Raw genomic sequence first — 57,671 nt, 5'->3', positions numbered from 1 at the left:
TCTGACATAATTGTTGCGATAAACCGTTTGGTTCTCCTGTAAATACAGGGCCGGCAGCTGAGATGTCATCATTTTCTCCGTGAAAACTGCAGGCTGGGCTGGTGTTGTCCCCTTTCCCTTCTTTCCAAATATCACATCCAATAATCCCATATTTTCACCTCATAATTTGGCCAACGCCGCATTCTTGTATGCATCATCATCCGTGACTTCCTTAATCACTTTAATCTGCTCAGGAAACACAATGCTGGTGTTCTCGTCGCTGAGTTCGATTTCAGCAATCGCCTTATCGTTCCAGAACGGATAAAGATCAATTTCAAAATACTGATTTTCATAGGTAAGACAGTATCTGGTCTTCCGAATCTGACGTCTGGTTGTATCTGCCTCCATCAGAAGTTTGAGATATTCTGCCTGCGAAAGACGCCGTTCAATTTCGACACGTTTTACATCTGATACCTTTCGTTTGACAGTCTGGAAATATATGTAGTTTCCGCCGATGCCGCGCTGACGCACACGAACCTCTTCATCAGCAGCACTGTTAAGATATGTCTGAATAATCTCAATCCGCTGGCAGGAAGGATGATTTTCCAGCCATTTGATATCCGGATATTCAATCAGGTATTTTCTCTCAATTTCATACGGTTCCGGTTCTCCCAGAAAAGAAGCGATCTCTGCAACAAGTTTCTTCATTTTATCTTCAAAAGTCATTGTATTATCGATCACACGGAAATGCGGATGCCCGGTCCATGCAGAAATCAGTTTATCATCTAATGCTGCAGCTTCCTCAACAGTTTCGGTTCTTGCAGAATTGTTTGCCGTAGTATAGAACTCTTCTGCACCTTTTGCTGCAGTAACAAGATGAAATACGGCATCATAGCTGTCTCTGAGTTCCACCTCATTTGATTGGATAAACCGGACTGCTTCAGAAAATTCAAGATCATTCATATAAGCCTTATTATCAAGCATGCCGCGGTCACATACGATAAGGACTTTGTCATTCAGCATCGTATGTGCTGCCTGCTCAAAAATCTTTTCCTTTTCAATCTGTAATTTCATCTGGCACTTCTGATATTCAACATTGCTTTCGCAAGTCCATGGTGCCACACCTCCGGTAATCAGTTCCGTTGCCGTTTCCGGAACAAACAAAACGGTATATCCCATTTGAGTAAATGCATTCTGCACCCAACTCATTGCTGTGGATTTACCTGCACACGGACCACCAGTAATCACAATCTTTGAAATTTTCATCTCTCTTCCCTCTTCTCTCATGCACAACAGTTCTTCAACATCAAGATTGAAAAGTGATGCCAGTTTTCTGATTACATTCGTTGTCGGCTTTGATTTCCCCGTTTCCCATTTCGATACTGCCTTATTGGTGACACCAACCTTTTCGGCAAGTTCTCTCTGGGAAAGATTAAGACCCCTTCTCAGCTCTGAAATTTTATTTCCGAAAGTGTAATCATTCATGAAATCCCACCTTCTTTCCGTCAATCCTATTATATAAAAAAAGACACTCCACGGCAATGCTGAAGTGTCGAATACCGGTAGAATATCCATCGTGCAGCCTTAAAGAAGGCATGGATCTGCAGCCGTAGTCCTACCTTTCGCCGGTGCCGGAGGTTCCCTTCTCCAGCTCACGTACTGCTTTTATGGGATAAATTGCCAGCGCGATGACGCCGAGCAGCGCCCCGGAGACCATGATGACAGCGGCGGCTCCCCGCCCGACGCCGGTCTGGAGCCGATTGCCCATTCCGTCTGCCAAAAGACCGGAAAGACTATAGGCGACCACATACCCAATCTGGCTCAAAAAGCCGATCAGTCCCCAGGCCCGTCCCTGCAGCTCCTCCGCAATGTTGGTCCGCACCAGATAATCCAGGCTGTTGTTAGCAAAGGGCAGCATGGCGAAGAAGCCAAAGCCCGACGCACAGATCAAAACCAGGTTTTCCCGAAGCCCGAAGCCCACCATCATCACGCCGGCAATCATCAGAGAAAGGGACAAGGTTTTCACATAGCCTTTGCGGATGCCCCGAATGCCCAGATACAGGCTGGAAAAAAGCATCCCGCTGGCGCAGATGGTCTCGCAGATCCCCAATGTGGCGCTGTCTGAAAAAGCAAGGAGCATCGGCTCGGCCAGAATCTGAAACGCGCCCATGAAGCAGGTTATAACGGAGGATACTAAAATCAGCAGAAGCACTCCTCTTTTCTCCGCAACCGCCTGCCATCCTTCTTTCAGCAGCGTGAAAAACGCTTCTTTGCTCTCTGCCGCTTTCGATTCAAGTCCATGCCGCACCACGCCGGTGCAGGTCACCGTCAAAAAGAAAGTCCCCATATCCAGAATCAACAGCAGCCGGATATCCGAAACCGTCAGCAGTATCCCCGCAAGAATCGGCGAGACCAGGTATCGGGCACTGCCGGCCAGACTGACAAGGCCGCTGGCTCTGGAATAATCCTCTTTTTCCAGAATGTCCGACACGGTGGCCCGATAGGCCGGCTCCAGAAGGGAGGAGAACACGGAGCTGACGGTCACACCGATGCAGATCTGCGTCAGGCTGGCGCCGCCTGTCTGCATGCAGAAGAAGATATAAAGGATTCCAAGGGCGGAGAAGCCGTCTCCCGCCATCATCAGGATCCGTCGGTCATAGCGGTCGGCCAGCACGCCTGCCGGAACGCTTAAAAGCAGAGTAGGAAGAAAGGCCAGCAGGCTCACCAGCGCCATATCCGCAGCGCTGCCCGTCTGCCGGAACACATAGACACCAAGGCCGAAGCTGGTCAGCCCACTTCCGACGGAGGATACCAATTCTCCTGCCCATAACAAAAGAAACCGATGAAATTTATATTTTCTGTCCATATCGTTTTTCCTTTCTTTTTAGACCGACTGTCTGTCGGTTCGTATTAAAATATAATAGAAAGCTTGCTTTCGTGCTTTCTATTACATTTGTATATGCTTAATTTTCGCCGCTTCCAAGTCTGCTTCCGCAAAAGATTGCCATGATCGCTTCCTGAAGGCTCCCTTCCTCCATTCCCATAAGCCTCTCCAGATTGTAGATAAACCCGGAGATCTTCCGCTCCCGCTGTTCGGTGCTGAGACCGGCCATATTCAATTCGTCAAAGGCGACATTGGCATAGAGGATTGCCATTTCCACCATCGATTCCGGATACTGCGTATGGAAGATCCCCTGCCGGATTCCTTCTTCCACCAGCTCTGTCAGGATCGGATTGATCCCCGCCAGCAATATCGTCTGCATCTTCTGATGCATCAGCGCATTTTGCGGGCGGTGTACCTGCTCCATGATCTCATAGCCGATCTTTGACTCCACGTTCAGAGACATGATCGCCTTTATCAGACGCTCCAGCACAGGCAGCTCCCTCTTCCGGACAATCCGGCCCGCATCCTGCATCAGCCGTTCTGTGACCCGCTGGATGACGCCGTCCAGGATATCCTCCTTCGACTTGAAGTGATAATAGAGCGTCCCTCTGGCGATTCCCACCGCATCCAGGATGTCGCCGGTGCTGGTGTTATCGAAGCCCTTCGCGGCAAACAGCTTTTCCGCCGCATCCAGAATCTCTTCTCTTCTTTCTTCCGCTTCCTTTACGATCCGCATAACCCTTTTCCTTTACCGCCAGGCTGATTACCGACTATCTGTCGGTTACAATATACATTTTTTCATCCGCTTTGTCAAGCCACGGTTCAGCGGGAATAAATCTCGATCGCCGCCGCCATAAACGCCGCTGTGCCTTCGCCGTATCCATCAATGTACTGCGTGAAGCGCTCATCGGCGATATACATCTGGCCGAGGCAGGAAAGGATTTCTTTCGTGCAGGTATAGTAATTGGAAGTGATATATGCCTGCCACTTTTTCACAAGTGCCTGTGCCTCTGCACTGTCCGGGGCAAGGGAACGATTCCTGCTAAACTCACTCAGAATCCCTGCCCCCTCACCATCCATCATTTTTTTCTGTGCGTCTCTGTAACGGTCCGCCTTTTTTTCATACTCGGCGTAGGCAGCCGTATCGCCCCAGCGCTCCTTCGCTTCTTCGGCGTATTTCTTTTTCGTTTCTTCAAACTCTGTCGTATCAAATTGCCGGAAACTCATATCTTGTTCTCCTTTCAGGGTCTTATCCACAAGGGTTATCAGGCTGTCGAGCCTGCTTCGCTTTTGCAGAAGGAGTTCTTTTTGCTTTCGCAAAGCACTGTCTTTCTCATAATCGGGATTCTGCATGATTTTTCTGATATCTTCCAATGGAAAGTCAAGCTCCCGGAAAAACAAAATCTGCTGCAAAACATCCAGATCCATGTCGTTATAAACCCGATAGCCTGCTTCTGTGACTTCACCGGGTTTCAGCAGACCGATCTCGTCATAATAATGCAGAGTGCGGACAGTAACACCTGTCAGCTTTGCCACGTCGCTGATCTTCATTGCCCCAAATCCTCCGTTTTGTTTTCTCATGTCCGAACATAGTCTTATGATACACTATAACGTAACGTGAGAGTCAAGAGGTTTTTCAGAAAATCCTTTGAGAGAATGAGGTAACTCAGACATCAAAAAACCGCCGCTATGGTATCAGCTATAAACGGCGGCTTACATATTTTTCATTGTCTCTCTCCTTCATACGTTTCCTGACACATCATGCATCGCGGTTCTTCCATTGGCCTTCCACTCGTCGGAAAAATATTGTACTCTGATGATGTTTGAAATCCGACTTTATTATATTTTGAATCTCTGATTTCCTCTACCAATGCAATAATATCGCTTCCATCAGAATAATCTGTCCCTTCCTGAAACGAACGCAAAATCAGAGAAACAATACTCTTATAATCTTTATGTTCTTCCGGGCGAATTGTAATTTTCTTGTTCATATACACACATCCTTCTCTCAAATTAAAGATTGACTTCAAAATGAAGCGGCCATACCCAGACGGATACAGCCGCAATGTTCTGCAAATATTCGCATTTATGTTTTATTCAGCCTTTTTTCTTTTGCTGTAAACAGCTGCTTCGGCAATCCCTGTTCCGGATACAAACAGCAGAACAAACCAAATCCACATCATGCTGTTGTCACCGGTCTGCGGGCTTTTCGCTGCCCCAGTGTCTGGATTACTTTCCGTCGGCTTGGGCGTATCCGCGGCGGGAAGCTTTGTGATCTCTGCCGTCTCCGTATAGCCGCAGACCGTGCAGGTGTGCTCCTTTTCGCCCCTGGCCGTCTCGGTGGCTTCCTTCGTTACCTTCCAGTCTCCGTACTTGTGGGCTTCCTTGTTCTGCACATCGTTGCAGCCGCACTCATCCCAGTGGTCGGTCTCGTCGTGCTTCTGGGTGTAGTCGTGGACGTGGGCGGTGTAGACATTTACAAAGCTCATCTCATCCAGTGGCTCAGCGTTCTGATCCAGATGATAGTATGCTGTACCGTCATCCGTTTCCTCGCAGATCGTCGGGTAGATGTTCAGGATATATTCCGGCACATCTTCCAGAGATAACAAAGCAATTATATTTTCCTCCAGACACAGACCCCAAACCGTATCGTCATAGGTCCAGCCTTCCTCACCTGCGTCCACCTGCTGCACAAACGCGCCCTCGCAGAGCATCTTCTTAAGCTGCCCAAAGGGGCCGGTGAAGGTCATGACGCCTTCATAGCTGCCCGCACCGTTGGTGGCGACGGAACCGGAGACGGTCACGTCCGCGTAGGTCTCCTCGCCCGCGTTGGCATCCATGATCTCCAGCGTAAACACAGTCTCTCCGGGAACGCCGTTATCGCCCAGGGTCACCGAAGTGGTGAAGTCCACAGTCAGGGTAACGATCTCATCCCACACAGGATACAGGGTCACAGCCTCGTCCATGGAATAATTTTCGCCAGGCTCAAAGGCCAGATCGCCGCCGTCTGTATACGACCACCCGGTCTGGACGTAGCCCTCGCGGGTGAAGGTCTCGCCGGGCAGGGTGAGATCCACGCCGTGGACTTTGACGTCCGTCTTGACGTCGCCCTCGCCGTATTCGCCGGGATCATAGGTTATGGTGTAGGTGATCGGCATGATGCCTGCGTAGAGGGTGATGCTCTCGTGCAGGTCGGCGCCTAATTCATACTGTTCAGTGAACGCATCGTCCGTGTACCAGCCGGTGAACTTCATCCCCTCCGGCACGGACGGTTCGATGGGCGCGGCCACTTTGCTTCCGGCTGCCACGACCTCAATGGCGTAGGCCTGGTCGTCCTTCAGGAAGGTCACGCTGTTTTCCCTGATGCTGTTCTTCTGAATACCGCCGTAGAAGATACCGCCATGGATCTCGCCAAGATCGCCGGCATAGCCCTTGAAGACCGTAGGGGTACCGCTCGTACAGAAAATGCCGCCGGCATTTCCGGTCATGGATACCATTCCCGTTACCGTACCACCGTTGGCGTAGAGGCGGCTTACGCTGCCGCTTTCTCCGGTCAGTTCGATACTGCCGTCCAGCACACCGCCTCCGGCGGGATTGCTGTCGACCAGGGTCAGTATGGAATCCGGATCCGCAGAAGTATCAGACAGCTTGATATTGCCTGCAAGTGTATGGCCGTTAAGGTCCAGAGTCAGGCTCTTGTCACTCAGGTCGAGGGGGGTTGCAAGCTGAATATCGCCGCTCAGCCTGAGAGAGGTAATTCCTGCGTCCAGAGCTTCTTGCAGCCCGGCCTCGGAGGAAACGTTGCCGGAGATCCATTTCGCTTTCAGCATGATATCCCCCGTAACAGCTTCAGTAAAATCATATTTGGTATCACCGTTGTACCAACCGGCGAAGGCATGCTCGTACCATGTGGGATCATCGGGCTGCAGTGCCGTTCCCGTACTGATATTGACAAACAACTGGGACGTGACGGAACCGCTTCCGCCGTTCAGATCAAAGCTGACGGTGTAATACGTACCGTTGATCGTACCGTTTTTATTCACAATTCCTCTGTAGAAAATACCGCCGTTGATCGTGCCGTAAAAATTCAGGAGCTTGTCGTAGTAGATACCGCCGTTGATGGTACCGGAATTGAAAACCGCGCCGTAGAATCTGGTGCCGCCATCGGAGCTTGTGCTCTCGATCGTGCCGCCAGCCACAGTATCTTTGACTATACCGCCGTTGGCGTTCATGACCTTGCCGACCATGATACCGTTTGCCTGCTTGTTTCCGGAAGTACAGCCCTCAATGATGCCGCCTTCCATGGTAAAGGTGCTGCCAGTCCCGCCATACACACCGCCGCCGCTGCAGTTCCGGATGGCGCCGTCGTTCATGGTAAACAGACTATTCTTCTCCATGATAGCCACGCCGCCGCCGTTGGACGTGGCAGTACAGTTATCTATGGTGCCGCCGTTCATGGTAAAGTTGGAATAGGCATCGCAGTACACGCCGCCGCCTATTGAGGAGGCGCAGTTATATATGGTGCCGCCGTTCATGGTAAAGCTGCCAGAGTGGGCGATATATAAGCCGCCGCCTATTGAGGCATTGCCGCCGGTTATCACACCGCCGTCAGGCAGCCCAGAGTGTGCTGCGGTCGTGTTGCTGTCTTCCAAAGTCAGGCTTTTTTTGAAGTTGATCTGAAGCACACTGCCGCTGCCGGTCATCTTGATGACATGACCGTTGAGATCAAGGGTGACGTCTTTGGAAATCTCCAGCGTCTTGCTGAGGATATAGTCCTGATCCAGTGTCACTTTGCCGCCGGCGTTCAGCAGGTTCTGCAGCTTTTCGGTCTGTGTTCCGACAGGCGGTATTTCAACAGGATCCTTCGCATCGTGGCAGACCTTGCACTCCTCGTGTTTGGAACCCGCCTCGGTTTCCGTAGCTTCCTTGTCCACGATCCATTCGTATTGGTGACCGTCCGTTTTAACAACGACGTCGGCCTCCTTGATTTCAGATTCAGCGTCGGCATCTGCAAACAGCTTGCCGCAGACGGAGCACTTATAGTATTCGATGTTGCCGTCCTCTGTGCAGGTAGGCGTTGTTGCTTCAACCTTGCTCAGGCTGTGGGTATGGCCAAGCTGCGCTTCCATTTCCCAGCCGCACTCCTTGCACTTGATGGCGTATTCCTCAGTGGCATTTCCTTCATGATCCGGAACATGTTCTTCCTTCGCAGTAGTGATCGCGCCGCATATTGTACAGACTTTCCAATGACCTTCCGCATCGCCCTGCCAGCCGGACTCGGTGTGTTCCGCAAGGGGAAGATAAGGAATGGCGCTGATCTCATTGCCGTCCTTGTCTAAGAGCTGTCCGCAGTCGTCGCACACGGAATAGGCATCCCAGCCCTGTTCTTTACAGGTAGAAGGCTTTTCGGAAATATCAGTCTTGTTCGTGTGTCCGCAGGACACCGTTACCGTACAGGTATCGGTGAAGTTTCCTTCCTCCGTTGTTATAGTGATCGTGGCAGTACCTTTCTTAACACCGGTGACTTCACCGGTTGCCGCGTTTACAGTGGCAACGGTTGGATCGCTGGATGTAAACGAAACTGCTTTATTCGTGGCGTTGGCGGGGGTAACGGTGTAAGAGGGAGTTTTAGTTTCACCGGTAATAACCGAAAGCGTTTCGTCGATGGTGACGCCCGTAACCGCTACGTTGGCTTCTATTCGAACATATTTATTATTCACAAAGGTAGCACCCGAGGGAGAGACGATCCGCGTCGCGTCGCTTTCGCTGGTGCCGGCATAGACACTGTAGCCTGCAGCAAGGGAGGAATAGATGGTGCCGGCTGCGTAGCTGCCGCCTTTGAAAACCACTTTGCCGCCCGTGACACTATAGGCGCCGGTACCACTTGTTTTCGCCCAGCCCGCTGTTTCCCCTGCGAGAGTCGCGTCGGTTCCGGCGAATTTGACCAGGCCGCCGTCTTCTGTCAAAACACCGACCAGCGTACCGCTGGTGTTCAGCGTGCCTCCGGTCAGGTTCAGCGTCCCGTATGTATCGATGCCGTATTGGGCGTTGCTGACAGTCAGTTTGCCTCCACTGAGATTCAGCGCTCCATGCACATCCATGCCGTCGCTCCAGCCGTCGAATGTCACATCAGCGGTTCCGCTGATGTTTAAGGTGCCATCCGCGGTATCCAGGTAGCCGGAGCCGGTGCCGGCGCTGTTGCTCAGTGTATGCGTACCGCCGGAAAAACTGAACGGTTTTGTACCGACGTTTTGGATGGCGCTATACATCCCTGCCGCGGTTTTCAGGCTGCCGCCCTCAATGCTGACCGTACCATAGCTTTGGATACCGAGGGACGGAGATTCGCCGGCCTTCGGCGTCATCTCCAGCGTGCCGCCTGCAAGGGTAAAGGTATTGCCGGCTTTGCTGAGAAGCACACCCGCCCTGGCTGTCGTATTCAGCGTACCGCTGTTGATCTTTGCAGACGCAGTATCGCCGACCAGGTAAACAGCCACATAGCCCACATTCACGGTCACATTGGGAGCCCCATCAAATACCAGCCTGCTGCTTTTCAAAACGCTGAATCCGCTGCCGGAGGAACCCGTTGAGGTAAGATTCAGTATACCGCCGGAAACCGTCAGATCGGCATTTGCATATACTGCGTCATAATTGTCCGTCGTCAGTGTGAGATTATTACTGGTATTCAGCGCGGTCAAACCGTCTGTATACAAAGGATAGTGAGCGGAAATACTTCCCGAACAGTTTGTGATCACGTTCTGTCTGCCTGTCGAAAGCGGCGCCAGACACAAACCGATCGACATCTCATTGGGGATGGTGCTGTTAAAGCTCTGGCGGGGCGTACACGAGATATTGAAGCTCACACCGGACAGATTTGCGGCGCAATTCGTGTACATTTCAATACCGTTCTGGACGCCGACCGCTGTATAGCTGCCGCCGGTCATCGTCAAATCACCGCCCAGCTTGAGACCAACCATATATCCCTTTGCGGTTGCGGTCGTCGTATTGTCATTGACTGTCAGGTTCGTGTTATTCATCGTCAGACTAACGCCCGAACTCGTGGTAATGCCCACATTTTCTTTACCGCTGGAGTTGATGATCAGCTTGCTTCCGGAGGTTCCCGTAATCGTCGCCTTACTGCTGCTGTCCAGCCAGATGCCGGCCATTCCGTCACGGGCTATGTTAATGGTATTCGTCCCGATAAGTTCGATCTGAATATCTGAGATATCGCTTTGAATCGCAGACATACTTTCTGCATTATAAGTCAGAGTGATATTGTTCAGCGTTAATTTCGAATTGTCGGGATCGAAGGTGGCCGTGCCGCCGCCGACAGATATGGTTTTTTTGCCGGACGTGAACCTCTCGCTTCCGATCCAAAGATCATACATTGTCTCCTCAGCAAATACCGTTGCCGGCATAAGGGACAGCACCATGCAGAGGCACAGCAGAATACCTAAAAACCGTTTTTTCATACTCATTCCTCTCCTTTTTGCTTCTCCGTTTTGTTTGCTTTTCTCCCCGGGGCAGAAATCCGTCCGGGGAAAATTCATAGTGCATGGCAGGCCGGTGGAACATTTCCTCCATGACAGACTTGCCATCTCCCAGATTGATTTATATGCCAATTATAACAGATGTACATCCCCTTTTCAATGTGGAATCAATGGGAATGGCAAAAGGACTTCTCGCAGGTTTATTAGTCCCTTGCCCTTCTATTTTATGTGTTATGGCAGCTTATTTTGTAAACTCAGAACACCGTTTTGATTCCCTCAACACGACAGCCCTTGCCTGCATAGTATTCAAGCATCTCAGGAAGCTTCTTTTTATCATAACTGGTGATACAGTCGGACAGCACATGGACGGTAAAGCCGGCTTTTCTCATATTGTAACAGGTGGATTTAATGCAAGCTGTGGCATCTGCTCCGGCAATAAAAAATTCGGAGATGTCGCGTGTCTGGACAAAGGCGGCAAATTCTTCGCTGGTCAAAGCGTTGCTCTTTGTTTTTGTGAAAATGTGTTCTGATGCGATTTTCAGTTCCGGAACAAGCTCTGCGCCGCGAGTGCCTGGCTTGAAGGTCCTCGTTCCGGCAGACAGATTGTGATGGCGCACGTAAACAATATCCATATTGTTTGCAAAAGCCCAATCAATTGCCTGATTAACAGCCTCAATGATCTCTTTGTAGTTTTTTGTGATGTCATTCTGAAGGTCGATCACGACCAAAGCTTTCTTTTTCATGCTAACCTCCATTCCAAAATACCAATTGTGTGCCAATTATTCTAATGCAGGCGAGAAGGAATCTGTATCGCCATACATAAGAAACTTCGACTGTTTCTTTTGAACTGCAATTTCAAAACAGTCACGCAGAATCGGATATGTCAATTCATCCGGCAGCGAATCGAACAGCCCAATCTTTCCCATTTCACTGTTTGACGGGATTTCCTCTAAAGCATGCACGATTGCAAAATACACCTGTCCATTTCCGTTATAGTGATAACCCCCCAGTTCTCCGTCGATAAAGTAGTCGCATAATGGTTCTATATCAAACGCAACTGCGCCTGTTTCTTCATACAATTCTCTTTTTGCGGCTTCTAAAGGTGTCTCACCCTCTTCAATCCATCCGCTTGGATGTTCCCAGGCGGTACGCTCTTTGTGCATGCAGAATAACCACTTTCCTTTATACAAAGCCATAACGTCTGCGGAAAAATAGCTTTGAAAGGTATTAAAAGGGAAAATTTCAAACTTCATAGGCATTCTCCTGAAATTCTGATCTTTTCATTTTTATCAGGCAGACTTTGTCAATGGGTTCTTTCCTGTTGTATTACTCCTTTAGCTGAATATAAATGGTTCCTTTTGCGTGCCGTGCTTCCACAACAATCGTGTAGACGCCGCTTTCCAGAATATTTATGTTAAAATCAGTGGTTTCTTTTCCGTTTCCACGATAAATTGCGGTTCCGTCCGGCGCTTTGATCTCCATATACAGTTCGCCCTTCACCGTTTCAAATCGGATCTGAAGAACATCCTCCTTATGCAGCTCAAGGGTGTGCAGATCAGTTCCGTTCATCTTCTTAATATCCAGCAAATAGGCGTCCGGATTTTTGACACGGCTGCCCGTGAAACCCTCCCGATCGGAACAGAACCGGAACACGAAAATCCCCGCTAAAACCAGAAGTCCAAGCACGGCCAAAACAGCTTTATTCCTTTTCGTCATTGTCTTCACCCCGAGTTTCCTTTTTGATGCAGCTTCCATCTTATTCTCATTCCTTCATACAGCAGCTTACACCCTATATTCTACAAAAAGATTGCGGCTTCATATAGGTTCTTTTTTTATGTATATGTGTCCGTTTTGCAGATGCTGCCCTGCAAACCGAATCCTTTATCCAAGTTTGGACCGAAGAAATAAGCAAGCTGTTTTATGAGCGGCGGCAGTCCTTCGCTGAACTGTACGACTGCAGTGGGAGAAACGGGATCTGCAGCCGTACTCCTGCCTGGACCCGCCCTGAAGTGTACGGTTGCATGCTAAAAAAGAGGGATGCTGCAAAAGCAGATCGCACGAATCTGCTTTTGCAGCATCCCTCTTTTCTGTGAAACCAGTGGTTAAAAAATCATCTGCAGCAGGACAAACAGCCAATGAGCAAAGATTCCGGCAAAAAGCCCTCCGACCGTGTGAGACAGGATCGCCTTTCCCGTAAAGCGGCTGCAGCCCAGAACATCCATCATGGAAACGTGAGTACTTAAATAACCACTCCAGCACATACACATGGCCGTGAATACGGCGATATCCACGCAGCCTGCCATTCCTACAGACACCAGCTTGGACACCACTCCCATGGCTGCTCCGGCAGCACCCAGCGCCGTGATCGGAACCGCGATTCCTTCCGCGCTGGTAAATCCGAACAAGGGCTTTAAAATTCCCTGAAACCTGGCTGCCAGCTTTGGCAGAAGTGCGATTCCTTCATAGGCGGCACCTGTATAAGTTCCGTCAGCGGAAGCTCCGTTGGTCAGCATCATTACAATCGTACAGAATACCAGTACGCCGGGAATGATAGCAAGCCCCACCTCTACTCCGGCTTTCCCGCCGTGCATCAGAGCATCAATGACCCGCAGCATACCGCCCTTTTGCTCCTTCGCCTTCTGCTCTGCTTCCGGTGCTTCCAGAACGACCGCTGCTTCCTTTCCCAGCGCCTTTGCCGTAAACTGGAGCATGAGACGGGTACTCACGATGCTCCCCGCCACTGCGCCCAGGTTTCCGCACAGAACTGCAAGGGATGCTCCTTTGCCAAGCATTCCGGAAAGTCCCAGCATGAAAGTCGTCACGATCAATCCCATCCCGAAGGACGTCCCCAGGTTGGTCAGGGCAGGAATCTGATACGCTTTAAAATAACTGCAGTAGCGTTTGTCCTCTGCCAGCGCAAGAATCGCAGGATTATCCGATATATAGGTAGTGACGATACCAAGCGCCGCCACTCCCGGCATACCGAACAGCGGCTTCATCAAAGGCGACAGCAGGCGGTTCAGCAACGCGCACACGCCAAACTCCGTCATAAGCCCCGAGAGGGCACCTGCGATCACCGCAATTGCCATAATATAAAACACAGTATTCATTAACAGGTCAAAGGCCGTATTCATCAATGTATTCATCATATTTGCAATACCCATAGGCACCGCAAAAACCGCAAAAAAACCAATAATCAGCACAATGGTGATTACCGGTTCCGCCACAGACCTGAATCCATGAGAAACTTTCGCATATCTTTGCATATTGCTCCCCCCGCTATGCTCCTTCCGACGGTTTCATTCTGAATTTTATCGTCTTTTTTATAGGAACCCCTCAATTTGTACGGATAAACCTCGTAGTTTTCCGTATATTTTCTTTACAATTTCAGTATAGACGAGTATAATTATCGTGTAAACTAAAGGTTTTTGCATTTTTACATTACATTTTCTCATACAAAGAGGATTCTCATGTCAATGAATGAATATCGGGCTTTCCTGTCAGTTGCCACGCTGGGAAGCCTGACCGCCGCCGCCACTCAATTAGGTTATACACAGTCCGGCATCAGCCATCTGATTGCTTCCTTTGAATCGAAAACCGGTCTGTGTCTGCTGGTGCGAAACAAAAAAGGAGCGCAACTGACCCCCGAGGGCCGTTTGCTGCTCCCTTATATTCAAAAAATTGTAGATACCGAACAGGCGCTGCGGGACACGGTGTCCACCCTGCTGGACGCTCAGACCGGCAGTCTCCGGATCGGCACCATTTCCAGCATTGCCATAAACTATCTGCCCCAGATCCTCAAGGACTTCAGCAGGCTCCACCCCCAGATAACCATTACGGTGAACAATGGATCTTACTATGACGTGGAACAGGCGCTTTTAAATGATGCAACCGATTGTTCTTTTGTAACGTTTCCGGCCCGCAGAGAATTTTCCGCCATTCCGCTGTTCAAAGAGCGGATGATGGTGATCGTGAACCCGCAGAATCCGCTCTCGAAAGAGCATGAAATTACGCCTTCCATGCTGGAGAACCAGGATTTTATCCTTCCCGCAGAGGGAAGCGATTACAATATCGGTTACATTTTCCGGGAAGCAAAAATCTGTCCCCAGATACGGATGATCATGCGGAATGATTACGCAGCCGTATCCATGGTCAGGCAGAATCTGGGAATCACCATTCTCCCGGAACTCTTCACCGACCTTTTCACCTCCGACGAAGTGCTCGGTATTCCTCTGAAAAACACCGAGCGCACGATCGCCATTGCCTGGCGGAAGGCAAAAACAAACTCTCCCCTCCTCCAGGCCTTCTTAAACCATCTGAAATCGATTCAAAAGTGGGAATTTCCATTGCCGGAAACGCCCTGAAACTGCGGCTGTCCAGTCTCTCCTGTGACAGCCTTTTCTTTTTATCGCAAAAATCCCTCACCAAACACCTGACTGGTTTCCGTCATCATGACAAAGGCTGCCGGGTCCACCTCCAGCACTGAATTTTTCACCATATAGGACTGAGAATTGGAACAGGCGCACAGCAGGATATCCCGATGCTCGCCTGTATAGCTTCCTACCCCTTCCAGTACCGTAGAGCCCCGGTCAATGATCCGGGAGATTCGTTCCGCCACCTCTGCGCTTCTGTTTGTAACTACAACAGCCAGAGTCCCGGCCCCCATACCGTACATGATCTTGTCGACCACCGCGGAGGTCACGAAGGTGGCCAACAGACCGTAAAGAATGGAATCAATATTGCCGAATACCGGCCATCCCAGGCTGACGATCAGAAAATCGATGGCCATCATCAGCTTTCCCATGGAAAGATGCGGTTTTTTTGCCCGAATCGACAGCGTCAGGAAATCCACTCCCCCCGACGAGGTCCCTCGCATATAAAAGATTGCCAGTCCGGCTCCGAGACACACGCCGTAATACAGAGCCGCCAGAAGGGGCGAGCCGGTGTAGGGCGGCGTATAGGGAAACACTGTATCCACAAAAATCGTACATATGATCATGGTCCTGGCGGATTTTAGCAAAAACCGATTTCCCAACACCCGGTAGCTGACAAGAATCAGCGGAATGTTTAAGAGCAGTGTCATAACGCCGATGGGCACACCGCAGAGATGATTGATGATAATGGCCAGACCGGAGATTCCTCCCGGTGCAAAGCCGGCCATTTTGGCAAAGCTGTAGATAGCCGTAGCATACAAAAGCCCTCCGACAATGTCACAGACAAGATCCAGAATCCGATTTTTCCATACTTTGCTTTTCATACACATAATCTCCTTCCGGCGTAAGCCTCAGAGTCACATCCCCGTCCATGGATTTTTCCATGCAGAGGCGCACATTGGGAATATCATTGCTGTCGACCATATATTCAGCCTCCTTCATGGGGGTACCATTGCTGGCCCGGCGCCAGATCAGCCTGTCCCTCACATCTTTTTCGTCGGCCAGGATCCGTACCGTATAATCGGCCAGAGACTTCAGATCCCGCCACCCCTCCTCATCAAGGAGCAGGTAATTTCCCTCGATCAGAACGATATCACCGGTAATCTCCACCGCATTGTCCACCGGATCGTGAAGCTTCCTGCTGTATTCCGGCCAGGGACAGACCCGTTCCTTCCGTACCCGCAAAAGCCGCTCCCGGAAAGCATCCAGATCATAGGTGATGGGCGCGCCTTTGATGAGGGTCATGGGAATCTCCTGTCCGTCCCGAATGACCCTGTGAGAAAGAAGATAATCCTGATAATGGTGGAAGCCGTCCATACCCACGGCAGTAATGGGAGTGAGTCCCGGCATCTCCCCGGAAAGATCCGTAAGAAATTTCACCAGAGTACTTTTTCCCGTTGCAGGCGGTGCCGCAAGAAACACCAGGATCCTCCTGCCGGCTTCCTTCTGCAGTTCTGTCAGATGACGAAGCATCGGTAAAAATATGGTTTCCATCGCCCGGTCGGAATATTCTGCTTCTATGTGAAGTCCGTTTATTTCCATAGCACGTTTCATAATCTTCTCCTTTCTCTGCCATTTTCTTACGGCAGATCGTTCTCTTTCCATATTCTGCCACAGGGCACCAGTGTCCGTCAAGGTGTAAACAGCCAAACAACCGCTTTACCCCGGCGGGCTGCCGAAACAAAGCGGTTGTAATTATTTTCTGCTGATTCAAAATCTGCGGCGGCCAGATGCCGTCCGTCATTTACAAATGGACTTCCTTATTCCCAGGGCTTGTTCCATACCAGGGCAGCGTCCTCCACAGTTCCTTTTCCGCCGTCCACAGAAACCAGAGTTCCTGTCATATAGCTGAACCTGTCGCTTGCGATGCAGACCATAACATCACCGACCTCCTCCGGTTCACCGGCGCGGTGCATAGGGATCAGAGAATTGATATAATCCGCCTGCTCATGGATGGCCTTTGTCATCAATGCCGTATCGATCACACCGGGGGCTATTGCATTCACCCGGATACCGTAGGGCGCCAGCTCGGCTGCAGCTCCGATGGTGAGAAGATTTACACCGGCCTTTGCAGCGCCATAGGTGACTCTGTAATCCACCGGCTGTTTGGATGCCAGGGAAGAGATGCTGACGATAGAGCCGCTCTTCTGAGGAACCATATATTTAGCAGCCACCTTGATGCCAAAGAAGCAGCTGGTCAGATTCAGATCGATGATCTCACGGAAGGTCTCCTCCGGCAGCGTATGCAGAGGGCCGTGCTTGTTTCCGCCTGCACAGTTCAACCAGATATCGATCCTGCCGAATTTCTTTACAACTCTGTCTGCAAATTCCTCAAGCTCCGCATAAACGGTACCATTCACCTGCTCTGCAACCACATCGGGATATCCGGCCTGTGCTGCCCGAACCTTAAATGCTTCCACCTTATCAGGATTATGGCTGCATACTGCCACCTGGCAGCCCTCCTCTGCAAAGCGGAGCGCTGCTGCCGCCCCGATTCCGGTGGTTCCGCCGAATACTACTGCTACCTTCCCTTTCAATCCTAAATCCATTTCCATTCCCTCCCGAAAAATATAGAAAATTTTCTGGTAAAAAGGCTGCCGACAAAACGGCAGCCCCTTTATTTTATCCCCTGCACAGCTGGAAGAACCTGCAGACCTGTTTGGAGGCACCCCAAATCCGATCTCATGCCACATGTCCGCAGAAAGCCCCTGACAGCCGAATACAGAGCGGGGATCTCTGTTACAGCTTTGAATACACTGGAAGCCTTATGATCTCTGTCGTGCTTTTTTATCGTTCTTGCCTATACATGTCATATGATATTGCAAACGTTATCATTTGTCAATATCTCCCATTAAATTTTTGTCTCATTATATTTTTTTTATATCCTTTTTGCACATAGAATTTCGTTCATAGCTCAATTAAATTATGATTTATCCCGAACCAAATCTCCTTTTTGTCTCTGTATTTCCTCTGAGTGGGCGTAAAAATGTCTTTTTCTCATATAATGCAAACGTTTGCAAATCATTTTCATTCAAAAAAACTATTCCGATAAAACACACTCTTCCGACGGCTTGACCCATGATTTTTTCTCAGAAAAGCCCCAAAACCGCCGTTTTCCGGCCTTTTCCCTGCTTTTTCATTTTATGAAATCGAAATCAAAAAAAACTATTGCGTTTTTAAACATTTTGTTCTATAATAATGACAACGATTTCATACGGTTTTCAGCTTGTAACGTCCTTTTCCCAAAATTTCCGCAGCTGCAGGAGCTTTACGGGAGCGGAAGGAAAACCGGTTGTCTGTTAAAATATGCAACTTATCTCCCAACACTTTACCTATAGAAAAGCCTCCCATTTCGCAGGAATTCAGTGCCCCTGCGAAATGGGAGGCTTTGTTATGCACGCAGCCTCTTCCATCAGTTTCTATAAGATCAGATTGATCTTGCTGTCTCCATTCTTCAGCTCCTCGTCACTCAGCAGACCGTCCCGCCTGCAGATCCGGGTCAGGGTCTCCATCTCCACCGAAAGATCCAGAATGTCATCCTCAAAAAGATTCTGATACTGCTTCTCCATGGCCGTCCGGATGTCCCGCAGACAGGCCACCGTGCTTTCTGTCATTTCCGGAGCAGAAATCCCGCTCTCCTCCACCCGAACATATTTCAGAAGAATATTTCCCAATGTCGGCAGATAATAATTAAAAAACCGGCGCACCCGGGTTATGTCCTCCGGCTGATCCTTCAGTGTCCGAAGGATCCTGTCAATGATCCTGCAGATTTCTTCTCCCAATCCGCGGACCTCCGGATTTTTGATACGCATTCCCAGCCGCCTCAGCTCCATAAGATTTGCCCGGCCTTTGGAAAGGATCGCATTGACATTTTCCGCAGGCTGACTTCCATCCTTATTATCCGGCTTTTTTCTGGAAAAATAGATCACCAGCACCACGATCAGCACCACCAGTGCCAGTATGATACCAAAACCGACCAGAAGAATCGTGGAAAGCGATGGGAAAAAGCGCCGTGAAAAAAGAAACAGAATGACCAGCCCCACTGCCACAACAATACCCGGTACTCCTGAAGATTTATTTTTCATATTTTCCTCCTGACGCAGACATTTTATACCGCTATAAACCTGCGTCTCACCATTGCCTCTCCTCATGCATATAACAGAACACAGAGAGCGACTTCCTTCTTCTCCCCTATTATATACAATTTTCATACGGTTGTCTCTACCTGTGCATGAAAAAAATTTGTTGACACAGATGTCCGAAGTCCTCCAAGCTCCAATCGGGAAGATGAGAAAGCACAATGAAAAAAGAGAGGCTCCTTTACAGAAGAAGTCTCTCTTCACTATTTATCAGCTGTTTCATCGAACTCCGCTTCTCAGTCAGCAGCAGTTTCAGCTGCGCTTGTCTCCTCTGCAGCCGTTTCCGTCTCTGCAGCAGTCGTCTCAGGCACCTCGAACAGGGTCTTATCAAAGGTAACGACAGCCCATACCTTTTCGTCTACCTTAAAGTCCGGCATATCTCCAAGCCACTCTGCGTAAACAGTCTGGAAGAGCTCACTCTTTCTCTGTTCCACAATGGAAGGCTTCTCATTCTCTGTTGCTTCCTCGTCAAAATCGGTCACGCAGTATACGATATACCAGCCGTAGCCAGAATCGTAAGTGCTGCCGATCTCTCCGGTCTTTAAGGTCATACCGAGATCACCGACTGCATTGTCGAAATCGCCCGCACCGTATGTATTGGTAACGCAGCTGGCATTCTCGTTCTCATCCGCGATGGCCTGCATTGCTTCCTCGCTGTTTTCGCCGGCCTCCACGCGTCCCTTGATCTCCTCTGCCAGAGTCTTGGCTGCCTCTGCATCCTCACCGTCCTTTACCAGAATGTAACGGATGGTACGCTGAGCTGCCTCTTCATCGCTGACCTCTGTATCCACGTCCTTCACCGCATACTGATATGCCTTCATGGCAAGGGCATTGGTGGTCACGATCTCACGAAGACGCTCTTCGGTAATGTTGGTCGCCTCCTTCACAGTCTCATCCATCTGCTCCATGGTCTGGCTCACAGCCTCCTCCACCTTGGCAAGATCGCTGTCATCCAGGGAAAGGCCCAGCTCCTCTGCCTTGGCCTTCAGCACATAGGTCTGGCAGATGCCCTTCATCACACTTTCCTTCGTGTAATCCTCCATGGTGGCTCCTGTTCCGATGTCAGCGCTCCACATGTCGGTGATATCCATGCCATACATGGTGTAATAAAGCTCCGTGGTGTACTGGCTGGTCATGGCAAAGAAATTTGCCTCATCCAGATAAACCTTCTGATCTCCCAGAGTCGCCACGACAGTGTCCGGATATTTCTCCAGAGTCACCCTGGTGCGTCCGCAGCCTGCCAGAGCCCCAACCATAAGAAGCACAGCACAAAGGGCGGCCAGCCGCCTCGTAATTTTCTTCATAATAACGGTATCCTCCTATAACATTTCCTCTGATACCTGCAGACCGCAGGCACTTGTTATTATAGTACCAAACTGTCAAACAAGCAACTCTTTTATGGTATTTAACAGGATTTTCACCTTTTCCAGCATCTGCCTTGGCTCCTTGTTTTCCTTCTTCCTGTCTGTCAAAGTGAAATACGGCTGATCAGCTCCGGTAAATTTCAGGGCGCCGCCGTAATCCGACACCAGCTTCGGAATATTCTCCACCCGGAAAGGAGCCCTGCTGTACATAATAAGACGGGCCTCCCGCATGCTGCCGGAAAGCTCTGTCACATAGGCGCTGTGGGCCAGCCCCTTGAGCAGGGAGATGTCAAGAAGATTCTCCACCGGCCTCGGCAGATCTCCAAACCGGTCAATGAGCTCATCCTGCATATCCATGGCCTCCTCCTCATTCTCAATGGAGGAAATCCGCTTGTAGATCTCCAGCTTCTGGACCTCATTTCTGATATAAGCAGGGGGGATATAGGCATCGATGTTAAAGTCGATGACCGTTTCAAAGGTTTCCTCCTCCCCCTCTCCTTTCAGGGCCTTCACAGCCTCGCTCAAAAGCTTGCAGTAAAGGTCATAGCCAATGGCTTCCATATGGCCATGCTGTTCGGCTCCGAGAAGATTTCCCGCCCCCCGGATCTCCAGATCCCGCATGGCGATGCGGATACCGGAGCCCAGCTCCGTGAATTCACGGATGGCCGCCAGCCGCTTTTCCGCCTCCTCCTTCAGAAGCTTGTTCCGCTTATACATGAGGAAGGCATATGCTGTCCTGCCGGAACGTCCCACCCGCCCCCGGAGCTGATAAAGCTGAGCCAGCCCAAACCGGTCAGCATCATGAATGATCATGGTGTTGACATTAGAAATGTCAAGTCCCGTCTCAATGATGGTAGTGGACACCAGAACATCAATGTCCCCGTTTATAAAATCCAGCATGATCCGTTCCAGCTGCTGCTCCCGCATCTGCCCGTGGGCATAGACCACCACGGCCTCCGGGACCAATGCGGCGATCTTTCCGGTGATCTCCTCAATATCCTTTACCCGATTGTACACATAATAGACCTGGCCGCCTCTGGAAAGCTCCCGTTCGATGGCCTCCCGCACCATTTCCTCATTATATTCCATGACATACGTCTGGATAGGCACCCGGTTTATGGGTGGTTCCTCCAGAACACTCATGTCCCGGATCCCCACCAGACTCATGTGAAGAGTCCTGGGAATGGGGGTTGCCGTCAGGGTCAGTACATCCACGTTTTCCCGGAGCTTTTTGATCTTTTCCTTGTGGGCTACGCCAAATCGCTGTTCTTCGTCAATGATCAAAAGCCCCAGATCCTTAAACGTCACATCGTCCGAAAGGACCCGGTGGGTTCCGATGAGAATGTCCACCAGCCCTTTTTTCAGATCCGCCAGCGTCTTTTTCTGCTCCGTCGGTGTTCGGAATCGGGACAGCATATCCACCCGCACCGGGAAATTCATCATTCTCTGGACAAAGGTATTGTAATGCTGCTGGGCCAGGATGGTGGTGGGCACCAGATAAACCACCTGCTTGTTTTCCTGAACCGCCTTGAAGGCCGCCCGAATGGCGATCTCCGTCTTTCCGTAGCCCACATCCCCGCAGATCAGCCGGTCCATGATCTTCCCGCTCTCCATGTCCCGCTTGGTGGCCTCAATGGCCGCCTCCTGATCCTCAGTCGCCTCATAGGGAAACAACTCCTCAAACTCCCGCTGCCACACGGTATCCGGACCGTACCGGAACCCTTCTCCCCGCTCTCTGGCTGCATATAGCCTGACCAGATCCTTCGCGATCTCCTTGACTGCCCCCTTGGCCTTTGCCTTGGTCCTTCCCCACTCCTGGCCGCCGAGACGGTTCAACTTTGGCGCCTTCGCATCCGAGCCCGCATATTTCTGGATCATGTCAAGCTGCGTCACCGGCAGATACAGACACCCGTTTCCCGCATACTCGATCTTGATGTAATCCTTGACGATCCGATCCACCTCGATTTTCTCGATCCCCCGGTAAATGCCAAGTCCGTGGTTTTCATGAACCACGTAATCTCCCACGGAAAGCTCTGAGAAGCTCTGGATCTTCCGTCCCTCATAATGGGTCCGCTTCCGCCGCTTTTTCTTCTCCGCGCCAAACATGTCGCTCTCGGGAAGCACCACAAATTTGATCATGGGATACTCGAATCCCCGGTGCAGCGTTCCGTAAAGCACGCAGATCTCACCGGGCAAAATCTCCTTGTTCTCATCCTCTGTATAGTAGGCTCTGAGATCGTACTGTTCCCGCAGGTCCCCGGCAAGCCTTGCCCCCCTTGTTCTGGAACCGCAGAAAAGAACCACCCGCCATTTTTCCCGCTTCCATTTTTTCAGATCATTGATCAGAAGCTCAAATCCGTTTTTATAGGAATTCCCGTTTTTCACAGTCCTGCTGTACCGTTTTTTTACGGGAATGGCCTTCTGTTCCAGGGCGGAAAACAAAACGCTCCTGGCCCCTGAAAGCGCCGCCTCCGTCTGGCCCGCCGAATACAGGATATCGGTCTGGCCGGGAAGCAGATACCCCTTCTCCAGCCTTGTCTGCATACTTTCCCGAAATTCCGCCTCCAGGACCTCCGCCCGCTCTGTGATTCTGGCCGGCTCATCCAGAAAGACCGGGACATCCGGTCCAAAATAATCGGTAAAGGCCACCGTCTCCGGACAGAAATACCGGATGCATCCCTCCAGAGCACCCAGAAAGCACCCTTCCGACAGCTCCTCCGTCATTTCGTTTACCACCGTATCAAGCCGATGAGCCTCCTCCAGCTTTCCCTGCTTCTTCAGCTTTTGAACGGAAGCCTCCTGCTCCTTTTTCATTTTCTCGAGACCCTTTTTCAGTCTGTCCGGAGACAGAGTCACCTCTCTGGCCGGATACAGATGGATCTCCGCAAGCCTCTGGGTGGAGCGCTGGCTCTCTGCGTCAAAGGACCGGATGGAATCCACCTCATCGCCCCAAAGCTCAATACGGACCGGATTTTCCTCCGTCAGGGGAAATACATCCAGAATCCCGCCCCGGATACAGAACTGTCCGCCCTGTTCCACCTGGGCGCACCGCTCGTAGCCCATGTCCACCAGCTGTTCCTTCAGTTCATCCAGTTTAAGCTCCTGCCCCTCCTCCAAAAGGATGACGCTGTCAGCAAAGGCGGAAAGGGGCATCAGATGGTCCATGCACCCGTCCACCGTGGTAATGACCGTTCCCCGCCGTTCCTCCAGGATCTGCTTCAGTACCGTAAGCCGTTTTCCCGTCAGAAGCCGTCCCTGGACGTCGGCCCCGGAAAAGAGAAGATCCTTGGCCGGATACAGAAACACTTCACGGTCAAAGGTCCTGTAATCATCGTAGATCTCTTTTGCGCGGCTGTCGTTGTAAGTCACAACTAACTTCAGTGGGAATTCCCGCCCCAGTTCTGCCATCTCATGGACTTTTTGAGAGTCGGTGCCTCCACTGACAGAAACAGGACCCCTGCCCCTGCAAAGGTCCTCTTTTGTATCCACAAATTCCTTCAGTTCCGGCAGCGGACTGCGAAATGAACCTGCCATTCAATCACCTCTGTCATTCCTGTACGATTTATTTCTTTTTTGCATTGAACTGATTCATCGCCGGAGCCATCTCCCCTTTTACGATCATGGCTGCCGCCTCAGCTGCATGTTTGATTCCCTCTCTCACAGAAGGCAGCTCTTCCGAAGGAAAGTGTCCCAGCACATAATCAGCCAGATCCATACGGGGCGGCTTTGCACCGACCCCCACCCGGATCCTCGGGAAATGATCGGAGCCGAGGCAGGCAATGATATTCTTCATGCCATTGTGGCCGCCTGCGCTTCCCTTCTCCCGTATCCGGAGCTGTCCCACATCCAGATTAATGTCGTCGTAGATCACCAAAAGCTCTTCCACAGAAAGCTTGTAGTATTCCATGACCTCACGGATGCTCTCCCCGCTTAAATTCATATAGGTCTGAGGCTTCACAAGAATTACCTTCTGCCCCTCAATAACTCCCTTTCCGATGAGTGCCCTGTGCTTCCCGGTATCCACACTGATCCGATACGCCTCCGCCAGCTCATCCAGGGCTCCAAAGCCCACATTGTGTCTGGTACCGGCATATTTAAGACCCGGATTCCCAAGACCTGCAATCACAAACATAAAAATTCCCGCCTTTAATAGGATTTCTTCCAGGTGGAAGGAATAAACAAAATCAGCATGGGGAAAAGCTCCAGCCTGCCGGCCAGCATACAGAAGGAAAGCACCAGCTTACTCAAAACGGAAAATCCGCTGAAATTTCCCATAGGGCCCACAGCCGAAAGACCGGGACCGATATTCCCCAGTGCCGAAAGCACTGCCGTCACCGTCGTCTCAAAATCATAACCGTCGACAGAAATGACGATCATGGCCGACACGGCAATCATAATATAGGTAAAGAAAAAAATCAAGATTCCCTTCACGGTACTGCTCTCAATGATCCGCCCGTCCATCCGGGGCGCCCGAACCATACGGGGGTGGATCAGACGGCGAAACTCCGCCTTCACGGTTTTTGCCAGCACGAGAAGTCTGCTGATCTTGATGCCGCCGCCGGTGGAACCGGCGCTGGCGCCGACGATCATCAGTGCCACAAGGATCATTTTGCTGAAGGTGGGCCACAGATTAAAATCTGCCGTGCTGTAGCCGGTGGTGGTAATGATGGAGGACACCTGGAAAAAGGCCGTGCGGATAGCATCCGGCCAGGAGCCTTCATAATATTTCCCTGCCACATTCAGGGTGATGCAGACCACCGCAGCCACAATGATCCCCAGATAAAGTCTCAGCTCTTCGTTCTTAAGCACATCCTTCACCTGCTTTTTGAGAAGCAGATAATAGAGGCTGAAGTTCACGCCGAACAGCAGCATGAACACGGCAATGACCCACTCTGCCGCCGGATTCTGATAAGCACCCACACTGGCATTCATATTGGAAAAGCCGCCGGTTCCGGCACTTCCCATGGAATGGATCACCGAATCGAAAAGGGGCATACCTGTAGCCAGAAGGCACAGAATATGTAAAATCGTCAATCCAAAATAGATCAGATACAGGATCCTGGCCGTCTCCTTCAGCCTCGGCACCACCTTACCCGGCTCCGGTCCGGGGCTTTCCGCCCGCAGAAGCTGTACCGTGGAGCCGTCCATATTCGGAAGGATCGCCAGCACAAAGACCAGGATTCCCATGCCGCCCACCCAATGGGTAAAGCTGCGCCAGAACATAAGGCCGCCGTTTCCAAATCCCTCGATATCCGTCAGGATCGTAGCACCCGTCGTGGTAAAACCGGACACGGTCTCAAAAAAGCAGTCCACGTAGCCTGCAAAATAGCCGCTGAAATAAAAGGGCAGTGCGCCGAAGGCCGCCAGAAAGATCCAGGAAAAAGCCACCGCTGCCAGTCCCTCTCTGGTCCGCATCCGGGAAAGCTTCGGCTTTTTCAGACGCAGAAGGAAGCCCACAAGGGCCAGCGGAACGATTGTATAAATAAAATAGATCCAGTCGCCGGTTCCCATAAGGAGCGCCACGAAAACAGGCAGCAGCATAAGGACCGCCTCAGAGAAGAGCACGTTCCCGACGACATACAATACCAACGAAATATTCAAAGCTCAGCCTCCTGCCTCAGTTCTCAAAAATGTCATTCAGATCATTGACATTGGAGGATCTGGTAATGACAATGACACTGTCGTTCTCCTGGATCCAGTCATTACCGGTGGGAATAATGATCGCGCCGTTCCGCACAATAGCCGCTACCAGAAAATGCTTCTTAAAGCGGATATTTCGGAAAGGCTCCCTCAGATTCCGGCTTCCTTCTCTTGCAACAAACTCCAGCGCCTCGGCCTTGCCGTCGGCGATCCGGTGAAGCGTCTCCACATTGCTTCCAATAGTGTTTCGGAGAGCCCTCACATACCGGATGATCTGGGCTGCCGTGATATTTTTCGGACTGATGACGGAATCAATACCCAGGGTTTTGATGATACCCTCATAGTTTCCCCGGTTGATCTTTGCCACGACCTTCGGGACCTGAAGTCTGCTGGCAAACAGAGCCGTCAGGAGATTTTCTTCATCTCTTCCGGTCAGCGTCACAACGGCTCCAGCCGACTCCACATGCTCCTCCTCCAGGACCTGTTCATCGGTGCCGTCACCGTGAATAATGGTGCAGTCGGGAAGCAGCTCGTCAAGCTCCTGGCACCGTCTTTTATTCTGCTCGATAATGGTGATTTTCATACCCATCTGGCTCATTCCAAGGCCCAGATAGTAGGCGATCCTGCCTCCGCCGATGAGGATCGCATGCTTCACCCGCTTCTGATATTTTCCCTCATATTTAAAGAAATCCGTAATTGCAGAGGGTTTGCCCGCAATATACATGAGATCCTGCTCCTGCGGAACAAAATTGCCATCGGGAATGATGACCTCCTCCCCCCGGACCGCAGTACAGAAAAGCACCGGCAGTCGGATCTCGCCCATGACCTGGGACAGAGGTCTGCCCACCAGCTTATCCCCCCGCTTCACACGAAAGGCGATCAGCTCCACCTTCCGGCCCGCAAAGGTCTCCACGTTGATGGCCGTGGGGAAACGGAGCACCCTGCCGATCTCATTGGCTGCTTCCAGCTCCGGATTGATGATCATGTTGATCCCCAGCTCCTGCTTCAGCACCGATACCTCCCTGGCATATTCCGGGTCACGGATCCTGGCTACCGTATTCTTCGCCCCCAAACGCTTGGCGGTCAGGCAGCACAGCATATTGATTTCGTCGCCGGGTGTAGTTGCAATGATCAGATCCGCCTCCCGGACCCCCGCCTCCAGAAGAACACTGGCGGAAAGCCCACTTCCCTTCAGACAAAGAACATCCAGACTGTCCCCCGCCCGATCCACTGCTTCCTGAGATTTATCTATCACTGCCACATCGTTATCCTCGGCGGACAGGTGCTTTGCCAGTGTATAGCCCACCTTGCCGATTCCAACAATAAGGATCTTCATGTTTCCTTCCTCCTGTCTGCCCTCCGGGCACCAGTGTAATACTCCCTCTATTATATAAATGAAACCGGGAAACCGCAACACTTTCCCGCTATTTTAACCTCTGAAATACCCGTCTCTTTAGTCAAATGAAAACAGGCGCTGAAAAATCAGCGCCTGCCCTTATCATACTTAAACCTACTCCTCTTCCCCTGCTTCCAGAAGCGTGGTCTCATACTTTGCAAGAATGATAGCCTGGATCTTATCTCTGGTCTCAGAATTGATGGGATGAGCGATATCTCTGTACTCACCGTCGGCGGCTTTTCTGCTGGGCATCGCAATAAACATGCCCTTTTCCCCCTCAATCACCTTGATATCGTGTACCACAAACTCATTATCCAGAGTAATGGAAACGATGGCCTTCATCTTTCCTTCCTTGGATACCTTTCTAACCCTCACATCTGTAATCTGCATCTTTACATAGTCCCCTTCCTTTGTCCTCCTGCTGTCAAAGCTTAAAGCACAAATCTTTCGTTTTTCTCGATAACAATCTTAATATCATTGGGAGCGCCGATATATGTCATATTGGCCCGGATCGTATCCCTGCTCTCGACGATGCAGTTCTCGATCCGTGTATTGTCACCGATGTAAACATCATTCAGGATAATGGAATTCTTAATGACACAGTTGTTTCCAACATATGCCTTCTTGAACAGAATTGAATTTTCCACTTCTCCATTGATGATACAGCCGCTGGAGACAAGACTGTTGCGGACCTTAGCCCCCACGTTGTACTTGGCCGGCGGATTGTCGTCCACCTTGGAATACACGTCGGGATAAGTATTGAAGAAATAATTGCGGACCTCGGGATCCAAAAAGTCCATATTGGTCTTAAAGTAAGAATCCACGCAGGAAATATTGCTCCAGTAGGATTCCAGCTTATACGCATAGATCCGCTTCATATTCTTATAACGAATCAGGATATCCTGTACGAAATCGTAACGATCCTCCTCCGCGCACTTCTCAATAAGCTCAATGAGTTGACGGCGGCGGATCACATAGATACCGCAGGACACCGTATGGGAGGTTGCCACCATGGGCTTTTCGTCAAACTCCACAATCCGGCCGTCCTCATTGGTACGTACCAGACCGAAGCGGCTCACGTCCGCATCCTCCGGCATATCCTTGCAGACCACGGTGATGTCTGCCTGCTTTGCGATATGGTATTCCAGAACCTTATTGTAGTCCAGCTTGTAGATGCCGTCGCCGGAAGCGATCACCACATAGGGCTCGTGGCTGCTCTTCAGCCACTTCAGATTCTGCCAGAGGGCATCTGCCGTACCTCTGTACCAGTTGCTGTTCATAGCCGACAGAGTAGGCGTGAATACATAAAGTCCACCCTGCTTTCTGCCGAAGTCCCACCACTTGGAGGAGCTCAAATGCTCATTTAAGGAGATGGAATTGTACTGCGTAAACACTGCCACCTTCTTGATATGGGAATTTGTCATGTTGCTTAGGGCGAAATCGATGGCTCTGTAGCTGCCGGCAACGGGCATTGCGGCTATCGCGCGCTTCTCTGACAATTCCCTCATTTTCTTATTGTTTCCGCCTGCCAGAATAATACCTACTGCTCTCACTTCTCGCCACCTGCCTTTATAATATAGTCTCCGCTGTCAAGCTTTCCGTCCGGATAATCTGCGCTTTCCGTCACACCGGAAATTGCGGTATTTCTGCCTACCGATACACCATCGGGAATGTAGGAATCCTCTCCCACGGTCACCAAATCAAAGGCATAGACCTTGGGATTTAACTTGCTGACTGCAAAATCTCCCACACCCAGGCGGACGTTGGCGCCCACCTCCACATTGTCGGCAATGATGGCCTTGTCCACCACCGTTCCGTCTCCGATCACCACGCCGGACATGAGAATGGAATCGCGGACAACCGCTCCCTTTCCGATCTTAACGCCGACACCGATGACAGAATTGTAAATGTTACCGTAAATTTCTGCACCCTCGGCAATGATGCTTCTCTCGATCACCGAATCTGCGGAAACATATTGAGGAGGCAGGATATCGCTCTTGGTATAGATCTTCCAGAATTCCTCATACAGATTGAATACAGGAATGATATCCACCAGCTCCATATTGGCTTCCCAGTAGGAGCCCAGAGTTCCTACATCCTTCCAGTAGCCGTTGTACTCGTAAGCAAAGATCCTGTCTCCTCTGCTGTGGCAGTAAGGAATCACATGCTTGCCGAAATCGCAGCCCGGTTCATCGGACATCTTGATCAGAGCCTCTTTGAGGACCTTCCAGCTGAAGATATAAATACCCATGGAAGCCAGATTGCTTCTGGGATGAGCCGGTTTCTCCTCGAACTCGGTGATCCTGTTGTTTTCGTCGGTAATGACCACTCCAAAGCGGCTTGCCTCCTCGATGGGTACCGGGAGTGCCGCAATGGTAATATCGGCATTGTTTGCCTTATGATAATCCAGCATTACCTCATAATCCATCTTGTAAATATGGTCGCCGGATAAGATCAGAACATACTCAGGATTATAGGATTCCATGTACTGCAGGTTCTGATAAATGGCATTGGCCGTACCGGTGTACCATTCGCTGTTTGTACTCTTCTCATAAGGAGGGAGGACCGTCACTCCTCCGATATTCCTGTCCAGATCCCACGGAATACCAATCCCGATGTGAGAATTCAGCCGCAGCGGCTGGTACTGCGTCAGTACGCCGACCGTGTCAATGCCGGAATTGATGCAGTTGCTCAGCGGAAAATCGATAATACGGTATTTACCGCCAAAAGCCGTAGCCGGCTTGGCCACATTTGCCGTCAGCACTCCCAGCCTGCTGCCTTGTCCGCCTGCCAGCAGCATTGCTATCATCTCTTTCTTAACCACGCTATCACCTCTTGCTGTTATAATTAGTTGTACTAACAGTGTAGCACACTTTTTGGAATAAATAAACAATTTTTTCACTATATTCTTATAAATTTTATGCAATTTATAAAACTCATTGTTTTGATTCTCCCCTCCAGGTATGGTATAATGTTCGGAAAGGGCAAAGCCAGGCACCAGTTCAGCCCTCCCGTGTCATCGGATGCTTGCATCCGATGACACGGGAGGCTGAATTGGTATCCGGCGCGCGAAGCGAGCCGGAAAAGCCGACAGGCTTTTCTGGCTTTGCCGGAATGAAAGTTACGGCTTTGCCGGAACAGAAGCTTCTGGCTTTGCCGGGACAGAAGTTCATCCGTTACGATTATCTTTTCAGAAAGGATTTTCCCATGAAATTTATCCATACCGCAGATATTCATCTGGGCTGTCAGCCCGACCGGGGCTTTCCCTGGTCCAGAGAGCGCTCCTTTGATATCCTGAGTGCCTTCCGTGATCTCATCGCTGCGTGCAAAAAGGAACAGGCAGATCTCCTGCTGATCTCCGGTGATCTGTTTCACCGCCAGCCGACGCCGGCTGAGTTAAAGGAGGCCGACGCCCTGTTCTCCAATATCCCTCAGATCCCGGTGGTGCTCATTGCCGGAAATCACGACTGTGTCCGTGCCGGTTCTTCCCTGGCAGAGTTTTCCTGGTCTCCCAATGTGACCTTTTTATCGCAACGTGATCTTACGGAAGTTTCATTCCCCACCCTTAACACTGTGATCCACGGCTTCAGCTACCATACGAGGGAGATCCCCGAACCGCTTTACGACGGTCTCACGGCTCCCAGAGACGGCAAATTCCACATTCTTCTTGCCCACGGCGGTGACGAAAGGCATATTCCCATCGACAGGAAAAAGCTTTCCCAGTCCGGGTTTTCCTATACAGCCCTTGGCCATATTCATAAACCGAAGCTGTGTCCGGAAGAACGTTTTGCCTTTCCCGGATCCCTAAGCCCCATCGATCTCACGGAGACGGGAAGCCACGGCTATGTCCTGGGAGAACTGACCAAGTCCTCCGAAGGCGGCCCCGGAGCTCTTTCCCTGCGCTTCGTCCCTCTTCCCACCCGTACTTATATTCCGTGCCGGGTGAAAGTGACTGAAAAGACCACCAACCAGTCTCTGTTCCAGACGATCTCCAGATTCATGGAGCAATACGGTTCCTCCAATATCTATAAGCTGACACTGACCGGAAAGCGGGACGCTGACATCATTTTTGACGAAGCATATCTTCGAACGGCAGGAAAGATCATCTCTTTCCGGGATCTGACCGTCCCCGCTTATGATATGGAGGCTCTGCTCCGGAACCACCGTCATGATATCATCGGAGATTATATCGACGCCTTTCTGGGCAGCCCGTCTGCAGACGGTTCCCATGCCCCGGGTGACAGCAATTTCCCTGACCCGGACGTGGTTCTTTCGGACCCTGTCAAAAAACAGGCCTTTTATTACGGTCTGGATGCCCTTCTTTCCAACTTTGACGCAGATACAGGAGACCAGTAAATGATTTTAAAAGACATCGACATTTCCGGATTCGGAAAATATACTCATGAAAGCATGTCCTTTTCCGAAGGCATCAATATTATCTACGGTGAAAACGGCTCAGGAAAATCCACTCTCCATACCTATTTGAAGAGCATGCTTTTCGGCATGGAACGAGGCCGCGGAAAGGCGGCCCATACCGACGCCTATTCCCATTATTACCCCTGGAATTCCCAGGCTCCCTACGGCGGCTCCCTGACCTTTTCCGACGGCGAGGAGGATTACCTCATCGAACGGTGTCTGGACACCAAAAACCGTTCTCTGACGATCCGTAAAGCCGGAAGCGGTCAGCTGATCGGCACGGAACAGGCCGATCTGGACAGCCTCATAGGCCATATCACAGAGGAGACTTACCGGAATACCATCAGTATTGAGCAGCTAAAGGCGGCCACTGACGGTTCCCTTGCTGCCGGTTTAAAAAATCATCTTTCCAGCATTGCCCTCTCCGGCACCTCCACGCTGGATGTGACAAAAGCGCTTGCCTCCCTCCGGGAAAAGAAAAAAGCCCTCAAACAGCAGATCAACGAGGAGGCTTCCTCCAAATACCAGACTGTTTTTCAGGAGATCTGTGAGACGGAGGATAAGCTGAAGGCCATGGGTAATCAGCCCGACCAGCTGGAAAAGCAGATCCGGGAGCTGGAAAACCGGCTGGAGGAAGAAAAGCAGAAACGGGAAAACCTCAAAAAATCCGCCGCCGATACGGAAGCTGCCATCAAATCCCACAGCTTGTTCCTCGTCCGGGATGCGGATATTTACCAGGAGCGGATCCACGATGCCTACGCCGCCCACCGGCTGGCCGCGGAAGAAAACAAGCGCCACGCCCGCCATTCTCTCCGGACGCGCGACATAATTTCCGGACTGGCAGCTATGGTACTTTTTCTGCTTCTTGGTCTGGGCAGCCTGTTTTATGAACAGCTTCCCTTTACCAATACACCGTTCCCTCTGCCAAAGCTTCCCCTTTTGATCCTCTTTTTTGCCGGGGCAGGCATTTCCCTGCTTGTCACTATTATTCTATTCGCCCGGTCCAGAAAAGATGATTCCGATTCTGAAGCCATGGCCGCAGAGACTGAACTTTTCTTACAGAATGCATTCAAGCTTCATTTGAACGACTCTGAAATCACCGAAGAGAACCTGGCTGCCATGGAAGAAAAACTGGCACAGTATACTGCGCTTCAGAAGGCACTGAAAGAAAACCACGCACTGACAGACGCTTCCCTCCAAATTACGGTCGCCCTTCAAGAGGAGCTTCGCCATGCACAGACTGAAATGAGCCGCTGCCAGAAGGAGGCCTGGGAGTTTGAGCAGACCTGTAAGCACCTGTCGAAACTGGAAGAAGAAAAACAAGCCCTGGCTCACATTATAGAGAAAAACAAGCTGGCGGAGGAACGGCTCTGTTCCATTGCTCTGGCAGAGGATACCATTGCAAAACTGTCCTCGAAAATTCATGAAAGCTTCAGCCCTGTGTTGAATGACAAGGTTTCTGAAATCATAGCTGCCATCACCGACGGCATCTATGACAGACTCTGCATCGACGAAAATCTGACTGTCACACTGAGGAGCGGAGGACGCACAATTCCTCTCGATTCCTTAAGCCGCGGCACCATCGAACAGATCTATCTGGCACTGCGGCTGAGCGCCGTGGATATCCTCTATCCCGGTCTGTCCCTGCCGATCCTTCTGGATGACACCTTCGCCTATTATGATGACGCCCGTCTTCACAACACGTTAAAATGGCTGGCAGAGCATTACCCCGGCCAGGTGCTTCTCTTCACCTGCCACAAACGGGAGGCTGCTTTCCTCTCAAGGATGAACATGCCTTACCATCTGGTGGCGCTGAGCTGATGAACAATCTATTCGCTTATGCAGCTGCGTATCGGATCTTCGGAAAAGCGCAGATCCCGTCGGATCTGTTCGGTTACAACAGGAAAACAGGAAAATGAAAAGGGACTGTCCGCCAGTCCCTTCTTTTGTATGTCTCAGTATTCTATTTCATTTCCCCGTTCCGATAACGCTCCAGCAGGCGGTTGATCCTGTCTGTAGGATTCAGCAGCACGCTGAGGGATACATCATGATTCATGTAATCCACCAGGAGCGCAATATATTTGCTCATGTCCACATCAATGTAATACGGCTTTGACAGAAGCTCCGGTGTCTGATAGACGAGATTGGTGGTCAGCATCCGGTCGATGAGGCCGTTCTCATAATACTCATCAAATTTCTTCAGGCCGCCGGTAAACAGACCGAAGGTCGCACAGATGAAGACCTTCCTTGCCTTTCTCCGCTTCAGCTCCTTGGCCACATCCAGCATACTGTCGCCGGAGGAGATCATGTCGTCGATGATGACCACATCCTTACCCTCCACGGAGCTTCCCAGAAACTCATGGGCCACGATGGGATTCTTCCCGTTGACGATCCTCGTATAGTCCCGGCGCTTGTAGAACATGCCCACATCCAGTCCCAGCACGTTGGCAAAATAAATGGCTCTTCCCATTCCGCCCTCATCGGGGCTGATGACCATCATGTGATCGCTGTCGATCTGCAGATCCTTTTCATGGCGCAGAAGATGCTTGATAAACTGGTAAATGGGCTGAACCGTCTCAAAGCCCTTGAGGGGGATCGCATTCTGCACCCGCGGATCATGGGCATCAAAGGTAATGATATGATCCACTCCCATGTGGACCAGCTCCTGCAGAGCCAGCGCGCAGTCCAGAGATTCCCTTCCGGTTCTTCTGTGCTGCCTGCTTTCATATAAGAAAGGCATGATCACCGTAATTCTTCTTGCCTTGCCACCCACTGCGGCAATGATCCTCTTCAGATTCTGGAAATGATCGTCCGGGGACATATGGTTCACACGTCCGCAGAGAGAATAGGTCAGGCTGTAATTGCATACATCTACCATAATAAACAGATCGTCACCGCGGACCGATTTGTCGATCACACCCTTGGCCTCGCCGGTGCCAAACCTGGGTACATGACAGTCAATGATATAGCTGTCCTTTTCATATTCGGAAAACAGCACGGAGGCCTTATTTTCATTCTGTCGTTCTTTTCTCCACTCTACCAGATAGGCATCCACCTTCCGTCCCAGCTCCTGGCAGCCGTCAATGGGTATCAGCCCCAGAGGGCCAACCGGTATCGTATTCAATTCATGCTCTTCCCGCATTCCTTTTTCCTCCTCATGCTTATCAGCGTGTTTCGGTATTTTCATTCCTCTGTACGTTATGTAGGGTATCATCCGGCCGTCGGAAAGTCAAGCCCTTCTTTCCCCCATTTTCTTTTTTATGCGGATATCCTCTCCAAACAGAGGAATAATGCGGTAGCTGCTGAATATCCTGGAAAAGATCCGCTCAGAATAATTGTCTCTCAGTTCATTCATCGGCAGGTTTGTGGAGATCATCGTAGCCCGTCCCTTTAATCCCCGGTCATTGATGCAGTAGAAAAGCTCTGAATTTCCCAGGCTGTTGTTGAGCTCCGTTCCCAGATCGTCAATGATCAGAAGGTCACATTCCAGAATGCCCCGGTACCGTTCTTCCCGAGCCTCATCTCCCCGGTCAAACCGCTTGTCCGTCAGGATCTGAAACAGGTCTGCCGCAGTCAGGTAAAGCACTGCCTCCGCCTGATCCAGAAGCTCCTTGGCAATGCAGTTGGTCAGGAAGGTTTTGCCCGTACCGGCAGGGCCTGTGAAAAGAATGTTGCCTCCCTTTTCCCGGAAATGCTCCGCATAGGATCTGCACTCTTCAATGACCGCCTTCATATATTCATACTGACTGATGCCCTTTTTCTGATTTACGATCAGGTCCCGGTCATAAAAATCATACCGGACCCGGTCGAAATTTTCCCGTTCCAGGACCTGTTCCAGATTGGACTGTCCATAAAGGATCCGGATCTCCGCCTGCCGCAGACATCTGCATTTTTTTCCGTCCACATAACCGGTATCCCGACAGGCCGCACAGGTATAGGTCGGTTCCATATAATCCGGTGAAAAGCCTCCCACAGCAAGAAGGGCCTCCCGGCTCTCCCGAAGCTCCTTCAGCTTGAATTTGAGCTGCTCCATGGCCCCGGTATCCCCGGCCAGAAGCTTTTTCGCCTGCTCCAGCGAGACCGCTCCCATCTCCCGGTCGAACTGCTCAAGCTGGGGCAGCGCCCGGTAAACCTCCCGGATCCTTTCCTCCTGCCTGTGCCGGTTCTCCATCTGGCGCTTCTGATAAACGCGCATCAGCGCGTCATACTGAGAATTGTTCAGTCCCACGGCTGCCTCCCTTCTCTCCCTGCTTTAAAATCCGTTGAGTTCCTTGACAAGCTCGTCACAGTCATAATCCCGCTGCGGGAAATTATGAAATTTATTGGAACGCTTTGCCTCGGGCTTTCGCTCCGAAGTCTGTTCCCCGCGCTCTTTTCGCGGTTCCCGGCCCTCTCTTCCCGGGCCCTTTCCGTCCAGCCTGGCAATATCCGCCTTTTTGAGGACTCCCTTTTCCTTCCAGTCCCGAAGGATCTTGTCCGCATATTCAAAGCTGGGCTGATGGATTGCCCTCATGGTCCTGTCGCAGGCCTCCAGCACCACATCCACCGGAAAACCGTAATCCCGGAACCACTGGTCAATCATGACCCGCTCTCCCGCCGCCGGATTCCGGCCGCCGAGACCAAAGGCCTTCAATACCGCATAGGTATTTTTTCCTCCGCTCACCGTCTCTGCCCTGGCCTGTTCCACCGTCTTTATCCCTCTCTCATTCCAGTTGAGGGCCACTGTTTCAATGTAACGCATACTCTTATGCCCGTTGGAAACACAGTATTCCACCAGGTATTCCAGAAGCTCTGCCGACATGCCCAGCTTTCCGTAAAGGTTTGCCAGCACATCACAGTCCCTGGGCGTCAGATTTTTGCCCGTATAGCGCCCCGCCAGGTACAGAAGCTGGCAGAAATCCTCATCCTTTTCCAGCACCTGAAGGTCTCTTGTCTTTCCTGCCGATGCAGGAACAAAATTCCGTTCCGAAGCGACTGCCGCCTCCGTAGTCACAGCCGCCTCCGAAACGGCAGCCCTCTCAGGCGCCGCAGCTGTCTCCGAAACCGCAGCTGTCTTTGCGGCAGCCATTCCATTTACAGGCAGCTCCATCCTGCTGTCAGGCTCCTCCTCCAGAAGGACAATGCCCGAAAGCCGTTTATCTGTTCCGTACTCCAACTTCAGGAGCTTCATCTTTTCCCAGTATTTCAGTGCCCGAAGCACATCCTTTTCCGTATTGTTCAGCCCATCGGCCATGTGGGAAACCGATACCTCTTTTCCCTCGGAGATCTGCCGCAGGAGCAGCAGATACACCTTCACAAATTCCCCGTTGGCCTCCGGAAGGAACCGGTCAATAAACCGATTGGACACCATAGTTACCCCACAATCCCGCCGGTCCGTCACAACAAGTCCCGCCATGCCTCTCACCTCTCTCATTCGCTCCCATTATAACATAGGAAAAATGAAAAGAGAACCTGTTTTTCCGTGAGCCCCCTCCTCAGTGACCTCCTTGTGGAAAATGTGGATATTGTGGACAAGGTTCGACATTCCCCTCCAAAAATCCCTAAAAATGTCGATTTTACGGGATAGTTACAGAATTGTCAATTTCAGTTTTTCCACAAAAAAATCCACATGCTTTTTTCCACTAATTGTTGATAAGCATGTGGATTTTGTGGATAACTACAGGCCTAACAGGCTTTCTCCAATCTTTACAACGTCTCCCGCCCCCATAGTTATCAACAATTCATTGGGGACACAATTTTCCAGCAGAAAATTTTCTATTTCATCAAAGGATTCAAAATAATGAACCTTTTTTCCCAGTTTCTCCAATTCGACAGCAAGATTCGCCGAACTGATACCAAGGGTATCGGTCTCTCTGGCCGGATAGATCTTTGCCAGTACCACCTCGTCTGCCAGAGCAAGAGCCTCCGCAAACTCCTTCATGAGAGCCTTCGTTCTGGTATAAGTGTGGGGCTGGAATACACACCAGATCTTTTTCTTATGAAGCTTTTTCGCCGCCAGAAGAGTCGCCCGGATCTCATCGGGATGATGGGCATAATCATCCACCACGGTCACGCCGCCCAGCTCTCCCTTCAGTTCGAACCTGCGCTCCGTCCCCGTATAGCCGTCCAGTCCCTTTTCAATGGCCTCCCCGGTCACTCCAAGGGCCTCTGCCACAGCCACCGCCGCCAGCGCGTTGTCCACATTGTGCTCGCCGGGCACCTCAAGCTCCAGATGAACCAGCTTTTCTCCCCGCTTCATCACGTCAAAGGAGGCATGGCCCGCTTCATTATACACAATGTCTGCCGCCCGGTAATCAGCCTCCTCATTTTCCAGGGCAAAGGTCACCATCCGGCAGGCAATATCTCCCATCAGCTTCCTGTAGTCAGGAATATCGGCATTGATGATCAGAAGGCCATTCTCCGGCAAAAGCTTCGCAAAGGTGTGGAAGGAATCCCGGATATCATCAATATCCTTAAAGAAATCCAGATGATCCTCCCGGATATTCAGGATCACAGCAATGGTCGGGAAAAAGGAATGGAAGCTGTTGGTATATTCACAGGCCTCCGTCACAAAGCAGCCCGAATGACCGATGCGGATATTTCCGCCGATACTGTGAAGGATGCCGCCCACGGATATGGTCGGATCTGCTTCAGCCGCCAGCAGGATCTCCGCCACCATGGAGGTGGTCGTGGTCTTACCGTGGGTTCCGGAAATCGCCACCGCATCCTGATAATTTTTCATCATCTGTCCCAGAAGCTCTGCCCTGGTCATCATGGGAATTCCCCGGCGGACCGCCTCCGCGAACTCAGGATTGTCCTCATGGACTGCCGCCGTGTAAACCACCACGTCAATGTCATCGGTGATATTGGACGCTCTCTGCCCCTCATAGACTACCGCTCCATCCTGCTGGAGGTGTTCGGTGAGCGGCGATACAACCGAATCGGAGCCGCTTACCCGAAAGCCTCTGGAAAGCAGTACCTCCGCCAGGCCGCTCATACTGATGCCGCCGATTCCGATAAAATGCACTGCTATGGGTTTCTGAAAATCTATCTGATACATGCCGATGTCCTTCCTTCGTTTTTCATTTTATCCAGTATAACACAAAAGACAGTATCTTCCAATACTGTCTTTCAGCGTCTTCCTTATGCAATGTCATGCTGTCTGTGTGCGAAAAATGACATGCTTGTATTTTTCAAGAGCAAACAACAGGATATTTCCGAGGCCGCCGATGGCCAGTACCTCTCCGATCCCCACTGTAAGCATCATCCAGGGAATCAGGTCCGGAGCTCCGTAACCATAACGAAGCACCCACGGTATGATCAGCGTGTTGGAAACGATCGGCGGTACACAGACAAGCAGCTTGTGCTTTCTGAGCAGCCAGGAGCAAACGGCGCCGATCAATGTTGCCAAACTTCCAAAGACAACGTCCAGAACCACGCAGCTGCCTAAAATGTTGGACAACAGACAGCCCACAAACACACCGGGCACCGCTGCCGGAGTAAAATACGGCAGGATGACAAGGGCTTCCGATATCCGGAATTGGATCGGTCCAAAAGCAATGGGGGCAAATACCATGGTCAGCACCACATAAATGGCTGCGATCATCGCGCCCTGAACCGTGTACGAAACGGCTCTGGAGGATACAGTGTTTCTCTTCATAATTCAGTTCTCCTTTAGTTTTGTTTTAGGTGAGGAAGGTCTCGAACTCACCGAGGTATTACTATACCATAAGTAAAGCTTAAATGCAAGTCACGAAATCCGGTTACCTCTCTGCTGCTCCACCAATGCCCGCAGCTCATCGACCACCTGGCCGCTCTGCTTTCCTGTTTCATCGATGGTAATATCTGCATATTTTTCATAGAGCGGAACCCGTTCCCGATACAGATCAAGCAGGGTCATGCCGTCCTTCAGGGCCACACCCCGATCGACCAGATTTCCCAGCCGCCGTTTAAGCTCCTCATAGCTGATCTTCAAATAGACTACCGTTCCGATCTGCTTAAGATGCTCCATGGCCGAAGGCCCGTAGATCACGCTTCCTCCCGGTGCAATGACCGCCCGGTTCGTATGGATCTCCCGGTTTACCCTCTCCTCGATGGCGAGGAAGCCCTCCAGGCCATCTTCTGCAATGATCTCCTTCAGCAGACGCTCCTCCTGTTCCTGAATCAGCAGGTCTGAATCGATAAATTTATACCCGATCCGCTTTGCAAGCAGCACGCCCACCGTACTTTTCCCCGATGCGGGCATACCGATCATGGTAATGTTATTCCAGTTGTTTTTCATCGTATGATTCCCCTATCCCTGCAGTACCATCATTAGTGCCGGTACAAACTGCTTCTTTCTGGACACCACTCCGGGCAGTACCACCGCCTGGTTCTGGGGCCTGCAGCCGGGGAAGGCCTGCTCTAAGAGCTGTCCGCCGCTTATGCTGTCGCAGAGCACCTCCGTGGACTCGTCCAGAATGCTGGTCAGCATAAAGAACAAAAGGTCCACCTTGTGCTTTGCCTTCATCTGCTCCAGAAAAGGGATCATTCGCCCCCTCAGGTCTTCCAGCTCCTCCTCATCCATGGAGCTGATCTGAGAAATTCCCACGGTCGTACCATCCATGTCAAAGACCTTATAATCCTGATAAAAAATATCCTTTTCCGTTTTCTGCTTCAGATCGCTGCCGGCAGCAAACATTTCCCGGGCCAGCTGCTTCGTGTCGATTCCGGCAATGGATGCCAGCGTCTCTGCCGCCTGCCGGTCCACCTCAGTACAGGTAGGAGAACGGTACAGAAGAGTGTCAGACACAATGGCACTGCAGAGAAGGCCCGCCACCTCCGGTCCGATCTCTGCCCCGGATTCCCGGTACATCTGATAAATGATGGTTCCGGTACAGCCAAGAGGCTGATTGCGGAAAAACACCGGGGAAATGGTTTCCAGGCTTCCCAGCCTGTGATGATCAATGATCTCCAGGATCTCAGCACTCTCAATACCGGCCACCGCCTGAGCCCGCTCATTGTGGTCCACCAGGATCACCTGCTTCCGTTTCATGCCCAGCAGATTTCGTCTGGAAATCATCCCCTTATAATGGCCGTCCTTATCCAGGATCGGGAAATCCCGATGGCGCTTGCTGGCCATAACATCTTTGATATCATCCGTATAATCCTCAATATCAAAGCTGATAATATCTTTCGTTTTCATAAAATACCCGATGGGCATACTCTGATTGATCAGTCTGGAAGCCGTAAAGGTATCAAAGGGCGTGGAGATCACCGTACACTGATGCTCCTCTGCCAGCTTCTTGATGGTCATGGATACCGGCGCTCCGTCGCAGACCACGATACAGCCTGCATTCATTTCGATGGCACAGAGCTGGGATTCATACCGGTTCCCCAGGATCACCAGATCGTGTTCCTCAATGTAGGATTCCATCAGATCCGGATTGGCTGCCGCCACCAGTACCTTTCCCTTATCAAAATACGCGTTCTCGTCACCGACGATCACAATTCCTTCCAGCGTCTCCTTGATGTTGACATACTGGGTGCAGGCCGCCGACAGAATCGCACTGTCATACACATTCATATAGGAATTGGCAATGTCACCAATGGTGATCAGGCCTTCCAGATGATTGTCCCTGGTAATGGGCAAAGTGACCACTCCCAGCTCCTTCATCAAAGACCAGGCCTTCTTTAAAGAAATATTGGAACGCACCCCCTTTGTCTTCCGGATCTCAATATCCTTCACCTGAGTGCGGACATCCTCAATAAGCTCCGGCACCGGAATGTTGAATTTTTCCAGCACGTACTGGGTCTCAGGATTCACCACGCCCGCCCGGCATGCCACATGCTCGTTTCCGGTCAGTGCCTGTTTCAGTCTCGCGTATGAAATGGCCGAGCAAATGGAGTCCGTATCCGGATTCCTGTGGCCAACCACGATAATTTTCCGCCCTTTTTCCTGTATCATTCCTCTTCCTCCTCACCCTTTACGGTCATCTGCGGGCTTGTCCCGTCTTTTTATCCGGCGGGTATTGTTTACTTTTTGTTCACTGTGTGTTCATATTTTGTTCACATTTCGTTGTTATGCTATTTATATAAAAAAGAAACGAATTAAAAAGGTTTTTCGTCAAAATGCATATAGATTTTTCATAATTATCCCGGGGCGTATGCTCCGGGAACTCCTCGTTTTAGGGGAAAGTGTTTTCTTTTTTGGATAATCTGCACAAACAGGTACCCTGCTCTTTTTCTTCCCGATAACGCACATAAGCGGAGGGCGTATCCTAGCACCCTCCGCTTTCTTTCTGTCAGTCTGCCTTGGTCTCTTCGGAAGCCTCTGTCTCTCCTTCGGTTTCCTGAGCCTCTGTTTCTTCGCCTTCGTCTGCCGCAGTTTCCTCCGTCAGGATCCCGGCCATATCCTGAACCACCAGCGAGCTGCTGGAGTAATCCGGCTTGGCGTTCTGTGCCTTGATGTACTGGTTCCGCACGGTAATTCCGATTCCGGTTCCGATCCCGGCCAGCACCACCACTGCGATAAGAATGGTCACCAGTCTCATGAGCTTTTTCTGTTTGCGCTCCTTTTCAACCAGTTCCTTTCTTTTGGCCTTCTGCTCTTTATACTTATCTACTTTCTGCTGACTCATAATGACAGTCCCTTTCTACACATCATTGGACCGGATTTCTGCCGGTACTCCGCTATCATAACACAAATCGCCGTATTATTCAAGAGAATCCATGACCATTTTCGCTGCCCCGTAAATGCCGGCATCGTTGCCAAGGGTGGCCAGAGCCAGCTTTGCCTTCTCCTTGGTGAGAACGATCAGCGGGTCATAATGCTTCCGGATCAGATCCAGCAGATACTGTCCTGCCTTGGACACGCCGCCGCCGATTACGAAGATTTCCGGATCGATGACCTGAGATATGTACGCCAGAGCCCTTGCCAGATACAGCATGCAGTAATCCGCCACTTCTTCCGCCAGTTCGTCTCCCGCCTTGGCCGCATCAAACACATCCTTGGCTGTTACGTTTTCCTTCTCACGAAGAACAGACGGCTTGTCGCTTTCCTTCATAAACCGTCTGGCAATGCGGGCAATGCCCGTCGCCGAAGCGATCTGCTCCAGGCAGCCGTAATTTCCGCAGTTGCAGGCCTCCGGCTCCGGCCAGTTCCAGTCCATGACCATATGACCGATCTCGCCGCCCATCCCCTTGCTGCCTGCCACGATACGTCCGTCCAGGATCACGCCGCCGCCGACACCTGTTCCCAGGGTAACTGCCACCACGTCGCGATATCCCTTGCCGCCGCCCTGCCACATCTCACCGAGGGCAGCCACGTTGGCATCATTTCCGCCTTTTACAGGGATTCCGCCCAAAAGCTCAGAGAGCTCCTTCACCGGATTCCAGTCCCGCATACCGATATTTACAATAACTTCCACATATCCGTCGGGACGAATAGGACCGGGGACACCGATGCCGGCTCCCGCAAGATCCTCCATGGCAATTCCTGCCTCTTCCATATGTTTCTTTATGGAATCGGCAATATCGGGCGTTACATGTTTCCCGCCGTCTTCCTTTCTGGTGGGGATCTCCCACTTTCTGATCAGAGAAGCGTCCTCCTTAAAAAGCCCCAGCTTCGCTGTTGTTCCGCCTAAATCCACTCCTGCGTATACCTTTCCCATAAAAAACCTCCCTCTCCCTTAACGGATCTATTTGTTCTTTACAGATACTTTTTCAGTTTCTCCGCCTTGTCCAGACGCTCCCAGGAAAGATCCAGATCATTTCTTCCAAAATGTCCGTAAGCCGCTGTCTGCTTGTAAACGGGCTTTCTCAGATCCAGCATCTTAATGATTCCGGCAGGCCGAAGATCAAAGTTCTCCCGAATGATCTCCACCAGACGTTCATCGGACAGCTTTCCGGTTCCGAAGGTGTCCACCATGATGGAGGTGGGCTGTGCCACACCGATGGCGTAGGAGAGCTGGATCTCGCATTTGTCTGCCAGTCCTGCTGCTACCAGGTTTTTCGCCACATAGCGCGCCGCATAGGCTGCAGAGCGGTCCACTTTCGTGCAGTCCTTGCCGGAAAAAGCTCCGCCGCCGTGTCTTGCATAGCCGCCGTAAGTGTCAACAATGATCTTTCGTCCGGTGAGACCGCTGTCGCCGTGGGGGCCTCCGATCACAAAGCGTCCGGTCGGATTGATGAAGAATTTGGTGTTATCATCCACCAGCTCCGCCGGAAGCACCGGCTTAAATACATATTTCTTAATATCCTCATGGATCTGTTCCTGCGTTACATCCGGATCATGCTGGGTGGAAAGAACGACTGCATCCAGATGGATAGGCTTTCCGTTCTCCTCATACTCCACTGTCACCTGGCTCTTGCCGTCGGGGCGGAGATAACTGAGGGTACCGTCCTTTCTCACCTTTGTGAGCTGGCGGACCAGCTTGTGGGCCAGAGCGATAGGATAGGGCATATATTCCGGCGTCTCGTTGGTGGCATAACCGAACATCATTCCCTGATCGCCGGCTCCGATGGCTTCGATCTCCTCGTCGGACATCTTGTTTTCCTTTGCCTCCAGCGCTTTGTTTACTCCCATGGCGATATCGGCGGACTGCTCATCGATGGCAGTCAGCACCGCACAGGTGTTGCCGTCAAATCCATATTCGGATTTGTTGTAACCGATCTCCAGAACCGTATCGCGGACGATCTTCTGGATATCCACATACGCATTTGTTGTAATCTCTCCCATTACCATAACAAAGCCTGTATTACAGCAGGTCTCGCAGGCAACGCGGCTCATGGGATCCTGCTCCAGAAGAGCATCAAGGATCGCATCGGAGATCGCGTCACACATTTTATCGGGATGTCCCTCGGTAACGGATTCAGAAGTAAATAAGTACTTTTCCATGGTTTCTCCTTTCTCTTTCTACACTCCGTGCGCGCCGCTCTTCACGCCGTGCCGCCCTCCAGGCCTCCGGCCTGTCGGTCGCGGGCTGGCGCTTCCGCTTCCTCTGCGACGTGCGCGCCGCTCTCCACGCCGTGCCGCCCTCCACGCCTCCGGCCTGTCGGTCGCGGGCTGGCTCTTCCGCTTCCTCTGCGACGTGCGCGCCGCTCTTCACGCCGTGCCGCCCTCCACGCCTCCGGCCTGTCGGTCGCGGGCTGGCGCTTCCGCTTCCTCTGCGACGTGCGCGCCGCTCTCCACGCCGTGCCGCCCTCCAGGCCTCCGGCCTGTCGGTCGCGGGCTGGCGTTTCCGCTTCCTCTGCGACGTGCGCGCCGCTCTTCACGCCGTGCCGCCCTCCAGGCCTCCGGCCTGTCGGTCGCGGGCTGGCGCTTCCGCTTCCTCTGCGACGTGCACGCCGCCCTTCACGCCGTGCCGCCCTCCACGCCTCCGGCCTGTCGGTCGCGGGCTGGCGCTTCCGCTTCCTCTGCGACGTGCGCGCCACGCCTGCTTCACGCCGTGCCGCCCTCCACGCCTCCGGCCTGTCGGTCGCGGGCTGGCGCCCTATACCAGGAAGCCCCCGGATGCATCAGCGTGCAAGCACGCGCTGCACTAGGAGCTTCCTGGTGCACGGCTTGTAGCTTTCGCGTAAAGTAAGAGTCCGCCATAAGCGGACTCGATATGATCGTATCTAATCCTCTTATTGTTCGATAGCTCGCTCAGGTTGGCACCTTCCACTAAGGGGGTTGCCGTGGCTTCACAGGTCCTCTGTACCTCCACCACTCTGAATAAGGGAATTGCGGACTCCATATGAAATTTCAACCGTTTTCACGGCTAGCTGCTCCTCTAAAATAACGCAGTTTTCCGGCTGTGTCAAGGGATTTCTGACACATTTGAAAAAGTGTCAGAAAATGCCATCTGCCGTCCCGGTCTGCAGTCCGGTCTTAATTCTTCAGACCACTTCCAGCTTCAGACGGGAAATATCCTTATCGTCCTCCGCCTGATAAATGCAGGCTCCCAGGGCGCGAAGCTTTTCATCAAAGCGCTCGTAGCCTCTCAGGATATATTTGGTCTCATCTACCACCGTGTGCCCCTCGGCAGCCAGTCCGGCAAGAACCAGCGCTGCCCCGGCACGAAGATCCGGTGCGCTCACATCGGCTCCCATCAGGCGGCGCACACCGCTTATAACAGCCACATTGCCTTCTACCTTGATATTGGCGCCCATGCGTGCCAGCTCATCCACATACTTGAACCGGTTCTCGAAAATACTCTCAGTCACCATGCTGGTACCCTCAGCCAGAGACAGGGCCACAGAGATCTGAGGCTGCATATCCGTGGGGAAACCGGGATAGGGAAGCGTCTTTACATGGGTATATTTCAGTCTTGATTTGCAGACCACGCGGACCGCATCATCAAATTCGATGACCTCGCAGCCCATCTCCTTAAGCTTGGCAGAGATAGCCTCCAGATGCTTCGGGATCACATTTTTTACAGTCACGTCACCCATGGTGACCGCTGCAGCAAACATGAACGTCCCCGCCTCGATCTGGTCGGGGATAATGGAATACGTCGTTCCGTGAAGCTTCGGCACACCCTTGATGCGGATCACATCGGTACCGGCGCCCTTGATATTGGCACCCATGCTGTTGAGCAGGTTTGCCACATCCACGATATGGGGCTCCTTGGCCGCATTCTCCAGAATCGTACTGCCCTCGGCCAAAGCTGCCGCCAGCATGATATTGATGGTAGCGCCCACGGACACCATGTCCAGATAAATATGGCCGCCTGTCAGCTGTCTTGCCTCAGCCACCACCATGCCGTGCTCAACCGCCACGCTGGCGCCCAGGCCGCGAAAGCCCTTCAGGTGCTGGTCAATGGGCCTGCTGCCGATATTGCAGCCGCCCGGCAGAGATACCTCCGCCTTCCTGTATTTTCCGAGAAGCGCTCCCAGAAGATAATAGGACGCTCTGATCCTCTTGATAAAATCATCATTTACACGAACTGCTGTTATGGAAGAACCATTGATGCGAACCGTGTGGGCATCCAGCCGGCAGACCTTTGCACCGATCCCCTCGATAGCTTCCAGAAGTACATTGATATCCCGCACATCCGGAAGATTCTCTATGGTCACATCCTCATCCGCCATGATGGCAGCCGCCAGAATTCCCAGCGCCGCATTTTTTGCGCCTCCGATCACGACATCGCCCACCAGCGGGTTTCCGCCCTTAATCACATATTGCATGATGACACCTCATCTACATTTCCTTTATTCAAACAACGAAAACTCGTCTTAGTTCCAGTTTGCACTATTACCTTGTGGTCTATTATAGCAATCTCTTTCCAATTTGTAAAATCTTTTTTACTTTTTGTAAGAATTCCTTAATATTTTTTGTGCATCAGCGGACCCAGCTGACAAAAGGATACCCATAGGAGCCGTAATATTCCTCCGCATCCTCCTCAGACATCAGATACGTTCCGCCGGCAAGAGGATCGTAGATGATCAGATTTTTGTAAATATCGTAGCCAACGATCAGCTCCGCCTTATCGCCCTGTGTCACGGCCAGCACCGGATACCCCCGGTCCACATAGTAGAGCATCTGGTTGAGAATACAGCCCTCCAGGTCCACCGCCTGGCCCGGCATGGTCTCATTAAGGATCTCCCAGGCACTCTTTCCCGCCTGAAGCTCCCCGACTGTATCTGCCGTGCGGCCCTCCAGAGACAGCATCGCCGAAAGGCAGACTGCCAGCCGGTCTCCTTCTGCCGCTGCCGTGGGCGCACTTTCCATATCAATAAGCGCCTCCGTTTTTCTGTTTGCCCTGGTCCAGACGTAATTCTGCCTGCTGCCGATCACCACTCCCATGGAATCATAAATGCTGTCGATGGCCTCTGCCGGCGAATAATAAACGCCCTCCAGCCTTCCATTGGCATACGCGTAATACTTTTCCGTTGTTTTTCCCGCGTCTGCCGTAGACGTAAGCTTCAGCACACGGCTGTCGTTTCCGGCCACCTCCTTGGGCGTGGTAATGCTCAAAGTCTTCGTTTTATTGTCGGAGGAAGCCAGATCCAGCCCGTAGGTGGTCTTTTTGATCTTTGAGACCCGGGTCACCACCACCGACTTTTCTTCCTCATTGATCTGATTCTGGATCAGAGCGTCATCCTCCGCCGCCACCCAGGCGCCGTCCCCATCACGCACCTCCCGGAACAGCTGGATCTTTCCCTCTTCCACCTGAATATCACGAATGTAGATTCCGTCTCTGTGATAGGTGGTCTGGAGCTTCTGATCCTTCCCCATGATCTCAATGGCATACATGGGATAATTGACCACCAGATTTCCTCTTTCGATGTCCGCCTCTTTTGCTCTGCCGTAGATAAAATCCCCGTCAATGAAGCCCAGGGCACGGATGACCTCTCCCTGCGGCGCCTCAATGGTATAAGTCGTACCGTCGTCCATATAAAAGACATGGATCGTCTTCCCGCCGTAAATGTCTTCCTCCTCCTGCCATGCCACAGCGCTGGAATCGCCGCTGATGACAAAGGAATCCTCCCTCATGCCGCTGATCAGCTCCACGTATTCCTCTCCGGAAAAATCGATGGCATAAATGCTGTTTCCGAACATAAGGTAAAACAGCTGGTTATTGCCCACATAGGACAGCGTACCGATCTCCTCCTTCATAACCTGATAAGGCTTATCGGACGGGATATAGAAAATTTCATTGATGGCATTGTCATTTCTCGTATACTGATAAAAAGCCAGGCCGCACTCACCCTCATGGCTGCCCCGGTTCATATAGCCGTATACGGTAAAAGCCACATTTCCGCTGTCATCCACATTGATGATGCGGAATTTATGCTGATCATAAAGAGTCCGGATGCCATCGTCATTCTTTTCCTCGAAGGAAAACAGCTTCGACGCCTCATTCTCCTTTTTGTTGTAGCCCCACAGCTCGCCGTCGGCCACAAAGGCCGTGTAATCTCCGGCGCTCTGAAGCTCAATGGGCAGATTGGAGGGGCTTATAATTCCCAGATCAATGCTTCCGTCCTGCACGGTGGCATCGGACGCCTCAAAGGCCTGGTCCATGGTCCTCTCATAGGAGATCAGCCACAGCTTGCCGTCCACATAACGGACGCAGAAAAACTCCTTGACCCGGTAGGTCTCCACCTTTCCGGAATCTCCCTCCGCCGTCACGCTATAGGAAAGCTGGATGGAGCCGACCATTTCATTCATTTCCTTGATGTCCACACGGATCTCGCCGGAACGCTTGGGATCCAGATCTCCCCAGGTCACGTGGCGGTAGCTGGACCGGATGTCCGCATACCCGAGGGAACTGTCGTCGGAGTCATTGCTGCTCTCCAGCTGAATGGTCAGCTCCTCGTTGACCGTCTTGGAAAATGCCAGCTCGCTGAAATTCTGGGCAAAGGCGATCTGATCACCGATGTGGGTGTCCTCATAATAACGGATCCTGGTATAATAACAGATATCGTCCCGTTTCTCTGTGGTGACCTTTATGACCAGAACGTACTCGGTATCTTTTGCCAGAAGATCCTGAAGAATCAGTTCTCCCCGGACCGTTTCACTGTCGCCGGAAAGAGCTGCCACCGCCTTGGACTCGATGAGATTCGTTCCGTCCAGGCTGCGCACGTCGTATTCCACCGATTTGATCTTATTTCCATAGGTCTTTATGCAAAAAGGCAGCTTCCTGTCGGCCGGAATGGGGGTAATCGTATCTCTCATGGACGGAATATCCATGGCGGCAGTATAGCCGTGCAGGGTATTGACGGCACTTCCCTCAAAATCCATAACCACCACCGGCAGGGTGGCGCCGTCCATCACCGCGTATACGACCTCCTGTTCCTTTTTTCTGGTCAGAAAAAGGACTGCAGCCACTGCAGCCACGAAAACCAGAACCAGAATCATGATGCGTCTCAGTATTTTTTTCATGGGTACACTCCCTGTTTATCAAATATAGCCATGGCAAGTTTACCATGACTATATTGTAAAAGCAATCCTCTGAAACCACAACTGATTTTTTTCTTAAGATCTCACCAGTATTTTCTTTTTAAGCCCCTGCGGTGGACCCGGCGTCTGCACACCTCGTGATACAAGAGCACCTCGATGGCAGCCCGGAGCCATTCCGCCTCCCTCTCGTCAGTGTCCTCGGTGATCTCGGTGCGGTAAAGCTCGTCGCAAAGCTTTCTGAGTCCGATCCGGTCGGGATATTCGTCATACAGAATGCTTCCCTCATAGTCAATGGTATCACACAGATCCCCAACCTTCATCTGAAGCCGCTTCATCCGTTCCGGATACATAGCCTGAAAATACTCCATATCCCGACCGGTTTCCCGGTTATCGTCCCAAAGCCCGACGACATCACCGGACCGCCTGTTCTTTCCGGCCAGCTCCGATGCCCGCATCCAGGCGGCCGGGCCGGCCAGGGTCCCGGGATAGGAATGCCGGAAGGGACGGCCCCCGTAATAGTCCCAAATAAAATCACTGTATCGTTCTGCCATCTGACTGCCACCTTATTCTCATACTATACTACAGCATATGCAAAACGGCAGCCAAAGGTTCAGTAATCGACTGCGATCATCGGACAGCCCAGATGGAATACGGTCCGGTCCAGGACCTCGTCGTAGGATACTGCCAGATTCAGGTTGACCGCTCCCTCCGGAAGCTCTCTCGTCTCCCCTGCTCCCCCGGCATAGGCGTAAACCGTGTAAAGGTCCTCTACGTCCACAGAGGCGATCTGCTCTGCCCCCATGCTTTCCAGCAGGGACTCCGCCGCGATGTGCTTCTCCTCCCCGGAAAGCTGCCCCGCAAAGCTGCCGGTAAGCTCCAGATAAACAGTTCCGCCGATGCCCAAGCGGTCCGTAAACGCAAGAAGCCTCTGCCGCTCCTCCAAAGCCCGCTCTGCGCCGCCCTGTCCGGTCAGATCCCCGATCTGAAGCTCCGCCCGGATGTAATTCTTCTGCCTGACCTCACATTCCCCCGCCGGCTCTTCCTTCGTCAGGAAGGAAAGGGTCAGTCCTCCGTCCTCCCAGCTCCGGTAAGCATTCTCAAGGAACGCGTCCTTTTCCTCCTGCAGATAAAAGGCGTCGTCCAGATACCCTTCCCGGTGAATATAGCAGGAAAGCTCCGCAAAATTGGCCTTCTCGAAGGCGGTAAACACCGTCTCTCCGGGCTCCTCCATCCGTCCCACCGCCTGCAGCACTGCAAGGAAACACATGATGACAAGGAGCAGGAAGGCCAGAAGAAGCTTCTGTCTGAGCCCCGGCTTTTTCCCCAGTCGTTCCATAAAAAAATCCCCCTTTTCCGATTCCTTCTATACAGAAGGATTACCGAAAAAGGGGAATTTATGCAGGACTCTCAATTTCTGACAAAGAGTCTTTATTCCATTGTGTAAGGCATCAGGGAAAGATGTCTTGCTCTCTTGATGGCAACGGTCAGTGCGCGCTGATGCTTTGCGCAGTTTCCGGTGATTCTTCTGGGAAGAATCTTGCCTCTCTCAGATACGTATCTCTTCAACTTTGCTACGTCCTTGTAATCAATGACGCCATTTTTATCACCGCAGAATACGCAGACTTTCTTTCTTCTGCGTCCGCCTCTTCTCTTCATGGGAGAATCTGCTCTGTCACCTTTTGTGTAAGCCATGGTTAAAACCTCCTTATTCCGAATATTGTCTAGTTAAACGGGAGACCCTCATCCTCTACTCCATCGGGAATATTCATAAAGCCGTCATCCACAGCCGCGCTGGGCTGAGGTCTGGACTCCTGACGATAGAAGCCGCCGGCATTCTGCGTCTGTGCAGACGCATTTTTGCTCTCCGCAAACTCCTGATCCTCCACTACCACATCTGTGGTATAGACCTTCTGGCCATCCCTGTTGGTATAGCTGCCGGTCTGGATCCTGCCTGTAACCACGATCTTCGTGCCCTGGTGCAGATATTTCTCCGCAAATTCAGCGCTTCTTCCGAATGCGACACAGGAAATGAAATCTGCTGTCTGCTCTCCGCCATTGTCCCCGCCTCTGCTGAAACGTCTGTCAACAGCCAGCGTATATCTGGCAACCGCCGTCGCTCTCTCACCCTGAGAATAGCGAATGTCGGGCTCTCTGGTCAGTCTTCCCATGAGTATAACTTTATTCATGCGATCCCCTCTTTTCTCCGATTACGCGTCCTGTCTTACGCACAGATATCTGATTACGGGCTCCATAATACGAACATGGCTTTCCACTTCGTTAGGGCAGTTGGAATCAGACTCGAACTGGATGAAGTAATAGAATCCTTCCTTCATCTTCTGGATTTCGTAAGCAAGTCTCTTCTTGCCCCACTCGTCCACATTTGTGATGGTGCCGCCGAAACGGGTAATGTAAGATTTCGCCTTCTCCAATGCGGCTGCTCTCTCTTCCTCTTCCAGCTTTGCACTCAGCACAAGCGCTAATTCATATTTGTTCATGCTGTTTTACCTCCTTTTGGTCTCTGGCCCCCCGCTTTTCCATCAGGGAGCAAGGAAATATGAAATACTGTCACAAATCAAGATTCTACCATGTTTTTTCAAGGTTTGCAAGTGTTTTCGCAGACTTTCTGCGGCTTTCTCCTCTTTTACCGGATGCCCCGGCAGTTTTTTTCCACCAGCTTCCGGGGTACCATGATCAGGTGGCCGCAGCCCATGCATTTTAATTTGAAATCCATGCCGACCCGAAGGATCTCCCACTCGCTGCTGCCGCAGGGATGAGGCTTTTTCAGCTTTACGATATTGCCGATTTCAAACTCCATAAAGACCTCCTCACTCAAGAAATATCTGCAGTGTTTTTCCAATGGGTTCCGCAATGACAAGATCGGCCCGGCTGTCCATGGGCGTCGCTCCCTTGTTGATGAGCACCAGCTTCCTTCCCCGGTAATAATCCACAAGTCCGGCCGCCGGATAGACCGTCAGGGAGGTCCCGCCGATGATCAGCACATCCGCCGCCGCAATATAGGAGATCGCCTTCTGCATGGTCCCGTAATCCAGCCCTTCCTCGTAAAGGACCACGTCCGGCTTGATGATCCCGCCGCATTCGCAGAGCGGAATCCCCTTCGATTCCAGAATATAATCCGCATCATAAAATTTTCCGCACCTGGTACAGTAATTCCGGTGGACGGAGCCGTGAAGCTCCAGCACCTCTCTGCTTCCGGCCATTTGATGAAGGCCGTCGATATTCTGGGTGATCACCGCCTTAAGCTTTCCCTGCTCCTCCAGCCGCGCCAGAGCCAAGTGGGCCGCATTGGGCTTCGCTTCCTTAAAGATCATCTTCTTTTTATAGAAGCGATAGAATTCATCGGTATGCCTCTGATAAAAGCTGTGGCTTAAAATCGTTTCGGGAGGATACGCATACTCCTGATTGTAGAGGCCGTCCACGCTGCGAAAGTCCGGAATATTGCTTTCCGTTGACACACCGGCCCCACCGAAAAACACAATGTTATTGCTGTTCAAAACCCATTCCCTTAAGATTTCAACCTGGTTCATTTTATTCCTCCCTTCCTTATCGCATGACGTGCGCAGCCCGCAGGTCATGCATTGACGAATGCCCCCGGGGATTTAAGCTCACACGATCTCATTGATAAAAGGCCGCCTGCACATCCGCACGTCCTCCGGAAACCCCGCTGCCCGCTTTCCGCAGGCAAGCCAGAGAAAAAGCTCCTCCGCCGTACAGCTTACATCCGCATGACCGTCCTCCAGACGCTCTGCCCTGCTTCCTTCCGGCCCGAGCTTCCACCGGTAAAGGCCGCTGTTCTCCTCCAGAAAGCTGTCGGTGAGAGAAATGCAAAGCTCCATGACCTTCTCTGCCGAAAAAAGCTCCAGAAACGCCTTCGCATCTGTGATCCGGCCCATAATGATCGGTTTCGTTCCTTCCATAGAAAAGGCTGCGCCGGAAACAGGAAGCTCTGCCTCCTGCCCATTGAAAAACCATCGGCGAAGAGCCCTCAGAATGTCCTCCCTGTCTTCTGCCCTGCACAGGATCTCCCGGATCTCCACCGGCTCCCTTCCCCAGAAGGGAACTGCCGCCATCATCCTATCCATCCTTCCGATGTTTCCCGTCTGCTCCGGTCCGTCGTCCTCTGCCGCCGCCCGTTCCAAAAGGAGAAGGCCGCCGCCCTCGCTGGCAAGCTCATCAAAGAGCATCTCAAAATAATGGTTATCACGCTTTGTATAAAAATCAAACTGTCCGTCCTGCAGCTTTTCTGCAAGCCGAACCAGTGCCGGAATGTCCGAAGCCTCCGCCAGGCGGGCCTTCAGGCGGCTGCATGGAACAGGCTCTTCTGTTTTCAGCCGACCGGTATTCATCTCATAAAAGAAACGGAAGCCAAAGGGATAATAAATCGCCTCGCTGGCCGGCATCAGAAATACAAAGGGCATGTTCTTTTTCCTCATGTCCTCCAGACTTCTGTGGAGCAGTCTCCTCATCAGTCCCCGATGGCGGTATTCCTCACGGGTCGCCACCGCGATGATATAGCGGCTCTCCACCGTATGTCCCGCCGTTCCCCAGGGCCTTACCTCCATCCGGTAAGGGTTCAGCTGAACCATGGAAATCAGCGTATCCCCGGCATAAATGCCGTAGCATTCATTGTCCGTATATTTCCATCTGTCATAATAATCCAGAAAGGAGGCGGAGTCCTCCGCAAAGATCTTTTCCCAGAGACTCCTGCATTCCCGCTTCTCCTCTCCGCAAAGAAGACGCGGAGAGCCAAATTCATATGCTTCTTTCCCTGCATCGTGTCTGTCCGACATTTACCGCTCCCTGATCTTATATTTTTTCGCAAAGCCAATGGGATTATAGGACTGCTTTGCCTTTCTGAGTCCCGGCAGTCCCACATCATCCTCCCGGTTTACAAGCTTCACATGAGGAAACTCATGGATCAAAAACTGCTGATTGATAAAAGGATACATTCCCCGGATGTCGGGATTTGCCTTTTCAATGTGAATGATCGCCATATCCTCGGCGGCATTGTAGCTTCCCATGGAGAAGGCCTCCATCTGCCCGTCCACATAGACGCCGCCCATCCGCACGCCCAGCATGCTGCACTGATTCAGGATACTGTGGATCCCTTCCACCTCCGGATCCAGGGTTCCCTCCACCTGGGTTCCCTTCATGCTCCTCCAACGGTCCAAAAACCGCCACATATCGCTTCTGTCGGAACAGCACAGAGTCCTGTATTCATAACGGCCTTCATATTCTTTCATGAAGGCATTGACGTGATTTTTCTTTTTATGATATTTCTTTCCGGCCAGAGTCCGAAGGGCCTCCCCGTCATACAGATAATCTGCCGCATCCGGCTGCTCTATCACATCAAACTCCGACGGGTCCAGCTTGAGAAGCTCCACTGCAGCCTCGTCCGCCAGATAGATCTTAAGCTTCTGCCCGAGGACTTCATTGAAATACTGCTTTGTATCGAAAAAATAATGGCGCAGATCTTCTGCTTTGCACAGGGGAAGCGCTGCGAAGGGCTCTCCGTTTATCCTCATCTTCCACTCGACTGCTCTGCCCCCGTCACAGATACAGTATTCCACATGATAATAATCCTTCCATAAAAAGCTGTCCAGAAATACGCTGTCGCAGGTCTTATTGGAACGCATTGCAAAATACCTTGGCAGAATCTCCACATCCTCCGCCGATATTTTCTTAAAATCCCATTTCATGGTATCGTATCTTCCTCTTTTCTCTGTCATATCCAGCAATAAAAGGCACTTTCGCAACAACCCAGTCATTACAAAAAGTGCCTCTATTATTATATAACTTTGCCAAAAACCTGTCAAGGTAAGGCCGGCGCACGCGGACATTCCCTGTTAATTCCATCAATTCTTTCATTGATTTTTCACAGATTTGTTATAGAATAGAGCGTATGCAGCATTATAAAAATTTTTACATGGATCTTACATAGAAATGAGGTAACGATTTTGATTATTTCCCGGATCAAAAAAGCTCGGTATCCCCGATGGTTTATGGCTGTTCTGATCGTCGTGGTTCCTGTTCTTTCCTATTATTTGATGGAGCTCATGACCCACAACCCCTTTGAGATCCCGTTTCAGCTTCAGCTTCTGGGCTGGCTGTTCTGTTATCTTCTCACAGGGCTTCTGTTTTTCTTTACCGGAAGGATGAATCTGGCGCTGATTTTGATGCAGCTTTTCATCGCGGTCCTCGGCACCGTCAATTATTTTGTGCTCCAGTTCCGCCAGTCCCCCATTCTTCCCTGGGATATTGCTTCTGCGGGGACAGCTCTCTCCGTGGCCGACCATTTTTCCTTTCAGTTTACGGCCCGGCTGGGCGGCATCCTGTTTGCCTGGCTGATCATGCTTCTTCTTTCCGTGAAGGTGTCCGTCCGCATGAAAGGTCAGTGGAAAAAACGGGCGGCGGGCCTTGGCCTGACCGCCGCTTTGTCCGTCCTCTATGTACTCTGCCTCCAGAGCGATTCCATTATGAATGCCCTGGATGTTTACGAGATGCCCTTCACCCAGGATTACACCTATGAGCAGAACGGCTTTTTCGTAAGCTTTCTGGTCAACACCAAATATCTGAAGGTGGATAAACCGGAGGAATATTCGCCCGAGCGTGCGGAAGAGATTCTTGAAAACGCAGATAATGACAGCAGCGAAAAGTCCGGCAGTGAAGAAACCGGAAACGAAGAAGCCGGAAACCGGGCAGCCTCAGGCAGCAGCTCTTCGGCGGCAGTCTCAGCCAGACCTCTTTCCCGCAGCTTTAGCTCCTCCTTCGTTTCCCGGGATGAGGATATGCCCAACATCATCGTCGTCATGAACGAGGCCTTTTCCGATCTGTCGGTCATCGGCGATTTCCAGGCCTCTGAGGATTACATGCCCTTCTTCCGCTCCCTTTACGGAAGCGAGAACACCATTTCCGGCAACGTATTCGTCTCTGTCCTGGGCGGCAACACAGCCAACACGGAATTTGAATTTCTCACCGGCGACACCATGGCCTTCCTTCCCACCGGAAGCATTCCCTATCAGCAGTTTATTTCCGACGAGCTTCCTGCCCTGCCGGAGCTTCTTCGGGAATACGGCTATACCACCACAGCCCTCCACCCCTACAATTCCAACGGATGGCGGCGGGACAGCGTTTATCCCCTTCTGGGCTTCGATGATTTCCTTTACAATGGAACCTTCCATTATCAGAAACGGCTACGCGGCTATATCACCGATGAAGCCGCCTTTCAGGAGATCATTCGTACATACGAAGAGAAAGACGAGGAGGGTCCTTTCTTCTCCTTCCTGGTAACCATGCAGAACCACGGCGGCTACGCCAAGGAATGGAACGGTTTCGAACGGACCATCACCGTCTCCGGCCGGGAGGACGATGAGCTTTCCAGGATCAATGCTTATCTGACCCTTTTAAAGGTCACAGACGACGCCTTCCGGGATCTGATCTCCTATTATGAAGCTGTGGACGAGAAGACCATCATCCTGATGTTCGGCGATCACCAGCCCAACGTGGAAACCGGTTTTCTGGAAGAGCTTTACGGCAAGGATTACGATGAGCTTACACCTGAGGAGCTGGCGCTCCGCTATCAGACTCCCTTTGTCCTCTGGGCCAATTACGACATCGAAGAGGCCGAAAATGTGGACATCAGTGCCAATTACCTGAGCACCCTTCTGATGGATGCCGCCGGACTTCCCAAGTCCGCCTACCAGAACTTCCTGAGTGAGCTTCGCGAAAAGCTTCCCGTCATCACCGCCAATTTTGCCATTGATGCGGACGGAAATTTCTACAGCTCCTCCGAATACGATCAGCTCGCCGATGTTCTGGAGGATTATGAGATCATTCAGTATTATCATTTATTCGACAACGAGCACCGGAAGAATGAAATCTTCTTAAGCTCTGATTGACAGCGTCCGGTTTATCACTCCAGCCAAGGCAGACCTTCTATAAAAATCCAGAAGGGGCTGTTGCAAAAGTAGAGTAATAATCTACGGAGCAGCAGCTCCTTTTTTGTACGAAAACAGAAAACGGGCCCCAAAAGGACCCGCATCCGTGGTATAATTAAGTATGTCAAGTACA

General features: G+C 51.5%; 48 protein-coding genes and 1 riboswitch (1 of these 49 running past the window's edge). Of the genes, 4 read left to right on the top strand and 44 right to left on the bottom strand.

From position 1 onward, the window contains the following. The 11 genes from QJ036_RS05680 to QJ036_RS05630 form a co-directional block, all read right to left on the bottom strand. A protein-coding gene (locus tag QJ036_RS05680; protein ID WP_283230480.1) for a hypothetical protein crosses the window boundary here: on the bottom strand, nt 1-150 show its 5' portion. 438 nt of this gene lie to the left of the window's left edge; 150 of the gene's 588 nt are visible here — the first part of the coding sequence; its start codon is at nt 148-150; the stop codon falls past the left edge of the window. A 9-nt stretch (nt 151-159) separates the two neighbouring features. Next, complete coding sequence (locus tag QJ036_RS05675; protein WP_283230479.1) at nt 160-1,554, bottom strand: AAA family ATPase; 1,395 nt, start codon at nt 1,552-1,554, stop codon at nt 160-162. Nucleotides 1,555-1,594: 40 nt separating this feature from the next. Further along, entirely contained in the window at nt 1,595-2,845 is a 1,251-nt protein-coding gene (locus QJ036_RS05670; protein ID WP_283230478.1) for an MFS transporter, read from the bottom strand. A 97-nt stretch (nt 2,846-2,942) separates the two neighbouring features. Continuing rightward, the gene (locus QJ036_RS05665; protein WP_283230477.1) at nt 2,943-3,599 is read right to left on the bottom strand and encodes a TetR/AcrR family transcriptional regulator; all 657 of its coding nucleotides are present in this window, start codon (nt 3,597-3,599) and stop codon (nt 2,943-2,945) included. Nucleotides 3,600-3,685: 86 nt separating this feature from the next. Next, on the bottom strand, nt 3,686-4,414 hold the full coding sequence (locus tag QJ036_RS05660) for a MerR family transcriptional regulator (RefSeq protein WP_283230476.1): 729 nt from the start codon (nt 4,412-4,414) through the stop codon (nt 3,686-3,688). A gap of 173 nt (nt 4,415-4,587) precedes the next feature. Next, nucleotides 4,588-4,854: a hypothetical protein gene (locus tag QJ036_RS05655; RefSeq protein ID WP_283230475.1), complete on the bottom strand. Its 267-nt coding sequence runs from the start codon at nt 4,852-4,854 to the stop codon at nt 4,588-4,590. Between the two features lie 102 nt (nt 4,855-4,956). Next, entirely contained in the window at nt 4,957-10,332 is a 5,376-nt protein-coding gene (locus tag QJ036_RS05650; RefSeq protein WP_283230474.1) for an InlB B-repeat-containing protein, read from the bottom strand. Nucleotides 10,333-10,604: 272 nt separating this feature from the next. Then, on the bottom strand, nt 10,605-11,093 hold the full coding sequence (locus tag QJ036_RS05645) for a cysteine hydrolase family protein (RefSeq protein WP_283230473.1): 489 nt from the start codon (nt 11,091-11,093) through the stop codon (nt 10,605-10,607). Nucleotides 11,094-11,129: 36 nt separating this feature from the next. Next, the gene (locus QJ036_RS05640) at nt 11,130-11,603 is read right to left on the bottom strand and encodes an NUDIX hydrolase (protein WP_283230472.1); all 474 of its coding nucleotides are present in this window, start codon (nt 11,601-11,603) and stop codon (nt 11,130-11,132) included. 73 nt (nt 11,604-11,676) lie between these two features. Next, nucleotides 11,677-12,066 (bottom strand): hypothetical protein, encoded by a 390-nt coding sequence (locus QJ036_RS05635; RefSeq protein ID WP_283230471.1) that lies wholly within the window; start codon nt 12,064-12,066, stop codon nt 11,677-11,679. A gap of 386 nt (nt 12,067-12,452) precedes the next feature. Further along, entirely contained in the window at nt 12,453-13,577 is a 1,125-nt protein-coding gene (locus tag QJ036_RS05630; RefSeq protein WP_283230470.1) for a CD0519/CD1768 family membrane protein, read from the bottom strand. 243 nt (nt 13,578-13,820) lie between these two features. On the opposite strand from QJ036_RS05630, the gene QJ036_RS05625 reads away from it, so the two are divergent. Then, nucleotides 13,821-14,714: a LysR family transcriptional regulator gene (locus tag QJ036_RS05625; protein ID WP_283230469.1), complete on the top strand. Its 894-nt coding sequence runs from the start codon at nt 13,821-13,823 to the stop codon at nt 14,712-14,714. A 41-nt stretch (nt 14,715-14,755) separates the two neighbouring features. Here the strand turns inward: QJ036_RS05625 and QJ036_RS05620 are convergent, their stop codons facing one another. The 12 genes from QJ036_RS05620 to QJ036_RS05565 form a co-directional block, all read right to left on the bottom strand. Next, nucleotides 14,756-15,607, bottom strand: coding sequence for a YitT family protein (locus QJ036_RS05620; protein ID WP_283230468.1), 852 nt, complete (start codon nt 15,605-15,607; stop codon nt 14,756-14,758). Then, a complete protein-coding gene (locus QJ036_RS05615) occupies nt 15,561-16,337 on the bottom strand; it encodes a nucleoside/nucleotide kinase family protein (protein WP_283230467.1) in 777 nt (258 codons plus the stop codon). The genes QJ036_RS05620 and QJ036_RS05615 overlap by 47 nt, the downstream gene beginning before the upstream one ends. 206 nt (nt 16,338-16,543) lie before the next feature. Next, on the bottom strand, nt 16,544-17,332 hold the full coding sequence (locus tag QJ036_RS05610; RefSeq protein ID WP_283230466.1) for an SDR family NAD(P)-dependent oxidoreductase: 789 nt from the start codon (nt 17,330-17,332) through the stop codon (nt 16,544-16,546). An 870-nt stretch (nt 17,333-18,202) separates the two neighbouring features. Beyond that, nucleotides 18,203-18,868: a 5-bromo-4-chloroindolyl phosphate hydrolysis family protein gene (locus QJ036_RS05605; RefSeq protein WP_283230465.1), complete on the bottom strand. Its 666-nt coding sequence runs from the start codon at nt 18,866-18,868 to the stop codon at nt 18,203-18,205. A gap of 290 nt (nt 18,869-19,158) precedes the next feature. Further along, a complete protein-coding gene (locus QJ036_RS05600) occupies nt 19,159-20,226 on the bottom strand; it encodes a hypothetical protein (RefSeq protein ID WP_283230464.1) in 1,068 nt (355 codons plus the stop codon). Nucleotides 20,227-20,301: 75 nt separating this feature from the next. Continuing rightward, a complete protein-coding gene (gene mfd, locus QJ036_RS05595; protein ID WP_283230463.1) occupies nt 20,302-23,820 on the bottom strand; it encodes a transcription-repair coupling factor in 3,519 nt (1,172 codons plus the stop codon). Nucleotides 23,821-23,848: 28 nt separating this feature from the next. After that, the gene (pth, locus tag QJ036_RS05590) at nt 23,849-24,418 is read right to left on the bottom strand and encodes an aminoacyl-tRNA hydrolase (protein ID WP_283230462.1); all 570 of its coding nucleotides are present in this window, start codon (nt 24,416-24,418) and stop codon (nt 23,849-23,851) included. A 14-nt stretch (nt 24,419-24,432) separates the two neighbouring features. Continuing rightward, nucleotides 24,433-25,887, bottom strand: coding sequence for a TrkH family potassium uptake protein (locus tag QJ036_RS05585; protein WP_283230461.1), 1,455 nt, complete (start codon nt 25,885-25,887; stop codon nt 24,433-24,435). A 16-nt stretch (nt 25,888-25,903) separates the two neighbouring features. Beyond that, nucleotides 25,904-27,262: a Trk system potassium transporter TrkA gene (gene trkA / locus QJ036_RS05580; RefSeq protein ID WP_283230460.1), complete on the bottom strand. Its 1,359-nt coding sequence runs from the start codon at nt 27,260-27,262 to the stop codon at nt 25,904-25,906. A 174-nt stretch (nt 27,263-27,436) separates the two neighbouring features. Then, a complete protein-coding gene (gene spoVG / locus QJ036_RS05575; protein ID WP_283230459.1) occupies nt 27,437-27,712 on the bottom strand; it encodes a septation regulator SpoVG in 276 nt (91 codons plus the stop codon). A gap of 41 nt (nt 27,713-27,753) precedes the next feature. Next, entirely contained in the window at nt 27,754-28,875 is a 1,122-nt protein-coding gene (gene glgD / locus QJ036_RS05570) for a glucose-1-phosphate adenylyltransferase subunit GlgD (protein WP_283230458.1), read from the bottom strand. Next, the gene (locus QJ036_RS05565) at nt 28,872-30,146 is read right to left on the bottom strand and encodes a glucose-1-phosphate adenylyltransferase (RefSeq protein ID WP_283230457.1); all 1,275 of its coding nucleotides are present in this window, start codon (nt 30,144-30,146) and stop codon (nt 28,872-28,874) included. Before QJ036_RS05565 ends, glgD begins: the two co-directional genes overlap by 4 nt. A 212-nt stretch (nt 30,147-30,358) precedes the next feature. On the opposite strand from QJ036_RS05565, the gene QJ036_RS05560 reads away from it, so the two are divergent. Continuing rightward, a complete protein-coding gene (locus QJ036_RS05560; RefSeq protein WP_283230456.1) occupies nt 30,359-31,678 on the top strand; it encodes a metallophosphoesterase family protein in 1,320 nt (439 codons plus the stop codon). Further along, nucleotides 31,679-33,559, top strand: coding sequence for an ATP-binding protein (locus tag QJ036_RS05555; protein ID WP_283230455.1), 1,881 nt, complete (start codon nt 31,679-31,681; stop codon nt 33,557-33,559). It abuts the gene before it with no gap. Between the two features lie 142 nt (nt 33,560-33,701). Here the strand turns inward: QJ036_RS05555 and QJ036_RS05550 are convergent, their stop codons facing one another. The 21 genes from QJ036_RS05550 to QJ036_RS05450 form a co-directional block, all read right to left on the bottom strand. Continuing rightward, nucleotides 33,702-34,880 (bottom strand): ribose-phosphate pyrophosphokinase, encoded by a 1,179-nt coding sequence (locus QJ036_RS05550; RefSeq protein ID WP_283230454.1) that lies wholly within the window; start codon nt 34,878-34,880, stop codon nt 33,702-33,704. Nucleotides 34,881-34,967: 87 nt separating this feature from the next. Then, on the bottom strand, nt 34,968-35,966 hold the full coding sequence (locus QJ036_RS05545; RefSeq protein ID WP_283230453.1) for an ATP-binding protein: 999 nt from the start codon (nt 35,964-35,966) through the stop codon (nt 34,968-34,970). A 24-nt stretch (nt 35,967-35,990) separates the two neighbouring features. Further along, nucleotides 35,991-37,151: a DnaD domain protein gene (locus tag QJ036_RS05540; RefSeq protein WP_283230452.1), complete on the bottom strand. Its 1,161-nt coding sequence runs from the start codon at nt 37,149-37,151 to the stop codon at nt 35,991-35,993. A 243-nt stretch (nt 37,152-37,394) separates the two neighbouring features. Beyond that, a complete protein-coding gene (murC, locus tag QJ036_RS05535) occupies nt 37,395-38,777 on the bottom strand; it encodes a UDP-N-acetylmuramate--L-alanine ligase (RefSeq protein WP_283230451.1) in 1,383 nt (460 codons plus the stop codon). Nucleotides 38,778-38,870: 93 nt separating this feature from the next. Next, nucleotides 38,871-39,377: a QueT transporter family protein gene (locus QJ036_RS05530; RefSeq protein ID WP_283230450.1), complete on the bottom strand. Its 507-nt coding sequence runs from the start codon at nt 39,375-39,377 to the stop codon at nt 38,871-38,873. A 90-nt stretch (nt 39,378-39,467) separates the two neighbouring features. Beyond that, on the bottom strand, nt 39,468-39,998 hold the full coding sequence (locus QJ036_RS05525) for a shikimate kinase (protein ID WP_283230449.1): 531 nt from the start codon (nt 39,996-39,998) through the stop codon (nt 39,468-39,470). A gap of 12 nt (nt 39,999-40,010) precedes the next feature. Further along, the gene (locus QJ036_RS05520; protein ID WP_283230448.1) at nt 40,011-41,663 is read right to left on the bottom strand and encodes a putative manganese-dependent inorganic diphosphatase; all 1,653 of its coding nucleotides are present in this window, start codon (nt 41,661-41,663) and stop codon (nt 40,011-40,013) included. A 337-nt stretch (nt 41,664-42,000) separates the two neighbouring features. Then, complete coding sequence (locus QJ036_RS05515; RefSeq protein ID WP_283230447.1) at nt 42,001-42,336, bottom strand: hypothetical protein; 336 nt, start codon at nt 42,334-42,336, stop codon at nt 42,001-42,003. Between the two features lie 75 nt (nt 42,337-42,411). Continuing rightward, nucleotides 42,412-43,368 (bottom strand): ROK family glucokinase, encoded by a 957-nt coding sequence (locus QJ036_RS05510; RefSeq protein ID WP_283230446.1) that lies wholly within the window; start codon nt 43,366-43,368, stop codon nt 42,412-42,414. Nucleotides 43,369-43,406: 38 nt separating this feature from the next. Continuing rightward, nucleotides 43,407-44,594, bottom strand: coding sequence for a methionine adenosyltransferase (metK, locus tag QJ036_RS05505; RefSeq protein ID WP_283230445.1), 1,188 nt, complete (start codon nt 44,592-44,594; stop codon nt 43,407-43,409). A 728-nt stretch (nt 44,595-45,322) separates the two neighbouring features. Then, nucleotides 45,323-45,420, bottom strand: a riboswitch (SAM riboswitch). A 157-nt stretch (nt 45,421-45,577) separates the two neighbouring features. Then, nucleotides 45,578-46,867 (bottom strand): UDP-N-acetylglucosamine 1-carboxyvinyltransferase, encoded by a 1,290-nt coding sequence (locus QJ036_RS05500; protein ID WP_331487489.1) that lies wholly within the window; start codon nt 46,865-46,867, stop codon nt 45,578-45,580. A gap of 154 nt (nt 46,868-47,021) precedes the next feature. Then, nucleotides 47,022-49,565 (bottom strand): cysteine peptidase family C39 domain-containing protein, encoded by a 2,544-nt coding sequence (locus QJ036_RS05495; protein WP_283230444.1) that lies wholly within the window; start codon nt 49,563-49,565, stop codon nt 47,022-47,024. A 101-nt stretch (nt 49,566-49,666) separates the two neighbouring features. Further along, nucleotides 49,667-50,134, bottom strand: coding sequence for a hypothetical protein (locus QJ036_RS05490; protein ID WP_283230443.1), 468 nt, complete (start codon nt 50,132-50,134; stop codon nt 49,667-49,669). Nucleotides 50,135-50,193: 59 nt separating this feature from the next. Continuing rightward, complete coding sequence (locus QJ036_RS05485; RefSeq protein ID WP_283230442.1) at nt 50,194-50,919, bottom strand: YwmB family TATA-box binding protein; 726 nt, start codon at nt 50,917-50,919, stop codon at nt 50,194-50,196. Between the two features lie 92 nt (nt 50,920-51,011). Then, nucleotides 51,012-51,275, bottom strand: coding sequence for a 30S ribosomal protein S18 (rpsR, locus tag QJ036_RS05480; protein WP_283230441.1), 264 nt, complete (start codon nt 51,273-51,275; stop codon nt 51,012-51,014). A gap of 29 nt (nt 51,276-51,304) precedes the next feature. Then, the gene (locus QJ036_RS05475) at nt 51,305-51,769 is read right to left on the bottom strand and encodes a single-stranded DNA-binding protein (protein ID WP_283230440.1); all 465 of its coding nucleotides are present in this window, start codon (nt 51,767-51,769) and stop codon (nt 51,305-51,307) included. Nucleotides 51,770-51,790: 21 nt separating this feature from the next. Further along, on the bottom strand, nt 51,791-52,078 hold the full coding sequence (gene rpsF / locus QJ036_RS05470; protein ID WP_283230439.1) for a 30S ribosomal protein S6: 288 nt from the start codon (nt 52,076-52,078) through the stop codon (nt 51,791-51,793). Nucleotides 52,079-52,224: 146 nt separating this feature from the next. Continuing rightward, complete coding sequence (locus QJ036_RS05465) at nt 52,225-52,398, bottom strand: DUF951 domain-containing protein (RefSeq protein ID WP_283230438.1); 174 nt, start codon at nt 52,396-52,398, stop codon at nt 52,225-52,227. Nucleotides 52,399-52,408: 10 nt separating this feature from the next. Next, entirely contained in the window at nt 52,409-53,128 is a 720-nt protein-coding gene (locus QJ036_RS05460; protein ID WP_283230437.1) for an NAD-dependent protein deacylase, read from the bottom strand. A gap of 78 nt (nt 53,129-53,206) precedes the next feature. Next, nucleotides 53,207-54,391, bottom strand: a complete 1,185-nt coding sequence (locus QJ036_RS05455) for a GNAT family N-acetyltransferase (protein WP_283230436.1) — start codon at nt 54,389-54,391, stop codon at nt 53,207-53,209. Beyond that, nucleotides 54,392-55,300 (bottom strand): DUF2156 domain-containing protein, encoded by a 909-nt coding sequence (locus QJ036_RS05450; protein WP_283230435.1) that lies wholly within the window; start codon nt 55,298-55,300, stop codon nt 54,392-54,394. It abuts the gene before it with no gap. A gap of 258 nt (nt 55,301-55,558) precedes the next feature. Here QJ036_RS05450 and QJ036_RS05445 point away from each other — a divergent pair, with 258 nt between their 5' ends. Next, a complete protein-coding gene (locus tag QJ036_RS05445) occupies nt 55,559-57,499 on the top strand; it encodes an LTA synthase family protein (protein WP_283230434.1) in 1,941 nt (646 codons plus the stop codon). The last annotated feature ends 172 nt before the right edge of the window (nt 57,500-57,671 follow it).

Source organism: Fusibacillus kribbianus, from assembly GCF_030053595.1.
Classification (GTDB): Bacteria; Bacillota; Clostridia; order Lachnospirales; family Lachnospiraceae; genus Lientehia; species Lientehia kribbiana.
Note: the sequence above shows the minus strand (reverse complement) of the source record. Positions and strands in the feature narration are given on the sequence as shown.

Coding starts and splice junctions, on each gene's coding strand:
- QJ036_RS05675 (WP_283230479.1), bottom strand. CDS start 1,554: ATGGATATTCTACCGGTATTCGACACTTCAGCATTGCCGTGGAGTGTC.
- QJ036_RS05670 (WP_283230478.1), bottom strand. CDS start 2,845: ATGGACAGAAAATATAAATTTCATCGGTTTCTTTTGTTATGGGCAGGA.
- QJ036_RS05665 (WP_283230477.1), bottom strand. CDS start 3,599: ATGCGGATCGTAAAGGAAGCGGAAGAAAGAAGAGAAGAGATTCTGGAT.
- QJ036_RS05660 (WP_283230476.1), bottom strand. CDS start 4,414: ATGAAGATCAGCGACGTGGCAAAGCTGACAGGTGTTACTGTCCGCACT.
- QJ036_RS05655 (WP_283230475.1), bottom strand. CDS start 4,854: ATGAACAAGAAAATTACAATTCGCCCGGAAGAACATAAAGATTATAAG.
- QJ036_RS05650 (WP_283230474.1), bottom strand. CDS start 10,332: ATGAAAAAACGGTTTTTAGGTATTCTGCTGTGCCTCTGCATGGTGCTG.
- QJ036_RS05645 (WP_283230473.1), bottom strand. CDS start 11,093: ATGAAAAAGAAAGCTTTGGTCGTGATCGACCTTCAGAATGACATCACA.
- QJ036_RS05640 (WP_283230472.1), bottom strand. CDS start 11,603: ATGAAGTTTGAAATTTTCCCTTTTAATACCTTTCAAAGCTATTTTTCC.
- QJ036_RS05635 (WP_283230471.1), bottom strand. CDS start 12,066: ATGACGAAAAGGAATAAAGCTGTTTTGGCCGTGCTTGGACTTCTGGTT.
- QJ036_RS05625 (WP_283230469.1), top strand. CDS start 13,821: ATGTCAATGAATGAATATCGGGCTTTCCTGTCAGTTGCCACGCTGGGA.
- QJ036_RS05620 (WP_283230468.1), bottom strand. CDS start 15,607: ATGAAAAGCAAAGTATGGAAAAATCGGATTCTGGATCTTGTCTGTGAC.
- QJ036_RS05615 (WP_283230467.1), bottom strand. CDS start 16,337: ATGAAACGTGCTATGGAAATAAACGGACTTCACATAGAAGCAGAATAT.
- QJ036_RS05610 (WP_283230466.1), bottom strand. CDS start 17,332: ATGGATTTAGGATTGAAAGGGAAGGTAGCAGTAGTATTCGGCGGAACC.
- QJ036_RS05605 (WP_283230465.1), bottom strand. CDS start 18,868: ATGAAAAATAAATCTTCAGGAGTACCGGGTATTGTTGTGGCAGTGGGG.
- QJ036_RS05600 (WP_283230464.1), bottom strand. CDS start 20,226: ATGAAGAAAATTACGAGGCGGCTGGCCGCCCTTTGTGCTGTGCTTCTT.
- mfd (WP_283230463.1), bottom strand. CDS start 23,820: ATGGCAGGTTCATTTCGCAGTCCGCTGCCGGAACTGAAGGAATTTGTG.
- pth (WP_283230462.1), bottom strand. CDS start 24,418: ATGTTTGTGATTGCAGGTCTTGGGAATCCGGGTCTTAAATATGCCGGT.
- trkA (WP_283230460.1), bottom strand. CDS start 27,262: ATGAAGATCCTTATTGTTGGAATCGGCAAGGTGGGCTATACACTGGCA.
- spoVG (WP_283230459.1), bottom strand. CDS start 27,712: ATGCAGATTACAGATGTGAGGGTTAGAAAGGTATCCAAGGAAGGAAAG.
- QJ036_RS05560 (WP_283230456.1), top strand. CDS start 30,359: ATGACACGGGAGGCTGAATTGGTATCCGGCGCGCGAAGCGAGCCGGAA.
- QJ036_RS05555 (WP_283230455.1), top strand. CDS start 31,679: ATGATTTTAAAAGACATCGACATTTCCGGATTCGGAAAATATACTCAT.
- QJ036_RS05550 (WP_283230454.1), bottom strand. CDS start 34,880: ATGCGGGAAGAGCATGAATTGAATACGATACCGGTTGGCCCTCTGGGG.
- QJ036_RS05540 (WP_283230452.1), bottom strand. CDS start 37,151: ATGAGAGAGGTGAGAGGCATGGCGGGACTTGTTGTGACGGACCGGCGG.
- murC (WP_283230451.1), bottom strand. CDS start 38,777: ATGTATCAGATAGATTTTCAGAAACCCATAGCAGTGCATTTTATCGGA.
- QJ036_RS05530 (WP_283230450.1), bottom strand. CDS start 39,377: ATGAAGAGAAACACTGTATCCTCCAGAGCCGTTTCGTACACGGTTCAG.
- QJ036_RS05525 (WP_283230449.1), bottom strand. CDS start 39,998: ATGAAAAACAACTGGAATAACATTACCATGATCGGTATGCCCGCATCG.
- QJ036_RS05520 (WP_283230448.1), bottom strand. CDS start 41,663: ATGATACAGGAAAAAGGGCGGAAAATTATCGTGGTTGGCCACAGGAAT.
- QJ036_RS05515 (WP_283230447.1), bottom strand. CDS start 42,336: ATGAGTCAGCAGAAAGTAGATAAGTATAAAGAGCAGAAGGCCAAAAGA.
- QJ036_RS05510 (WP_283230446.1), bottom strand. CDS start 43,368: ATGGGAAAGGTATACGCAGGAGTGGATTTAGGCGGAACAACAGCGAAG.
- metK (WP_283230445.1), bottom strand. CDS start 44,594: ATGGAAAAGTACTTATTTACTTCTGAATCCGTTACCGAGGGACATCCC.
- QJ036_RS05500 (WP_331487489.1), bottom strand. CDS start 46,867: ATGCAATATGTGATTAAGGGCGGAAACCCGCTGGTGGGCGATGTCGTG.
- QJ036_RS05495 (WP_283230444.1), bottom strand. CDS start 49,565: ATGAAAAAAATACTGAGACGCATCATGATTCTGGTTCTGGTTTTCGTG.
- QJ036_RS05490 (WP_283230443.1), bottom strand. CDS start 50,134: ATGGCAGAACGATACAGTGATTTTATTTGGGACTATTACGGGGGCCGT.
- QJ036_RS05485 (WP_283230442.1), bottom strand. CDS start 50,919: ATGGAACGACTGGGGAAAAAGCCGGGGCTCAGACAGAAGCTTCTTCTG.
- rpsR (WP_283230441.1), bottom strand. CDS start 51,275: ATGGCTTACACAAAAGGTGACAGAGCAGATTCTCCCATGAAGAGAAGA.
- QJ036_RS05475 (WP_283230440.1), bottom strand. CDS start 51,769: ATGAATAAAGTTATACTCATGGGAAGACTGACCAGAGAGCCCGACATT.
- rpsF (WP_283230439.1), bottom strand. CDS start 52,078: ATGAACAAATATGAATTAGCGCTTGTGCTGAGTGCAAAGCTGGAAGAG.
- QJ036_RS05465 (WP_283230438.1), bottom strand. CDS start 52,398: ATGGAGTTTGAAATCGGCAATATCGTAAAGCTGAAAAAGCCTCATCCC.
- QJ036_RS05460 (WP_283230437.1), bottom strand. CDS start 53,128: ATGAACCAGGTTGAAATCTTAAGGGAATGGGTTTTGAACAGCAATAAC.
- QJ036_RS05455 (WP_283230436.1), bottom strand. CDS start 54,391: ATGTCGGACAGACACGATGCAGGGAAAGAAGCATATGAATTTGGCTCT.
- QJ036_RS05450 (WP_283230435.1), bottom strand. CDS start 55,300: ATGAAATGGGATTTTAAGAAAATATCGGCGGAGGATGTGGAGATTCTG.